We start from the raw sequence: 49032 nt of genomic DNA, 5'->3' as shown, positions 1-49032 counted from the left end.
TCCGGGCCGAGCACCAGCACCGGCCGGGCCGCCGGCATCAGCGCCAGGTCCAGCCAGACCAGCGCGGCGGCCGTGAGCGGCACGGGCGCCCCGGGGGCCGCCAGGGCCGGCACGGCGCCCCACAGCACCGCCCACCCGAGCAGCAGGTCGACCGGCACGCCCAGCGCCACGGCCCCCTCCGCGTGGAAGCTCCACCAGCCGAGGTGGAGGGCCAGGGCGTTGACGCCGCTCAGCGTGAGCGCGTTCCAGCCGGTGGCGAGGAGGGCGGCGGCGATCCGCGGCTCCTCCGGCCGCCGCACGGCGACGATCGCCGCCACGGCGAGGAGCGGGCCCATCACCGCCACCGCCCTGACCAGCGCCGCGCTCATCGCGCGAACGTCCCGGCGGCTCGTACGGACGTTCCCGCTCGGGCGGACGTTCCCGCTCGGGCGGACGTTCCCGCTCGGGCGGACGTGCCGGCTCGGGCGGACGTGCCGGCTCGGGCGGACGTGCCGGCTCGGGTGAACGTCTCGGCCAGGTAGCCGGCGGCCTCGCCCAGCCCGTACGTCTGGAGCGGGCCAAAGTACCAGGCCGGGTCGAACGTGCGCCGGTAGCGCAGCGACACGGTCAGGTCCGAGCGCGTCCACGTGAACCGGGCCTCCTCCAGTTCCAGCCACCGCGCCAGCGTCGTGTCGGCCACCACGTCGAACACCACCACGCCCGGCCCGCGCTCCTTGACCCGCAGCGTCATCGAGCGCGGCTCCGGGGTGGCCCCGATGCCGAGCGAGCGGCGCGGCGTGAAAGAGATCCGCCGGGTCGCCCCCACCTGGAGCCCCTCGCCCTCGGACGTGAGCGGCCGCGGGAAGCCGAGGCGCAGGAACGCCGACTCCACCCGCGGGAACACCGGCACGGCCGCCAGCGCCGCCTCGACGTCCGCACCGCCGGTGGGCCGGGTGGCGCTGACCACGTTCTCCCTGGGCAGCGAGGTGGCCCCCGTGGCGCCCTCGCTGATCAGGGCCAGCAGCAGCGGCGCCACCACCAGGTTGGTCCCGGCGCCCTTTCCGCGGGCCAACTCGATGATCACGCCCACGATGAGCGCCACCAGGTAGAACAGCGGCGCCGCGAACACCAGACAGACGATCCCCTCCCCCAGCAGCGGCCCGGACAGCGCCAGCCCGACGGTGACGACCGCCATGGTCAGGCCGATCGCGCTCTTCGGCCGCGCGGCGAGCGCCACCGTGATCGCGATGACGGCGGGGATGCCCACGTAGAACACCGCCGTCTGCTCCAGGTGGCCCGCGTGCAGCACCCGGTAGGCGAGCAACGCGGCGAACAGCGCCGCCAGCACCACGGCCAGCAGCCGCCGCGACCTGCGCTGATGTCGGGGATCCGGCTCCGCGGACATAGAGTGACTCCTTGAGCGATCGGTTTAATCAACTGATTAAACCGTATGATGAGGCGCACGGAACCGGCAAGAGGGAAGGCCCATGACGAAGCAGGCAGGGGCGGAGACCCGGGAGCGGCTCATCGAGGCCGCCGCGGAGACGCTGCGCACGGAGGGCTACGCCGGCACCAGCGCCCGCACCATCGCCAAGGCCGCCGGCGTCAACTCGGCGCTGGTCTTCTACCACTTCGGCGGCGTCGACCCGCTGCTGCTCGCGGCGCTCGACCGCTCCTCCGAGGAGCGGATGGCCGCCTACGAGGCCGCCGTGGCCGATGCCCGCACCCTGGAGGACCTGGTCGCGGTCGCCACCGAGATCTACCGGGCCGACCTGGACGGCGGCCACATCACGGTGTTCTCGGAGCTGGTGGGCGCCGGCATCGCCCGGCCCGAGCTGCGCGAGGAGATCATCAAGCGGTCGGAGCCGTGGATCGCGTTCGTCGAGCGCAACCTCGACCGGGTCATCGGCGGGTCGCCGCTGGCCAAACTGCTGCCGCCGCGCGACCTCGCGTACGCGGCGATCACGTTCTACCTGGGCGTCAACCTCTTCACCCACCTCGACGCCGACCGGTCGCGCACGGAGGCGCTGTTCGCGCTGGCCGAGCGGGTCGCGCCGCGGGCCAAGCTGCTCACCGTGCGCCTCCCCCGCCGCCGAAGGGCCAAGGCCGGGGACGACGGAGAGACATAAGTATCACTGGCCGCGTCCGGGAGGCCACGTTAGGTTGCCGGTAGTGCGCCGCGAGGGCGTCGGCGAGAGTGGGGGCGAGGATGCAGGCGGCCGCTCTGCTCGTGACCGGGCTCGCGGCCGGACTCGTCGCCGGCACCGCGTCCTGCACGGCGGTCCAGGGCGGGCTCCTCGTGGGCCTGACGGACCGCCGCTCACCGGGGCCCGGACCTGGCCGCCCCGCCGGCGGCCAAGCGGACGCCGGTCCGGACGGGGCCGGCGGGCGGGGACCTGCTGTGGCGGATCCGGACAGGGCGGATGAAGGCGGGCCGGTCGTGGCGGCGCGGCTCGTCGTCGGGTGGTTCCTGCTCGGCCGGTTCACGGCCCACACGGTCCTCGGCGCGCTGCTCGGCTGGCTGGGCGCGGCCGTGCAGCCGCCGCCGGCCGTCCGCGCGGCCCTGCTCGTGGGCGCGGGGTGCGCCGTCGTCGTGTTCGCCGTACGGCTGCTGCGCGGCCCCCGGCCCGCCTGCGCCCCGTACGGCACGTCCCGGCTCAGCGGGGCCCGGGAGGGTCTCGGCCGGGGGCGGGGGTGGCTCGCCCGGAGGCGCCCGCTCACGCTGGCCGGCACGCTCGGCGCGGCCACCGTGCTCGTCCCGTGCGGCGTGACGCTCGGCGTGGAGATGGCCGCGGTCACCAGCGCCTCGGCCGTCGGCGGGGCGGCGGTCATGGCGGGGTTCGTGACGGGCAGCGCGCCCGCGTTCGCGCTGCTGGGGTACGTCCTGCGGCGCGTCTCGCGCAGCCGCGTGGCCCGGCTGGCCGGAGTCGTGGCGCTGGCCGCCGGGCTGTGGACCACCGGCTCGGGGCTCAACCTGGGCGGCTGGCTGCCCGGCGGCGGCACGCCACCGGCCGAGGCGGTCACCGGCGAGGAGCCGCCCGCCCGCGGACCGGTCACGGTGTGGGCGACGCGCGACGGCTACCGTCCCGGGCTCGTGACGGCCCCCGCCGGCGTCCCGGTCGAGATCGTCTTCAGGCTCGCCGACCCCGGCGGCTGCACCCGTACCGTCACCGTCGACGGCCGCGACGTGCCCCTGCCCGCCACCGTGCGGCTGCCGCCCCAGCCCCGCGGAACCCTGCGCTACGTCTGCGCGATGGGCATGTACACCGGCTTCATCACGTTCCGCTGAACACAGAGGCCCACGGGACTCACTTCCGGGAGGAAACTCGGCGCGGCGCCGCACGACGATCGGCTATGGCCGTACTCATGTCACGACGATGTACCGCTCAGCCACATCAGGATCGGCCGGACTCCGCGAGCAGATGGACGACACCGGCCGGGAAGCAGGAAACCTGACTCGCAAGGGTCGCGATCCCCCGGCTCCAACGTGGGGAGGAAGTCAACAACTTCTCCTAGCCTCCGGCGATTACGTTCCGCATCGGCTCGGTCACATGCCACCCTGTGCGCATGGCGTGGTGGCAAGGTGAGGTGGCGGCACCGGCCGTTCCGGCCCCCCGGGTCGGCGACGAGCCGGAGCTGGTGCTGGCCGCGCAGGCGGGCGACCCGCGGGCCGCGCACCGGCTCGGCAAGCTCTGCGCCCGGCGCGGCGACCGCTCGGCCGCCCGGCACTGGTGGGAGCGCGCCGCGGCGGCCGGCAACGTCGACAGCGCCTACAACCTGGGCGTCTGGCACGAGAAGCACGGCAGCCTGGAGGAGGCCGTGGCCTGGTACGAGCGGGCGGCCGGCCTGGGCGACGTCGAGGCCGCGGTCAACCTCGCCACCCTGCTGCTGGAGCAGCGCGGCGACCTCGGGTCCGCGCGCGCCTGGTTCGAGCGGGCGGCTCGCTCCGGGTCCCGGACCGCGGCCCGCCGGCTGGCGCTCATCTGCGAGGACGCGGGCGAGCTGCCCGCCGCGCGGCAGTGGCACCGCAGGGCGGCCGGCGAGGGCGACCACGCCTCCGCCCACGACCTGGGCTTCCTCGCGTACGCGGCCGGCGACGAGGGCGAGGCCGCGCGCTGCTGGGAGCACGCCACCCGGGGCGGCCACGCCGACTCCGCGTACCAGCTGGGGCTGCTCCTCCAGGCCGGCCGCGACCCCGAGGGCGCCGAGGCGTACTACCGGCTGGCCGCCACCAGCGAGCATGCGGGCGCGGCGTCCAAGCTCGGCGGCATCGCGCTGTCGCGCGGCGACGTGCGCACCGCGCGGGCCTGGTACGAACGGGCCGCGAACGCGGGCCGGCCGGCCGACCAGCGGATGGCCGGATACGTGTGCGTGGAGCTGGGCGACCCGGCGGGGGCCGGACACTGGTTCGGCCGGGCGGCCGCCGCGGGCGACCCTGGCTCGGCCTACGGCTTCGCGCTGCTGCTCATCGCCGAGTACGGCGACCTCGCCTCCGGCCGCCACTGGCTGCGGGTGGCGGCGCAGGCCGGGCACCACCACGCGGCCGTGGAGCTGGGCGGGCTGCTGACGTCGGCCGGGGAGTACGCCGAGGCGCAGCGGTGGCTGTCCGACCCGCCGCCGCCCGGCTGGGACCGGGTCACCGAGCCGGAGCTGGCCGCACGGGCCGAGCTGGCCGCCGCCGCGACCGGCCGCCGGGGCGGCGTGCCGCTGGCCGTACCCGAGCTGTCGGAGCTGCTCGGCACATGGGACCTGGTGACCAGGCCGCTGCGCGACCACAGCGGCGTCGTGCGCTGGCTGGTGGAGCGCAGCGGCATGCACGCGAGCGCGATCGAGCACTTCGCCTCGGTGCGGGGCACACTGCTACGGCCCGGCAGCTCGCCCTGGCCGAGCCAGGGCGAGGTCGAGCACGTCCTGGAGACCGCCCGCGACCTGCGGCGCCGCCTCGGCGTCCGCTGACCGGCCCCGAGGCGGTCCCCCAGGGGTGTCAGGCCACCAGGACGTCGGCGTGTGGTCAGGCCGCCAGGATGTCGGCGTGTGGTCAGGCCGCCAGGATGTCGGCCACCGGCGTGTACGGCAGCGCCAGCGCCTCGGCGACCGGCGCGTTGGTGAGCGCCCCGTCGTGCGTGTTGAGACCGGCCGCCAGGGCCGGGTCCTTGGCCAGGGCGTCGCGCCAGCCGAGGTTGGCCAGCTTCACCGCGTACGGCAGCGTGGCGTTCGTCAGCGCGTACGTGGAGGTGTTGGCCACCGAGCCCGGCATGTTGGCCACGCAGTAGAACACCGACTCGTGCACCCGGTAGGTGGGCTCGGCGTGCGTGGTCGGGCGGGAGTCCTCGAAGCAGCCGCCCTGGTCGATGGCGATGTCCACGAGCACCGAGCCCGGCTTCATGCGCGAGACCAGGTCGTTCGAGACGAGCGTCGGCGCCTTCGCGCCGGGGATGAGGACGGCGCCGATGACCAGGTCGGCCTGCAGCACCTCCTGCTCGATCGCGTACGAGGTGGACACGAGGGTCTTGAGGCGGCCCTGGTAGATGGCGTCGATGAAGCGCAGGCGGTCGACGTTCGTGTCGAGCACGGTGACGTCGGCGCCCATGCCGACGGCGATCTGCGCGGCGTTCAGACCGGAGACGCCGCCGCCGATGACGACCACCTTGGCGGGCGCCACGCCGGGCACGCCGCCCGGCAGGACGCCGCGCCCGCCGTTGAAGCGCATCAGGTTGTACGCGCCGACCTGCGGGGCCAGCCGCCCGGCCACCTCCGACATCGGCGCGAGCAGCGGCAGCGCGTTGCCGACCTGGACCGTCTCGTACGCGATGCCGGTCGTCCCCGCCGACAGCAGCGCGTCGGTGCACGGCCGCGACGCCGCCAGGTGCAGGTACGTGAACAACACCAGCCCCTCGCGCAGCCGGTGGTACTCCTCGGCGATCGGCTCCTTGACCTTGAGCACCATGTCGGCCTGGGCCCAGACCTCGTCGGCGCCGTCGAGCATCTTCGCGCCCGCAGCGAGGTACTCCTCGTCCGGGATGTGCGAGCCGAGGCCCGCGCCGCGCTGGACGGTCACCTCGTGGCCGTTGCGCACCAGCTCGTGCACGCCCGCGGGCGTGGCAGCTACCCGGTATTCATGGTTCTTGACCTCGGCAGGCACGCCGATCTTCATCGCGGAATCCTTTCGGGACATGCTCCGGCACGGCGCGCACCGTGCCGGAGGGGAGGTGTTAGAGGCGAGACCACGCTTCGGTGAGGACGGACCGGAGGATCGACCCGATCTCCTCGAACTCCCGCGGCCCCGCGATGAGCGGGGGCGCGAGCTGGATGACCGGGTCGCCCCGGTCGTCGGCACGGCAGTAGAGGCCCGCGTCGAACAGCGCCTTCGACAGGAAGCCGCGCAGCAGCCGCTCCGACTCGTCGGCCGTGAACGTCTCCTTCGTGACCTTGTCCTTGACCAGCTCGATGCCCCAGAAGTAGCCGGAGCCGCGCACGTCGCCGACGATCGGCAGGTCCCGGAGGCCGTCGAGCGTCGCCTGGAACAGCGGCTCGTTGCGGGTGACGTGGCCGAGCAGGTCCTCACGCTCGAAGATGTCGAGGTTGGCCAGCGCCACGGCCGCCGAGACGGGGTGGCCGCCGAAGGTGTAGCCGTGGGCGAACATGTTGTCGCCGTCCTTGAACGGCTCGAACAGCCGCTCGTGGGCGATCATGGCGCCGATCGGCGAGTAGCCGGAGGTCATGCCCTTGGCGCAGGTGATGATGTCGGGCACGTAGTCGAACTTGTCGCCGCCGAACATCGTGCCGAGGCGGCCGAAGGCGCAGATGACCTCGTCGGAGACGAGCAGCACGTCGTACTCGTCGCAGATCTCGCGCAGGCGCTGCCAGTAGCCGGGCGGGGGCGGGAAGCAGCCGCCCGCGTTCTGCACCGGCTCGGCGAAGACGGCCGCGACCGTGTCCGGGCCCTCCATCTCGATGGCGCGGGCCACGCGGTCGGCCGCCCAGATGCCGTACTCCTCGGGCGTCATGCCCTTGACGCCGGTGATCTCGTCGGCGCGGTAGTGGTTGGTGTTGGGCACGCGGACGGAGCCGGGGACGAGCGGCTCGAACATCTGCTTGAACGCCGGGATGCCGGTGATCGACAGGGCGCCCTGGGGGGTGCCGTGGTAGGCGATCTGGCGGCTGATGACCTTGTGCTTGAGCGGCTTGCCGGTGAGCTTGTAGTACTGCTTGGCGAGCTTCCACGCGGTCTCGACGGCCTCGCCGCCGCCGGTGGTGAAGAACACCCGGTTGAGGTCGCCGGGCGCCATGGCGGCCAGCCGCTCGGCCAGCTCGGCGGCCTTCGGGTGGGCGTAGGACCACAGCGGGAAGAAGGCCAGCTCCTGGGCCTGCTTGGCGGCGGCCTCGGCCAGCTCGCTGCGGCCGTGGCCGGCCTGGACGACGAAGAGTCCCGCCAGCCCGTCGAGGTAGCGCTTGCCGTGGATGTCGTAGATGTACGAGCCCTCGCCCCGGACGATCGTCGGGATCTCGGCCTGCTGATAGGCGCTGTGCCTGGTGAAGTGCAACCACAGGTTGTCGTGCGCGGCCTTGAGGATGTCGTTTTCCGGCTGCGTCATGGCTATCTTCCCTTGCGTCTGATCTCCCCACAGTCTGCATGTTCACCTGCGGTTTGCCAAGCGAAAGCGTCGCAACACTCTGCAAGAAAACCGAGATCCGCAGAACCGCTGTGTAACCGCTACGAAATCCGCAGTAGATTTGCGCGCGGGTCGTGCTCGTTTCCTGCGTTGTGGGAGCGTCTGTGATCCAATGAGACGTTGACTATCGAAACCACCCCGGGGGATCGTCCCGTGACTCCTGACCAGATAGAGAAAGCCGTCGCCGCCGCGATGCCGCAGGGCGTCGAGGAGCTCAGACGGCTCGCCGCCATCCCGTCCGTCGCCTTCCCCGGGCACCCCGAGGAGCCCGTGTACGCGGCGGCCGCCATGACCGCGGACCTGCTGCGCTCGGTCGGGCTGCCGCACGTCCAGCAGATCCCCGTCGAGGGCAGCTTCCCCGCCGTGTACGGCGAGGCGCCCGCCCCTCCCGGCGCGCCCACGGTCCTGCTGTACGCGCACTACGACGTGCAGCCCGCCGGTGACCCCGCCGCCTGGCGCACCCCGCCGTTCGAGCCCACGCTGATCGACGGGCAGCTCTACGGCCGGGGCACCGCCGACGACAAGTCCGGCGTCATCTCGCACGTCCTCGCCCTGCGCGCCTTCCAGGGCCGTTTCCCCGTCGGCGTGAAGGTCATCGTCGAGGGCCAGGAGGAGTACGCGGGCGAGCGCCTCGAAGCGTTCGTCGACCGCAACCCCGACCTGCTGCGGGCCGACGCCATCGTCGTCGCCGACACCGGCAACCCGCGCGTCGGCGACCCGTCCGTCACCACCTCGCTGCGCGGCATGGCGGCGTTCACCATGGAGGTCCGCACGCTGCGCGAGTCCGTGCACAGCGGCCAGTTCGGCGGCGCCGCCCCCGACGCGCTCGCCGCGCTCATGCGCATGGTCACCTCGCTGCACGACGACAACGGCGACGTCCGCGTCCCCGGCCTGCCGCGTGGCACGTTCCTCGGCCAGGGGCCGTCGGAGGAGGAGTTCCGGCGGACGGCCGGGGTGGTCGACGGCGTCTCGCTCGTCGGCTCCGGCTCGCTCGCCGACCGGCTGTGGGCGTCGTACGCCATCACTGTGACCGGCCTCGACGTGCCCACGGTCTCCGGGGCCATCAACGCCGTCCAGCCGGTGGCCCGGGCCCGCGTCACCGTCCGCATCCCTCCGGCCGGCGACCCGAAGACCACGGTCAACGCCGTCGTCGAGTTCCTGCGCCAGGTGGCGCCGTGGGGCGCGCAGGTGTCGTTCGGGGACTTCACCGTGGGGTCCGGCTTCCAGGCCGACTCCGGCGGCAAGGCCCGCTCGGCCCTCAACCGGGCCATGGAGCGCGCCTTCGGCCGCCCGCCGCGCGACGTCGGCGCCGGCGGCTCCATCCCGCTGGTCAACACGCTGCTGCGGCAGTACCCGGCGGCGGAGATCCTGCTGTTCGGCGCGGAGGACGAGGAGGCGGCGGTGCACGCGCCGAACGAGCGGGTGGACCTGGAGGAACTGCGCCGGGTCGCCACGGCGGAGGCACTCTTCCTGCACGAGCTGGGCGCCCCGTCGGCTCTGGGCGTCTGACCTTTTTCAGCAGCCAACGGTCTTCGCCCCAGGGGGTCGCTGCGCGGCAGCGCTTGGTGGGGGGCTCGGTGCCCCCCACACCCCTTCACACCCCCACAAGGCCCCGCGTTCCCCGAGTCTGGGCCAGGACGACATCACGGCAGGTCAGCCGATACGGCTCCAGCAAGGCGGGACTTTCGTTCTCATCCCCGATGAGCATCCTGGTCACCCGCAGGGTGACGGGGCGCGGGTTCTCGCGATCTCCCCGCGGCTGATCGCCGGCGTCCGGCGAGGCGACCCCCGGCTGTGACCACGGCGATGGAGACGCCGACCAACGCGACGCTGCCGGCGATGTCGAGCACGTAGTGGTTCCCCGTGACGAGCACGACCGCCGCCATCCCCAGGGGGAACGCCCACGGCAGCAACGCCAGTCGCGGGTGTGAGCCCCGCAGAGCGAGCCACCCGGCGTACCCGCACCACAGTGACCATCCCACGTGCATGCTGGGCATCGCGGAGAACAGGTTCAGGCCGCTGTTGACGTCTCGTGTGGCATGGCCCCTGCCCAGGATGTCGTACTCGGCGATGATGTCGGTGATGCCCGGCAGGGCGAGCCGCGGGGGCGACATGGGCAGCGCCCAGAAGACGGGCAGGACGAGGAGGCCCATCACGACGAGGGTCCAGCGGACCTTGGCGTAGGACTCGGCATGCCGGACGTAGACCCACACCAGCACACCGACGATCACGACGTAGTACAGGCGGTAGTAGTACACCGCCGGCATGATCAGGGCCGGATGGCCGGTCAGCCACCGGTTCGCCCCCAGCTCGATGTCCAGGTGGAGGGCGCGCTCGACGGACTGCAGGGTATGTGCGTGAGCGGTGGCGGCCGCCGCCACGCCCTTCCCGGCGGCGGCGTGCAGCCGCGAGAAGGTCAGGATCACGAGCAGCAGACCGGCCACCTCGACGAGCGGGGCGGGGCGTCCGCCCGCTCTTCCGGCCAGTACGGCTGACCGGGCACGGGCAGCCAGGCGCGATAATTGGCCGGTGTCCACCTCGGGCGGGCTCACACGGATCACACTAGCTCACCCGGTCCGGCGTGGGCCGGGCCACGGGAACGACGACAACAGCCTGTGCGCGCCTGGGCGTTCGCTCAGGTAGGCCACGACGAACACCCACCTCACCTGCACTTCGACGGCGCGGGGTGCGGGTGTGGAAGGCAGGCCCCCCGCCGACACGGTATCGGCCCCGGCGACAGAGACAGGCCGCCTTCGGGCACGGGCGGAGCTCAGGGAGAGGTCACCACCCGCCTTCCGGGCCGGGTGGGAGCCGGAGCGCGGTGGCCGGATAGCTGTCTAGCCGGGCCCCGGTTAACCGGTGGATCATGGCGGCGGCCTCGTACCAGACTGGACCGCATGAGCGGAGACGAGCTGGTTTCGGCGGCGGGACACGGCGAGGCCGAGGAGGTGCGGCGGCTGCTCGCCGGCGGTGCGCGCCCCGACGAGCCGGACGAATACGGCACCACCGCCCTCTACCGGGCCGCCGTGCAGGGCCGTGCGGAGATCGTCCGCCTGCTGCTGGCGGCCGGCGCCGACCCCGACCGCGAAGGCGGGGCCGACGACGAGGGGCTGCCGCTGTGCGCCGCCGCGGCCTGGGGGCACCTCGATGCGGTCGGCGCCCTGCTCGACGGCCGCGCGGACCCCGACCGGCGGGAGGACGTCGCGCTCACCGGGATGACCGCGCTGCACTGGGCCGCCTCGAACGAGCACCTCGCCGTCGTGCGCGCCCTGCTCGCAAGGGGCGCCACGCCCGACGTGGAGGACGTGATCGGCCGCACCGCGCTGTCCCACGCCGCCCAGCGCGGGGCGACGGCCGTGGTCAGGACGCTGCTCGACCACGGGGCGGACCCCGCGCGCCGCGACCGCGAGGGCCGGAGCCCGGCCGACTTCGCCCGCCCGTACGCGGACCGCGACATCGAGGCGGAGCTGCTCGCGGAGGTCACGGTCCCGCCGGGAGGCAGCGCCGCGGCCCGCCGCGAGCGGTCGGAGGGCGGGGACGAGCGGGTCGTGGTGGAGGTACGCGATAAGAAGGGCGACCTGCGCTCCGGACGGACGCTGGGCACGGGACACGCCGAGATCGTCCGCCACGCCGTCACCTTGCCGAGACCCGTGACCTCGTGAGATTTGCCCCTGGGGCAGGCCAGGAGCCGGAGCACCGGACCAGCTCTGGTCGAGCCGGTCGAACGAGGCCCGCCGCTCCCTCCAGTACGACCCCGCTCCCCCGTTCCTCGCCGACGAGCCCCTCGCGTTCTGACCGAGTGGGCTTCCTGAGCGAGTGGGCTTCCTGAGCGAGTGGGCTTCCTGAGCGAGTGGGGTGCTTGACCGAGTGCGAGGTTCGCGATCGTGGCGGGTACCGTGCGACACATGAACGACGACCGTATCGATCCCCCGCTGGCCGCCGACGAACGCGACACCCTGACCACCTTCCTCGACTGGCAGCGCGACACCCTGGCGCTCAAGTGCGCCGAGCTGACCGGTGAGCAGTTGCGGCTGCGCGCCGTGCCGCCGTCCGGCATGTCCCTGCTCGGGCTGGTGCGGCACCTGGCGCACGTGGAGCGGGCCTGGTTCCGTCACGTGCTGGCCGACGAGGACGTGCCGTACCTGTGGGGCAAGGAGACGAACCGCGACGCCGACTTCGACGACGTCGACGACGCTTCTCCCGAGGAGGCGTTCGCGGTCTGGCGGGCCGAGGTGGAGCACGCGCGGAAGGTGTCGGCGGGCCTGCCCCTCGACGCCCTGGGCAAGCGGCTGCGCCACGGCGAGGCGTACTCCCACCGCTGGATCCTCGTCCACATGATCGAGGAGTACGCCCGCCACAACGGCCACGCCGACCTGCTGCGCGAACGCATCGACGGGGCCACCGGCGAGTGAGGTGACGCGATGAGTTCCCGCGCCCCGGCCGGTCTGTAGGACCGGGACCGTCCAGGAGGAGGAGAGGCATGGCGACGTTCGCACTGATCCACGGCGGGGGCGGAAGCGCCCGCGACTGGCGGCTGGTCGTGCCGGAGCTGCGCCGCAGGGGCCACGACGCGGTGGCGGTGGACCTCCCGGTCGAGGACGAGTCCGCCGGGCTCGGCGACTACGCCGACACGGTGGTGAAGGCGGTCGGCGACCGGCCCGGCCTGGTCGTCGTCGGCCACTCCTGGGGCGGTTTCGTGGCGCCCCTGGTCTGCGATCGCGTACGGGCCGAGCTGCTGGTGCTGGTGACGGCCATGATCCCGGCCCCGGGCGAGCGGCCGGCCGACTGGTGGGCCAACACCGGCTGGCGTCCGGCGGGCGACGGCGACGAGGTGGACGTCTTCCTGCACGACGTGCCGCCCGACCTGGCGGCCGACGCGATGGCCCACGCCCGCGAGCACTCGGGCACGGCCGACGCCGAGCCCTGGCCGCTGCGGAGCTGGCCCGACGTGCCGACGCGGTTCCTGCTCTGCCGGGACGACCGGTTCTTCACGCCCGCGTTCATGCGGGAGGTCGTCCGCGAGCGGCTCGGCGTCACGCCCGACGAGATCCCCGGCGGCCACTGCCCCATGCTCGCACGTCCGGCCGAGCTCGCGGAGCGGCTGGCCGGTTACCTCGGCTGACCGCCGGGGCCGTCAGCGGATCGGCAGGTCGTAGGCGCGGCGGATGCTGCTGCCGAGCCTGCCGATGTCGGCCCCGTACACGTGGATCGAGACCCCCACCTCGCCGCTGGTGTTGCGGACGCGGTGGATGTCGCCGGGCGGCGCGAAGCCGCTGACGTCGCCGGGCCGATTGTCGGCGCGGCCGATTTCGACGAGGTGGTCGCCCATGTCGCGGTAGAGCGTCTCGTGCTCGTTGCCGCTGATGACGCCGAACGCGCACCAGGAGACGTGGTCGTGGACGACGGTCTCGGCGTCGGGCTGCCAGACCACGGCCGTGATGGAGAAGTCCTCCTGGGCGTGGAGGACGTGGGAGACGTAGCCGCCGGGCGCGCCGGCGCGCTCCTCGGGCGTCAGGATGTCGGCGCCGGGCAGGTTGCCGCGCAGCAGTGCCGCGACCTCGTGGGCGGTGGCGCGCAGGCCGAGGCCGCGCGCGGTGATGCGGCCGATGCCGGTGACCAGGCCGCTCAGGCCGGGCCGTGCGGTGATGGTCGACATTTCCATGGTATCCCCCTAGGGAATGCAGATAACCTGCCTTCCCCTTCTACGGTGCTACACCAGCACCGATAGGTCCAACAGAAGTCTTCTGCATCACCCATAGATATGATTGATGGATGTTGGACGTCGTACGGCTGCGCGTCCTCGACGCCGTGGCCCGCAAGGGATCCGTGACGGCGGCGGCCCGGGAGCTGCACTACTCCCAGCCCTCGGTCAGCCACCACCTCGCCCGTCTGGAGGCGGAGACGGGCGCCCGGCTCGTGCAGCGGGCGGGCCGGGGCATCCGGCTGACCGAGACGGGCCGGCTGCTCGCCGCCCGGGCTGCCGACATCCTCGCCCGGCTCGACGCCACGGCCGACGAGCTGGCCGCGCACGTCGGCCTGCGCTCCGGCCGGGTGCGGCTGGCGGCGTTCCCGTCGGCGCTCGGCACGTTCGTCCCGGCGGCCGTGACCCGGCTGGCCCGCGACCACCCCGGCCTTGAGCTGCGCCTGACCGAGACCGAGCCGCCCGAGGCGCTCAGGCTGCTGCGCGCCGGGCGCGTCGACGTGGCGGTCGTCTTCCGCTACGACGACACCGCGCCCGAGGAGGCCGAGGTCACCATGATCCACCTGCTCGACGACCCGAGCATGCTGGTCGCCCCCGGTGAGCCCGGCGACCTGACCGCGTACGCGGACGCCGACTGGATCGCCGGTTGCGACCGGTGCCGCAGCCACCTGCTCGACCTCTGCGCCAAGGCCGGCTTCGAGCCGCGCCTGTCGTTCACCAGCGACGACATCGTGGCCGTCCAGGCGCTCGTCGCCGCCGGCATGGGCGTGACCGTGCTGCCGGGTCTCGCCCTGCGCGCCCACCGCCACCCTGACGTCGCCGTGTCCGAGATCCCCGGCTCGACCCGGCACGTCTACGCCGCCGTGTACGGCGAGCCGCCCCACCCGCCCGCCACCGAGGCCCTGCTGAAGGCCCTGAGATCGAGCCTCTGACCTCAGAACTCGAAGCAGCGGGCGAAGGAGGCGAAGAACGCCAGGACCGCGCCGAGGAAGGCCAGCGCGGCGACGAGGACGACGATCAGGACCGAGAAGCCCACTGCGGGCCGGTAGCGGAGGATGAGGGCACCTCCGATGAGGCCCGCACCCATGACGTACGCGACCACCTCGAACGGGAAGTACCTGTAGTTGTCGCACCGGCCGACATAGAGCCACACCCCCAGGGCGGCGAGGCCGACACCGAGCAGGCCGACGAGCATCGGCGTCCTTCGTCCCACGCAGACCCCCTTCTCCCTGTGATCAGACGGAAAAGGCGTTGACCGGGTTCCTACGATGGTCTTATGCCCGATATCGCGACGCTCGCCGTGTTCTGCGCCGCCACCCTTGCCCTGCTCCTGGTGCCGGGGCCGGCGGTCCTGTTCATCGTGACGCGCAGCGTGTCCCAGGGCCGCTCGGCCGGCCTGGTGTCGGTCCTCGGCGTGCACGCGGGCTCGCTGGTCCACGTGGCCGCCGCCGCGCTCGGCGTCAGCGCGCTGCTGGCCGCCTCCGCCACGGCGTTCACCGTGGTCAAGTACGCGGGCGTCGCCTACCTGGTCTGGCTGGGCCTGCGCAAGCTGCTGCCCCGGGACGAGGAGACCGGGGCGGGTGCCGCGGCCGAGCCGCACAGCCGGCGGCGCATGTTCTGGGAGGGGTTCGTGGTCAACGTGCTCAACCCCAAGACCGCGATCTTCTTCCTGGCGTTCCTGCCGCAGTTCACCGATCGCCACGCGGGGCCGATCGGGCCGCAGATCCTCCTGCTGGGCTCGCTGTGGATCGCACTGGGCCTGCTCAGCGACGGCGCGTACGCGCTGGCGTCGTCCGCGCTGGCCGGCCGGATCCGGCGCTCGGCGCGGGCCCGGCGTCGCCTCGACGTCGGCACCGGCGTCGTCTACCTCGGCCTGGCCGCCGTCCTCACCGGCGAGAAGGCGTGACCAGGGCGTAGGAAAGAGCTACGAGGCGGCGGCGGCGGTCTCCCGCGCCCACCGGTAGTCGGCCTTGCCCGCCGGGGAGCGGACCATCTCGGCCACGAACGCGTACGTGCGCGGCACCTTGAAGCCCGACAGCCGCTCCCGGCAGTGCGCGTCCAGCTCGGCGGCCGTCACCGGGACGCCGGGACGCGGCTCGACCACGGCCGCCACCCTGCTCCCCCACCGCTCGTCGGGCACCCCCGTGACCACCGCGTCGAAGACCGCCGGATGCCCCTTGAGCACGGCCTCCACCTCCTCGGGGAACACCTTCTCCCCGCCGGTGTTGACGCACTGCGAGCCCCGGCCGAACACGTTGACCGTGCCGTCCGGGTCCACCGTGGCGAGGTCGCCCGTGAGCAGCCACCGCGTCCCCCCGGCGTCCGTGACGAACGTGCGGGCCGTCTTGTCCGGGTCGTTGTAGTAGCCGAAGGCGATCCGCCCCGCCTTGGCCACGGTGCCGAGCTGCCCGGAGCCGGGCTCCACCGGCCGCAGCCGCTCGTCGAGCACCGCGATCCCGGCGGAGGCGTTCGGCCGGTAGCGCAGCCCCTTCTCCGGGGTCGAGCCGGGCACGCCGGAGGCGGTGAAGCCGGACTCGGTCGAGCCGAAGTTGTCGAGGATCATCACGTTCGGCAGCAGCTCCTGGAGCCGGTCGCGGACGGAGCCGCTGAGGATGGCCGAGGTGGAGCTGATCAGCCCGAGCGACGACAGGTCGTAGCCGCCGCGGGCCAGCTCCTCGGCGAGCGGGCGGGCCATCGCGTCGCCGGTGATGTTCATGCTGAACACCTTCTCGCACTCGACCGCCCGCCACACGCCCGCGGCGTCGAACCGGCGCACGTACACCAGGGTCGCGCCCAGGAAGAAGCCGATGAACGTGGCCATCTGCGCGGCCCCGTGCATGAGCGGCGGCGCGGCCATCATGACCAGCGGCCCCGCCGCGGCGGCCGCCTCCACCACCTCCTCCGGCGTGGCGCGCGGCTCGCCGGACGGGTTGCCGCCGCCGAACGCCATGAACATGTCCTCGACCCGCCACATGGCGCCCTTGGGCATGCCGGTCGTGCCGCCGGTGTAGATGATGTAGACGTCCTGCCCGGAGCGCGGCGCGAAGCCGCGCTCCGCCTTGCCGCTCTCCAGCGCCATCCAGTAGGGCACGGCGTCCGGCAGGGCCGAGTTCCCGCCCACGGCGACGAGGTGGCGCAGCGTCGGCACGTCGTTGGCCACGGCCGCGACCCGGGCCTCGAACTCCACGTCGTAGATCAGGGCCCGGATGTCGGAGTCGCGGTACAGATAGAGCAGCTCCGATTCGACGTACCGGTAGTTGACGTTGATCGGCACGGCCCGGATCTTCAGCGCGGCCAGCAGCCCGGCCACGTACTCCACGCTGTTGTACAGGTGCAGCCCCACGTGCTGGCCGGGCTCGATGCCGCGCTCCAGCAGGAAGTGCGCCAGCCGGTTGGCCTCGGCGTCCAGCTCGGCGTAGGTGCGCCGCTCGCCGCCGCAGACGACGGCCACCCGGTCCCCCGTGACGTCGGCGACGCCCTCGAACAGGTCCGCGTGGTTGAACTCCATCAGGGCCGCTCCCGTCCGACGATCCACATCGCGAAGAACTGGGCGCCGCCGCCGTAGGCGTGGCCGAGCGCCAGCCGCGCGCCGTCGACCTGGTGCTCGCCGGCCATGTCGCGCACCTGGAGGGCGGCCTCTGCGAAGCGGATCAGCCCGGAGGCGCCGATCGGGTTGCTGGACAGCACGCCGCCGGAGGCGTTCCACGGGGTGTCGCCGTCGAGGGCGGTGGCGCCCGACTCGGTGAGTTTCCAGCCCTCGCCCTCGGCGGCGAAGCCGAGGTTCTCCAGCCACATCGGCTCGTACCAGGAGAACGGCACGTACACCTCGGCCACGTCGATCTGCCGGCGCGGGTCGGTGACGCCGGCCTGCCGGTAGACGTCGGCGGCGCAGTCCTTGCCGCCCTGCGGGTTCACGGTGTCGCGGCCGGCCCGGAAGATCGGCTCGGAGCGCATGGCGGTGCCGTGGACCCAGGCGGGCGTGCCGGTGACGGCCGACTCCGACGCCAGCACCATCGCGCAGGCGCCGTCACTGGACGGGCAGGTCTCCAGGTAGCGGATCGGCTCCCACAGCATGGGCGTCGACTCGACCATGGCCCGGTCGATGCCGGGGATCTTGAGGTGGGCGTACGGGTTCTTCAGCGCGTTGAGCCGGTCCTTGACCGCGACGAGCGTGCCGATGTGGTCCGGGGCGCCGGTCCTGCGCATGTACTCCCTGATGTGCGGGGCGAAGTAGCCGCCCGCGCCGACCACCAGCGAGGCGTTGAACGGCAGGTGCGTGGAAAGGGCCCAGGTGGCGTTGGACTCCGACTGCTTCTCGAAGGCCACGACCAGCACCCGGTCGTGCACGCCGCCCTGCACGAGGCTCGCGCCGACCAGTGCGGTGGAGCCACCGACGCTGCCCGCGGTGTGGACCCGCATCATCGGCTTGCCGGCCGCGCCGAGCGCGTCGGCGAGGTACGCCTCGGGCATCATGACGCCCTCGAACAGGTCGGGCGCCTTGCCGATGACGACGGCGTCGATGTCCTTGAACGTCAGGCCGGCGTCCTCCAGCGCCCGGAGCGCGGCCTCGCGCACCAGCCCGGCGATCGACACGTCACGGCGCTTGGTCGTGTAGCGCGTCTGCCCGACGCCGATGACCGCACAGCGGTTGCCCATGTCATGCCTCCAGGACCGTGACGAGGTTGTGCTGCAGGCAGGGGCCGCCGGCGGCGTGGCCGACCGTGCGCGACGCGGTGCCGTCGTGGATGCGCCCGGCCGCCTCGCCGATGCGGATGAGGCCGGCGGCCATGACGGGGTTGGCGGCCAGCGGGCCGCCGGACGGGTTGACCACCGTGTCGGCGGGCAGCTCCAGCGCCCGGCGCAGGACGATCTCCTCGTGGGCGAACTGGGTGTGCAGCTCGGCCACCTCGACGGGCCCCTTGCCGACCCCCGCGGCTCGTGCGGCATCGGCCGCGGAGGCCGACCGGGCAAGATCACGCATACCCAGGTAGTGGGGATCGATGCGATGGGCGATGCCCCTGATGTAGGCGGGACGCGCGCACAGGTCCGCGACGGCGTCGCCGGCCGCGAGCACCACCGCGGCCGCGCCGTCGGTGACGGGCGCGACGTCCGAGATCCTCAGCGGCTCGACGGCGACGTCGTCCGGCAGCTCGTCCGGCAGGTCCAGCGCGTACGGGTTGTCCCGCCCGGCGGCCCGGCTGCGCCGCACGATCGCGTCCAGCTCGGCCCGGTCCGCCTGGACGGCGGCGGCCTGGAGGGCGGCGAAGGACACCTGGTCGAGCCCGAGGGGCGCCAGGTAGTACGGGTCGAGCTGGAGCGTCATGATCGAGCGCAGGTCGCCGAGCGACGACTTGCCGAAGCCGTACACCAGGGCGGTGTCGACGTCGCCGTGCTGGAGCCGCACCCACGCCTCGTACAGCGCCCAGGCGCCGTCCATCTCGACGTGGCTCTCGGAGATCGGCGGCCAGGCGCCGAGCGCGTCGAGAGCGGAGACGAACGAGAACGGCGCGCCCGCGAGGTAGTCGCAGCTCCCCGAGCAGGTGAACCCGAACCGGCGCAGGCCGGTCCGCTCCTTGACCTCCTCGATGACCGGCAGGATCAGCTCGGGCTCCGACAGGCCGGCGTCCGTGCCGGTGTGCTCGGTCTGGGCGAAGGCGACGATGGCCACGTCTCTCATGTCAGCTCCGCGTCTTCCTCGCCGGTGGGGGTGAACCACCGGACGTTCGCCATGGACAGCGTCCGCTCGCTCTCCGGGACCCACTCGGCGCGCACGCGCATGCCCTGGCGCACCTCGTGCGCGGGCACCCCGCCGACGAGCGCGATCATGGGGATGTCCGCGCCGTCGAGCAGGATGTACGCCGAGACGAACGGCACCTCGGGGGCCCGCGGGTCGGGCAGGTTGTTGATGGCGAACGTGGTGATCGTGCCGGTGTCGGGCAGCTCGACCTGCTCGGCGATGCGGCTGCCGCACTCGGGGCAGGAGGCGCGGAAGGGCACGTACACCTTGGCGCAGGTGGGGCACCGGCCGCCGACGAAGACGCCGCGCCGGACGCCTTCGAGGAAGGTCCGCAGCGCGCCGCCGGCCTGGATGCGGTACTCCGGCCGCTCCGGCGAGACGATCATCGTCACCTCGGGCCGGAAGTACGCGATGTCGGTGATCCCGCCCTCGCGCCGCTCCCGCCACACCGGCCAGACGCGGGCGCCGGGCCGCAGCGCCTTGGGATCACCGGCGTCCACGGCGTGGACGAGCGCCGTGTCGGCCCCGTCCAGCCTGATCAGCGCCCAGGCGAACGGCCGGTCGAGCGGGTGCTCGGGGCGGGGCTCCCCGACCCACGCCGACGCCGTCACCGTGCCGGCCGGGCCCACCTCGACGTACTCGTCCGTGACGGCGTCGCCGGTCGCCGGGTCGTACTCCAGGGGCGGCACCAGGACCCGCCCCTCGGCGGTCCTGACCCCGACGATCCGGCCGGCGCGCAGCTCCGTGAGGAAGCGCCCGATCACCGGCCCCGTGCTCCGCGTGTACCCGCCGGGGAACTCCAGCACATGCCGGGCGACCAGCGGTTCGCTCGTCTCCACACGCCCTCCGCTCTGTTGTCGGGTTCTCGTCAGATGGCGCGCTCGCGCCCCTCCCAGTACGGCGCGCGCAGCTTGCGCTTGAGGAGCTTGCCGTTGGGCTCGCGCGGCATCTCCTCGATGAAGTCGATCGTCTTCGGCCACTTCATCCGGGCCAGCCGCCCCTCCAGTGACGCGAGCAGCTCGGCGGCCAGCTCCGGCCCGGGCTCGGACCCGGGCGCGGGCTCGACGACGGCCTTGATCTGCTCGCCCCACTCCTCGTCGGGGATGCCGAAGACGGCCACGTCGGCCACCTTGGGGTGGGTCATCAGCTCGTTCTCGATCTCGGCCGGGTAGATGTTGGCCCCGCCGGAGATGATCATGTCGGACTTGCGGTCGCACAGGTAGAGGTAGCCGTCCTCGTCCAGGTAGCCGACGTCGCCGACGGTGAAGTGGTCCTGGAGGCGGCTCTCCTCGGTCTTGGCCGGGTCGCCCTTGTACTCGAACCTCGCGCCCATCATCTTCATGTAGATCGTGCCGGGGGTGCCGGTCGGTACAGGCTCGCCGTCGTCGTCCACGATGAGCAGCTCGCTGATGGGCCACGCCTTGCCGACGGTGCCGGGGTGCGACTTCCAGCCCTCGGGGGTGGCCAGGGTGCCGCCGCCCTCGGTGGCGGCGTAGTACTCGTAGATGCAGTCGCCCCACCACTCGAACATGGCCCGCTTCACCGGCACCGGGCAGGGCGCGGCGGCGTGAATCATCCACTTCAGCGAGGACAGGTCGTAGGCGTTCCTGGTCTCCTCGGGCAGCGCGAGCAGCCGCTTGAAGTGGGTCGGGACCATGTGGGAGTTGGTGATCCGGTGACGCTCGCACAGCCGCAGCGTCTCCTCGGCGTCCCACTTGTCCATGTAGACGAGCGTGTGGCCCATGTGCAGGGCCGTGCCGCCGAACTGGGTGACGGCGGTGTGGTAGTTGGGCGAGGTGACGAGGTGCGCGTTCGGCCGGCCGGCCGTGATGCCGAACAGGCCGAGCAGGAACGTCATCATCTCGGCGGCGTCGTCGGGGTCGAGGCCGTTGAGCGGGCGCCGGACGCCCTTCGGCTTGCCGGTGGTGCCGGAGGTGTAGTGCATGGTGAGCCCGGCCGTGCGGTCGGGCGGCGCGGTGTCCGGCTGCCCGCCGGTCAGTTCGGTGAGCGGCCGGAAGCCGGGGAGGTCCGCGCCTTCGGGCAGGGCGAAGCGGCGCTCGGGGGCGATGGCCTCGGCCCCCCGCGTGCCCTCGGCGGCGTAGCGGGGGTGCACGAAGAACGCCTTGGCCTCGCTGTCGGCCACGATGTAGGCGATCTCGGGGCCGGTCAGGTGCCAGTTGACGGGCGTGTAGTACCACCCGGCTTGGAGGGCGGCCAGGTACAGGACGAGACCGTCGGCGCCGTTGGGCACCAGGCCGCAGATGCCGTCTCCCGGTTGCAGGCCGAGCTCGCGCAGGCCGTGGACGAGGCGGTTGGAGCGGGCGAGCAGGTCGCCCGCTCGGTGCTCCGTGCCGTCGGGGTCCACGGCGGCGATCCAGCCGGGATCCGCCTGCGCCAGCCTCCAGAATCCGAGCGTGCCCATGGGTACTCCTCGTCAGTGGTCGAGGCGCCGGGTGACCGGGGGATCGCCACAGGACTCCGGCCTGCCAGGCGGAAACGAGAACTTGTTCTCGTTTGCTTGGGCAGCGTAACCCGCCCGGAGAGACCGTAGCAAGCGCTTGATCGCATGACGGCGGCATCTTTCGCGCGCCGCGCGCCGGGGTAGGATCACTGCCTACCAAGCGCAGCATCCGGAGGCGTCCGTGGAGCTCCTTCCGATCAGCACCCCCCACTGCCGCGTCGAACGCGACGGCCACGTCGTGGTCGTCACCATGAACCGACCCGAGGCCCGCAACGCCCTGTCCTCGGACATGCTGGTCGGCCTCGCCTCGGCCTGGGCGTACGTGTCGGAGGAGACGGGGGTCCGCGTCGCGGTCCTGACCGGCGCCGAGGGCACGTTCTGCGCGGGCGCCGACCTCAAGGCGATGGGCACGCCGTCCACGGACCCGGACGTGCAGGCGCGGGCCGCGCGCATCCCCGACTTCCACTGGAAGGGGCTGCTGCGCGCGGACATGCCGACCAAGCCGATCGTGTGCGCCGTCGAGGGGTACGCGGTGGCCGGCGGGACCGAGCTGCTGGTGGGGACGGACCTGCGGATCGTCGCGGAGTCGGCCACGCTGGGGCTGTTCGAGGCCAAGCGGGCGCTGTTCCCCATGGGCGGCAGCGCCGTGCGGCTGCCGCGCCAGATCCCGTACTGCCACGCCATGGATCTCCTGCTCACGGGCCGGTCGGTCACGGCCGCGGAGGCGCTGGCGATGGGGCTGGTCAACCGGGTGGTGCCGGACGGGCAGGCGCTGGCGACGGCGCTGGAGGTGGCGGCCGACGTCGCCGCCTCGGGGCCGCTGGCCGTCCAGGCCATCCTGCGCACCTACCGGGACACGCTCGGCATGCCGGAGGCCGAGGCGCTGAAGGTGTCGGACGACCTGGGCTGGCCGGTGATCGGCTCCGCCGACGCCCGCGAGGGCACCCGAGCCTTCAAGGAGAAGCGCCCGGCCCGCTACGAGGGCAGGTGACTGCGTAGCCCTCTGTGCCACGAGAGGCCGAGCGGCAGCCCCCGGCCGCGACGCGTCGAGCCGGGAGCTGCCGCTCTACACCCGCAACACCGATGACTCCGTCGGCCTCGAGGGGCTGGTGACGGTGGTGCCGGTAGGACCCCTCAGTCGCCGGTGATGCGCTCCAGGCGCTCCAGGGCCTCGCTGTACTGCTCCATCAGGGAGTACATGACGTCGCGGGTGGAGCGGACCTGGTTGGTGAGGCCGATGACCTGGCCCGCCGGGAAGGTCGCCAGCTCGGAGTTGGCCGAGCGGCCGATCCGGCGCAGGGCGTCCGACACCAGCATGAACTGCAGCGGCATCGGCAGCGTCCCCGGCGACTCCTGCGACTCCCAGGCGTCGGTCCACTCGTTCTTCAGCAGGCGGGCCGGCTTGCCCGTCCAGCTCCGCGAGCGGACCGTGTCGCGCGAGGTGGCCTCCAGGATGCGCCGCTTGGCCATCTCCGGCGTGTCGGCCTCCTCGACCGTCAGCCACAGCGAGCCCGTCCAGACGCCCTCGGCGCCCAGCGCCATGCCCGCGGCCATCTGACGGCCGTCGCCGATGCCCCCGGCAGCCAGCACGGGCACGTCCACCGCGTCCACGACCTGCGGGATGAGCACCATGGTGGTGATCTCACCCGTGTGGCCGCCGGCCTCGGTGCCCTGGGCGACCACCACGTCCACGCCCACCTCGACCTGCTTGCGCGCGTGGCGCGGGGTCGAGGCGAGCGCCGCCACCTTGACGCCGTGGGAGTGGGCCAGCTCGACCACGTCGGCCGGGGGCGGGCCGAGGGCGTTGGCGAGCAGCGCGATCGGGTGCCGCAGCGCGACCTCGACCTGCGGCCGGGCGGTGGCGTCGGTCCAGCCGAGCAGGACCTTGCCGGCCTCGGCGTCGGCCGACAGCGGCGGCACGCCGTGAGAGGCCAGCAGGTTCTCGACGAAGGCCCGATGCCCCTCGGGGATCATCGACTGGAGCCGCCCGACCAGTTCCTCCGCCGGGAAGTCCGCGCCCTCGTACGAGGCCGGCATGACGACGTCCACCCCGTACGGCTTGCCGTCGACGTGGTCGTCGATCCACTTGAGCTCCATCTCGAGCTCTTCGGGGGTGAAGTAGAGGGCGCCGAGGACGCCCATCCCGCCGGCGCGGCTGACCGCGGCGACGACGTCCCGGCAGTGGCTGAACGCGAAGATGGGCAGCTCGATTCCGAACATGTCCGTGACACGTGTCCGCATGGCCCGACAATACGACCGCTTAACGGTCAACTGCAACGCGTTCTACTCTAGAACCTTTGGTCGGTACCGGCCAGTAACATCTAAAGGGAACGCGTTCTAGTAACGCGCCGTGACGCGGGAACGCGAAAGGCCCGCGCCGGCGGCGCGGGCCTTTCCGGACTGCGGTGGCGATCTCAGGCGGTCGCCTCCGTGGAGCGGCGGCCGAGCAGGACGCCGGCGCCCACCAGGGCGACGCCGACGATCAGCAGCACCAGCGGGAGGATGTTGCGCAGCAGGTTCATCTTCGACTTGCCGTCCTCGGCCTGCGCGACCAGGTCGTTGACGGTGCGGTCGGTCATCTTGACGTCCGCGACGAAGGCGGGCGAGCGCTCCACGCCGTCCTGGGTCTTGAGCACCTCGTGGCGCTGCTGGTCCTGCCGGACCGGGCTGCCGGTGGTGGGCTCGATGTAGTACGTCACCTTGCCGTCGTACCAGCGGTCCACCTGCACCATCGCGGTGCCGGTCATGCCGAGCACGTTGGCGGGGGCGCTGCGGGTCTCGGTCTTGGTGGGCGGCACGGTCTGCTCGAAGACGTAGACGGGCAGGCCGTTGACGGTGTCCTCGCGGACGAACTGCGCGTCGAACGCCTTGCCGGCCGTGGAGTTGAACACCCGGTAGGTCTTCTTCTCCGTGTCGAAGGGGAACTTGTAGATCTGCCCTTCCAGCGTCACCGGGGTCTTGCCGATGTTGACGTTGCAGCAGTTCAGGCCCACGCCGGTGTACTTGTCGAAGGCGCTGCGCCGGTCGCTGATGACGATCTGCGGCCGGTGGTTGGTGACGTCGTTGACGATGGTGGCCTCGTCCCAGACGACCCGGCTGGAGTTGGCCTCCTTCACGTCACCGCGCGTGGTGACGATGACGTCCAGGTCGGCGGTGAGCACCTTGAGGTCCTGGGTGGAGAAGTACTGCGCGCCCTTGGCCTCCAGTCGCGTGACCCCCCACTGGTTCGCCGGGGCGGAGATGATCTTCCCCGCCGCCCAGAACTTCATGAGGGGCGCCAGGGCGATGAAGAAGGCACCGACCCCGATGAGGACGAGCGTGGAGATGCGACCCATCAAAGGCCTCCGCGATCCTAGAACCTGTTGTCGTCTTGCCGAAACATCCGGCATCAAAGTATGACAGTGAGTGACATGCGTCACTGGCCGGTACGGAGCCGCAATCAAATTGATAGAAACAGGTTCTATCGTGGTTCTCCCTATGAAAGCGGGAAATATGCCCATGCGCGCCGACTTGGCGCGGTCCATCCGGCTCTTCCGGGCGTTCCGCACCGAGCAGGGCGACCAGCAGGGCTACTACACGACGCTCGCGGCCGACACGTCCGGGCTCCTGCGCCGGTACGTGGACCTGCGCGACCGGCTCGTGCTCGACGTGGGCGGCGGCCCCGGCTTCTTCGCCTCGGAGTTCCGCCGCCACGGCGCCCGCTGCGTCTGCGTGGACGTGGACGCGGGTGAGCTGGCCGGCCAGGGCGCGCCCAGCGGCGGCGTGCTGGGCAGCGCGCTGGACCTGCCGCTGCGCGACTCCTCGGTGGACGTCTGCTTCTCCTCCAACGTGCTGGAGCACGTGCCGGAGCCGTGGCGGATGGCCTCCGAGATGGTCAGGGTGACCCGGCCCGGCGGTCTGGTCTTCCTCGCCTACACCAACTGGCTCTCCCCCTGGGGCGGTCACGAGACCTCGCCCTGGCACTACCTGGGCGGACACCGCGCCGCCCAGAAATATCAGGAAAAGTACGGCAAGCCGCCCAAAAACCACTTTGGCCGGAGCCTCTACCCCGTCTCCGTCGCCCACGGCCTGCGCTGGGCCCGCGGAGACCGGCGGGTCGAGCTCGTCGACGCGTTCCCCCGCTACCTGCCCTGGTGGTACCGCCCGATGCTCAAGGTCCCGATCGTCAGGGAGTTCGCCACGTGGAATCTGGTCCTGGTCCTGAGAAAGCGTCCGTGACGACGGCATCCGCCCCGTCCCCCGAGAAGCCCCCTCCCGGCGAGGCCCCGCGCGACAAGGCCGCCCCCAAGGAGGCCGCCCGCAAGGAGGAAGCTGCCCCCCGGGAGGAGACCGCCCGCAACGAGCCCGCCGGGCCGGCTGCGACCGCCGGGGAGGAGGGGGCGCCGCCCGGGCCGCCCGGCGAGCTGCGCGTGGCGCCGCTCGACGCCCCCGCCCGGCGCGACACCGCCCTCGACGGCATCCGCGCCTTGGCCGCCCTCGGCGTGTGGGTGCTGCACGTGGCCGGCAACACCGGCGTGATGTACCGCGACGGGATGTTCGCCTGGATGACGACCCGGCTGGGCATCGCGGTCCCGATCTTCTTCCTGCTGTCCGGCCTGCTGCTGTACCGTCCCTGGGCGCGTGCCGTGCTGGAGGACACCCCCGCGCCCCGCGCCGGCGGCTACCTGTGGCGCCGCGTGCTGCGCGTCATGCCCGCGTACTGGGTGGTGACGACGGTCGCGCTGCTCGCGTGGAGCTCGCTGGACGCCGGCGGCTGGGTCAAGTGGCTGCTCCTGCTCCAGAACTACACCGAGCAGACCCGCGCCCCCGACGGCCTCTACCAGATGTGGACGATGCCGATCGAGATGGCCTTCTACCTGGCGCTGCCGCTGCTGGCCTGGCTGCTGCACCACTGGGCCAGGCGCGGCAACCGGCCGGTCCGGCTGCTCGGCGGCATCGCCGTGCTCCCGCTGGTCTCGATCGGCAGCGCGGTCGCGGCGCACGTCTTCGACCAGCCGCAGCTCGCGCTCTGGCTGCCGCACCACCTCATCTACTTCGGCGCCGGCATGGCCATGGCCGTGCTCTCGGTGTGGATCAAGGAGAGCCGGGTCGTCGACGCGCTCGCGCCGCAGCTCCTCGTCCTCGCGCTGCTGCTGTACGTGGTGCTGAGCACCGAGGTGGCCGGCCCGCGCACGCTCGACCTGCCGAGCCTGTCGCAGTCGATCTGGCGGATGGTCCTGGAGGCCACGGTGGCCGTGCTGGTCGTCGCGCCGTTCGCGCTGGCGGCCCGGCGCGACTCGCTGCGGCACCGGGTGCTCGGCAACCCGGTCACCGCGTACCTGGGCCGGATCTCCTACAGCTTCTTCCTCTGGCACGCGCCGGTGATCACCCTGTACTACAAGGTGACCGACAGCCAGCCGTTCAGCGGCGACTTCGTCAAGGTGGCGATCCTGACGTTCGTCGGCTCGCTCCTCGTGAGCGTGGCCAGCTACCACCTCATCGAGGAGCGGGCGCTCAAGCTGACCGGGCGCCTGTCAGCATCGGCTCCTCCGCCGGAAGCTCCGGCGGAGCGCCGGGCGGAGCCGGTGGGCTGACGAGCCGGGCGAACAGCACGCCCATGGCGGCGCAGGCGACGAGCTGCGGGACGTGGTCGGCGAGCACGTCCACGTCCGCGCCGTAGTCGCGCAGCGCCATGGCGGCGGCCAGCGACGCGGTCGCGAGGCAGAACAGCAGCGCCGCGGCCCAGTGCGGGGCGAGCCACCGGGGCAGCGCCCGCCGGGCCGGGGCCCACAGGACGGCGACGACGGAGACGAGCACCACGAGCATGCCGGACCAGCCCGCCACCCAGGCGCCGAACGCCATGCCCGCGGCGATCGCGTAGGGCATGCGCCAGCCCGCCGGCCGCGAGCGCGAGGCCGCGGCGGTCTCCAGCACGTGCTCGGGGCGCGGGCCGCGCATCACCAGGGCGAGCAGCGCGAGCAGGGCGATGCCGCCGAGCCCGACCGCGAGGGCCAGCCAGTACGGCCGGTCGGGCCCGTACTCCAGCCGGACGGTCCCCGAGGTCCCCGCGGGCAGCTCCCACGCCTGCTTCCAGCCGTCGATGCGGACCGGCCGCAGCGTCTGGCCGTCGATGCTCGCCCGCCAGCCGGCGTTGTAGTTCTCGTTGACCACGAGGAAGGAGTCCTTGGGCGCCATCACCCGCACCTCGCGCTCGGACTGCGTCCACGTGCCGGTAGCCGCGGCGCCCTCGACCTGGAGCGGCTGCTCGGGCAGCGCGCCGACCACCAGGCCGTTGACGGCGAACGGGTCCCAGCCCGCGGCCCGCACCCGGTTGTCGCCCGCCGACAGCGTCACCCTGCCGCAGCCGGTGAAGCGGACGGGCCGCTCCTCCAGCAGGTCGGCGTAGGTGCCGGTGACCCGGGTCTGCACGACCTTGCCGTTCACCCGCAGCTCGGGGCCCTGGCCGCAGGGCAGCCGGAACGGGATGCCCGCGGGCCGGCTGGCCGGGCTGACCCCGGGGATGATCAGCTCGGTCACCTGGAGGCGCCGCGACACGGGGAAGAAGCGCAGCTTGAGCTGCGTCGTGGTGATCGGCTTGAACCTGATGACGCCTCCGGCGTCCACGCGGCCGCTGCGCACCACGCCCCGGTCGCCGACGACGATCAGGTCGAGCGGCTGCTTGTCGCCGCCGGGCCGGGCGACCTGGAGGCGGGAGATCGTCTTCTTGCCGTTCCAGCGCAGGGTGAGCGTGGGCTCGGCGTCGCTGGGCGAGGGCACCCAGGTGGTCGCGGCGTCGGCGTCGAACGCCGACCTCGGCGCCACCACGGGGTCCTTGCTGACCTGCGAGGTGCCCTGGACGCGGGTGAGGTCGTCGCTGAGGCGGCTGTAGCGGTCGACGAGCGTGGAGTCGCGCAGGATCGCGGTGCCCTGGAGGGTGGCGGCGTGCCGGCGCTCGGCCGTGAACGTGCGGTCGAACCCGGCGCCCTCCTCCCCCGGCCGGGCGAGCAGCGGGTTGCACACCCACCGGTCGCGGTTGCGCATGCACTGCGGGCGCGCGTCGAGCCCGCGGTCCATCACGTACGCGTCGCCGCTCCGGCCGGGCAGCCTGATCGTGCGGCCGGGCAGCACGCCGGGGATCGTCATCTCGGTGATGCCGACCCGCTGCACGAAGCTCCAGTCGCTGTTGTACGTGGCGAGGATCGTGATCCGCAGCCAGGTCGTCGCCCCGGGCGGGGCGTGCAGCGTCTGCGGCTCGTTGGTCTGCCGGACGTCCTGGACCAGCCGCCCGCCCTCGCTCTCCACGGCCACCCGCCTGATCGACTGGCCGAGCAGCACGTTGTTGGTGAAGGTGACCTTGAAGTCCGGGATCTCGCGGGGCTGGGGCAGGTCGACGCGCAGCCACTCGCCCTGCGGCCGGTGCCAGCCGCCGCTCTCCCAGCCGGTCTCGAAGTCGCCGTCCATGGCCGCCCACGGGCCGCGTCCGGGGGTGCTCAGCCCGGAGATGGCGTCGGCGTCGGCCACCGAGGAGGAGGCGGTGATGGCGGAGATGCCGTCGTACTCGGCGGTCGCCGTCTCCTCCAGCCAGCCCTTCTCCAGCAGGTCGAGCGCGCGCACGCCGGCGAAGTCGGCGCGCCGGTCGGCGGTCAGCGTGGGCGTCCAGTTCGTCCGGATCTCGCCGAACTGCCGTTCGCGCAGCCGCAGCGCGTCGCTCACCACGGTCGGCACCTCGTACGTGCTCGCGTCGTCGTTGACCAGCACCGGGCCGGTGCCGAGCAGCCCGAGGTCGCCCATCGTGAGCAGCGAGTCGGGGCCGCCGCGCACGCGCACCGCGTCGCCCGCGGGCTCCACGCCGACCAGGTCCGAGCCGCCCGCCACCTCGTACAGCTCCAGGGCGGGAGCAGGCCAGTCGACGGAGTCGACCGCGTCGTCGGTGAAGCCGTCGCCCACCTCGCCGCCGAACGCGCGGACGCGGCTGATGCCGGGCGACTCGCGCAGCGCCTCCTGGATGCGGGAAGGCCAGGCTCCCTGGAGGTTGGCGCGCATCAGGTCGTTGCGGACGAGCAGGTAGTGGACGCCGAGGCGGCGCAACACCTCGGTGAGGCCCGCCGAGCCCTCGCCGGAGGTGAGGCGCTGGTCGACGGCGTCGAGCAGCCGGGTCAGGCCGACCGAGCCGGCGGCCGTGACCTGGCGGGTGGTCCAGCGGGCCTTGAACAGCGGCTGCATGGGGTCGTCCACCGGCCGGCCCCACAGGTACTCGCCGAACTTGGCCCCGGGCACGATCAGCACGCCGTCGTCCCCGGCGTTCTCGTTGACCCAGGCCGCGGCCTGCCGCCAGTAGAGCGGCACCTCCTTGAACGAGCCCGGCATGGCGAGCCCCTGGTTGAAGACCGGGAGCACGAGCCCGGCGAGGGCGGCCAGGGCGATCACGCGCACCGGCAGCCGGACGTTGGCCCGCAGGCGGGCGGCCGGCGGCAGTCCGGCGGTGGGCCGCGCGGCGCGGGCCCGCCGATGGGTGACCGCGAGGAGGTGGGCCAGGCCGAACGCCATCGGCAGCCGTACCAGCGGGTCGAACTTGCGCAGGTTGCGCAGCGGCGCGAGCGGCCCGTCGAGCAGCCAGCGCACCGGCTCGGCGACGATCGGCTCCAGCGCGCTCGTGTGCCCGGCGACCAGCGTGGTGACGCCCACGAGGAACAGCGTGATCACGAAGCCGCGGGCGGGCAGGTCGCGCCGCACCAGCCCGGCCAGGCCGAGCGCGGCCAGCACGCCGGTGACCACGACCATCGCGGCCGAGGTGGCGATGGCGTAGCCCGGGGGCTGCTGGTCCACCCCGTTGACGGTCAGGAAGCGCACCCAGTCGGAGGTGCCGCGCAGCACGTTCGTCAGCGACGTGACCTGCGTCGTCGTGGACGCGGTCTCGGTGTAGGGCAGGAACGAGAACGCGTACCGGCCGACGAGCAGCAGCGGCGCCCACCAGAACAGCGTGGCCACCGTGACCGCGCCCGCCCACCAGCCGAACATCCGCCAGCGCGGCACCGGTCTCGGCCGGGTCAGGATGTACACGACGGGGGCGACGAGGACGGCGAGCACGGCGACGGCGTTCACGCCGCCGCACAGCGCCACGGCCAGCGCCGAGCGGATCGCGCCGCGGGCCCGCTGGCCGGTCTCCGACGCGGTGAGCAGCGGGATGAGGATCCACGGCAGCATCGCGGCGGGCAGCCACTCGATCGAGATCTCGCCGAGGATGGACAGCGCGCGCGGGGCCAGCGCGTACGCCAGGGCGCCGGCGATCCTGGTGCCGGGCGTGCCGATGCCGAGCTGCCGCGTCAGCCGCTCCACGCCGAGGAACGCCACGCTGAGCAGCAGCGTCAGCCAGAGCCGCTGCGTCACCCACGGCTCGACGCCGGCCAGCTCGCCGAGGGCGAAGAAGGGGCCCATGGGGAAGAGGTAGCCGGCGGCCTGGTTCTGGAGCTGGCCGAAGTGCTGGAGGTCCCACAGGTGGGCGGCGCGCTCCAGCCAGCCGAGCGGGTTGAGCGCCAGGTCGATCTTGGTGTCGCCGATGACGCTGCCGGGCCTGGTGGTGAACGACAGCACGGCGAAGCCGAGACAGCAGAGCACCAGCCACAGCCGGTGCCGGGCCTTGTCGGTCACCACCGCTCCTCCCTCAGGGGCGCCGGGGCGGCCCACCCCGGGGCGGGCGCGGGACGGCCGCGCATCAGCTCGGCCATGCGCTCCGCGCTGCTCTGCCACGAGAACCGGTCGGCCCACGTCCGGCAGCGGGCCGCGTAGTCGTCGCTCCGGCCCCCCGCCAGCTCGTCGAGCGCGGCGGAGACGCCCTTGGCCAGGTCGGTGCCCTCGGGCAGCAGCCAGCCGGTCTCTTCGTGCCGTACGGCGTCGCGTAGCCCGTCCACGTCGAAGGCGACGGTCGGGACGCCGAGTGCGGCGGCCTCCAGCACGCACAGCCCCCAGCCCTCGCCCTGGGAGGCGTTGACCTGGAGCCAGGCGGAGGCGATGAGCCGTTCCTTGTCCGCTTCGGACAGGTATCCGTGCATGGTGACGCCCTCCGGCAGCCGGGCGCGCAGGCGCGCCTCCTCGGGGCCCCGCCCGACGACGTCCACGGTGAGGCCGGGCCAGCGCTCCCTCAGCTCGGCCACGGCGTCGAGGAGCAGGTCCACGCGCTTGTGCGCGACGAGCCGGCCGACGCAGACGAGCCGGGGGGCGGCGCTCTTGCGGATCTCGGCGGGCGCGCCGACGCTCACGCCGTTGGGGATGATGTGGATGGGCCCGGTCCAGCCGAGCCGCTCGCGCATGGCTTCCACGGTGGACGGCGACACGGCCACGCTCCGGTGCCGGCGGTAGGTCCAGCGGGAGACCGGCCCCTCCAGGAAGCGGCCGAACGCGGCGAGCCAGCGCGGCAGATGGACACCGAACTGCCGGTCGTGGACGTGGTGGACCACGCAGATCACGCCGGTACGGCGGGGCAGCACCCACGGCGTGAAGAACGGGATGCCGTTCTGGCAGTCGAGCACCACGTCGAACCACGACCGGCGGAACAGCAGCCAGGCCAGTACCCGGGCGTAGACGGAGAACGGCCCGCCCATGCGGGCCAGCCGTACCCCGTCGATCTCCTCGCCGGCGCGTTGACCGGGGGCGCGCGCGGTCACGAAGTGAACGCGGTGGCCCGCCGCCGCGAGGCGGCGGGCCATCTCCCACGCGTAGGTCTCGGCGCCTCCGGCGGCCGGATGCCACGGATCGCGCCAGTTGACGACGGCGATGTTCACGGATATCCGACGGGGTCGAGCGGCGGCTCCCAGGCGGGGGCGGCCGCCGCGCGCGGCTCCGTGCGCAGTGTCAGCCAGATCCGGCCGAGCTCCAGCAGGATGCCGGCGCTGTGCCGGGCCGGCGAGAAGCGCGAGCCGGGCATGTCGCGCCACTGCACGGGGATCTCCAGCACGCTCGCGCCCCGCTCGGCGCATCGGGCGAGCAGCTCGACGTCGAAGGCGAAGCCGGGCGTGCGCAGTCGCGGGGCGACCTCGCGGGCGAGCGCGCCGTCGAAGAACTTGAAGCCGCACTGGGTGTCGCTCACCCCGCGCACCAGCACGCTGGCCATGGCGCGGAAGCCGACGGCGCCCAGCTCGCGCACCCGGCTGTGCCGGTTCTCCACGTCGGAGAAGGCGTGGGCGCGTGAGCCCACGACCACCCGCTCACCGGAGAGCAGCAGGCCGAAGGCGACGTCGATGGCGCGCAGGTCGGTGGCCATGTCCGCGTCCAGGAACCCGACGAACGGAGCGCGGGTCCGAAGCAGGCCGGCGCGGACGGCGGCCCCCTTGCCGGGGATCTCGCACCGGGTCAACCGGACCGGGACCTTTCCCCGCGGCCAGGTCCTGACGATCTCAGCGGTGGAGTCCGTGCTGTTGTTGTCGACGACGATGACGGCGGTCGGGAACGGCATGCGGGCAAGCTTCGCGCACAGCTGCAGGAGCCCCCCGGGGAGTCGTCCTTCCTCGTTGTAGGCAGGAATGACGATCTCGAGCAGTGGTGGTCGGCTCGTCCTCTCGTCCCCTTGGCGGGAGGGCGGCATGACGGTGGTGACTACCGGTCGCCGTAGTTGTAGAGCGGCTGGTTCACGGGCGTCGCGGTGGCGCCGGTGAAGGACACCGTCGTGACGGTCGCGACGAGGGCGGCCACGGCGACGCCGATGATCGCTGCTAAGAGGATCTTAATCACTGGGGGGTTCCTCCTGGGGCGCGGGCACTTGGGGGGGACCGTCACCAACCTAGAACCAATTCTCGCTACTCGGAAGTAGCTAAACGAAATCTTAATAAAGCCACTGATCAAAGGACCTATTCGGACGAACCTTGAGCAATCGGCCCGCCGAAACGATACAGCCGCAGCTCAGGAGTGTCCACGACCAGCTCCGCCCCCCGCAGCCGGAGGTCGAAGTCGCGGCGCTCGGCCGGGGTCCCCGCGTCCACGACGACGTACCGGAACCCCGCTCCCGCAAGGCTTCGCGAGGGCGCTTCTAGTACGCGTTCTACCATTTGCGCCCGGTCGTCCTCGCTGGGAACGATCAGGTGGCCGACGCGCACGGTGTCGTTGGCGACCACCTCGCGGCCCCGGCCGCCGAAGAAGCGCTGCGCCGGGTCCAGCACCGGACGCCCGCCGTTCCAGGGGAAGCGCCGGTACGACTCGAACGGCAGGACGAGCACGTCGCCCGGCTCCGGATCGCCCCGGACCAGCTCGCGGGCGGCCGTCCAGCTCACCGGGTACGCCACGGCCCGCAGCGCCCCCGCCCCGCCCCACGCCATCGTGGGCAGTACGGCGAGGGGCACCGCCACCAGGGCAGCGACCCACCGGCCGCCTCCGGCGAGCGCCCGGGACGCCGCGGCGGCGGCCAGCCCCAGGCCGGCGGCCTCCAGCAGCGCGAGGGGCGCGACGAACTGCTGGGCGTCCCGGAACACCGCGAACCCGCCCCAGAGGTGGATCAGCCAGGTGAGCACGGCCCGGCCCGGAGCGGTCACACCCAGACACGCGACCCCGAACCCGGCGACGGCCGCCACCGCCAGCCCCCACCGCCAGGGCAGCCCGTCCCCTCGCCCGGCCCGCCCCTCTGCGGACCGCCCCTCTGCGGACCGCCCCTCTACGGCCCGCCCCCGGTCCGCGCCCGCCTCCCGGAGCACCACCCGTCGTCGCCAGGAGAAACCGGCGAAGGCCGCGAAGCCCGCCACACCGGCCAGGGCGAGCAGCAGCCGGGCCGCCGCCCCCACCGGCGAGCCGTACCCGGCCGGAACCGCGTACGCGTTCCAGATCCCGCCCAGCGACAGCAGGCTCCCCACCGCGCCGAACGGCCCGTCCGCCCGCGCCGCGAACGCCTCCACCCCGACCCCGTCGCCCGTCACCGCGGCGGGCCGCAGCAGCGCGGGCACCAGCCACGGCAGGCTGAACACCGCCAGCACCAGGGCCACCACGCAGACTCGCCGCACCCGCCGCCAGGCCGGCGCGACGGGAAGGGCCGTCAGCGCCGTGACCGTCATGGCCGCGAAGCCGCCCACCGCCGCGGGCAGCACCGCCGCCGCGAACTGCCTCGCCGACAGGGCCGGGGACGACGCCGCGGCCACCGCCCACGGCAGCCCCGCGTACCCCAGCAGCAGCGCCCACTGCCCCATCAGCAGCCGCTCGGCCACGTACGGGTTCCACACGTAGCAGGCCCCGGCCACGAGCCCCGGCCCGAGCCCGTCCGACGGCACCAGCCGCGCCGCCCCCGAGCATCCGAGCATGAACACCAGCAGCAGGATCGCCTTCTGCACCAGCTCCCCGGGCAGCACGGCAGACAGGGCCGTGACCACCGCGTCGCTCGGCACCACCCGCGGCGCGCCGCCCGACAACCCGAACGTGAAGCGCGAGAACTCCGGGTCCGGCACGAACACCATGTCCTGCGCCAGCACGAACCCCCGCCCCAGGGCGGGCCCGAGCGCGAGGCAGCCCAGCACGAGGCCGAGCAGGGCGGCGGCCGGGGTCCGGGACATCCCGCTATGACATCACAACCACACAACGGGCATTCCCCCTCAATCCCCGCGTGGATACGCTTCGCAGCGGGGAACCGGGGGGACCGCTCCAGCGGGAGGACGGGGTGACGAGCGAGGAGGCGGCGACAGCCCGCCCCAGACAGGACGAGGCGGAAGCACGCCCGAGGCAGCACGGCGACATCGTGCTGGCCGCGGCCATCGCCATGATCGCCGTCCAGCTCGTCTGGCGGTTCGACTTCGTCCGCCGGACGTACTTCCGCCAGGACGACTTCACCTTCATCGCCCGTGGCCTGGAGCACGACCTGACGTGGGACTACCTCATGCGGGTGGACTACGGGCACCTGATGCCGGGGCCGTTCGCGATCCACTGGGCGATGGGGCGGCTCGGCGTCTACAACGACGTGCTCGCCCACCTCGTCACGCTGGGCCTGCTGGCCGCCGCGGCGTTCGCGCTGCTGCGGCTGCTGCGGCTGCTGTTCGGCACGCGGCCGGCGATCCTCGTGCCGCTCGGGTTCTACCTGCTGACGCCGCTGACGGTCTCGTCGCTGTCGTGGTGGGCCGTGGTCATCGAGACGCTGCCGTTCCAGATCGCGCTGGCCATGGCGCTGAGCTCGCAGGTCCACCACGCCCGCACCGGGCGCTTCCGGCACGCGCTGGCGGTGGCCGGCTGGGCGGTGTTCGCCATGGTGTTCTTCGTCAAGGCGCCGTTCATCCTCGTGCTGGCGTTCGCTCTGACGGTCGGCTGGTTCCCCCGGGCCCGCCGCCGCGCCGGCGCGTGGCTGCTCCATCTCGCCGTCGTCGCCGGCTACGCGGTGGTGTTCTTCCGGCAGCTCTTCACCTCCGTGCAGCTCACCAACGACACGGTACGGCCGGCGTTCCCGGACCCGGGCGTGGCCGCGAGCTTCGCGTGGAAGCTGCTGTCCGCCTCCCTGGTGCCGGGAGCCCTCGGCGGACCGTGGCAGTGGTACCCGATCAGCGAGGACTACGCCATCGCCGCCGCCCCCCAGGCGCTCACCTGGGCCGCCCTCGGCGTCGCGGCCCTCGCGGTCGGCGTGTCGCTGTGGTACCGCAGGCGGGCCTGGCTGGCCTGGCTGATGCTGCTCGGCTACTTCGTGCTGGCCGACGTGGTGCCCGTCATGATCGGGCGCATCGTGCAGCTCGGCCCCGACCTCGGCGGGCAGGAGCTGCGGTACGTCTCCTCGACCGCGATGGTGCTGGCCGTCGTGATCGGTCTCGCGTTCATCCCGGTGCTCGGGGAGCGCGCCCCCTGGCGGCGCCCCGCCCCGGGACCGCGCCGGCTGCCACGGGTACGCGCCGCCCTGCGGTACGCGTGGGTGCCGGTGGCCGCCGCGTTCGCCGCCGGCTCGGTCTGGTCGGCCGTCGCGTACACGCGGATGCCGCTCGGCGAGCACGTGAAGAGCTACGTCGCGACGGGCCGCGCGGCGCTCGCCCGCGCCCCGATCAACGCGGTCATCCTGGACGCGCACGTGCCCGCGAGGGTCGTGCTGCCGCTGTTCTTCCGCGACTACGCGCTGGCCTCCCGGGTGCTGGGCCCCGTCGCGCCCAACCCGGTGACCTGGACGCGGCGGCTCACCGGTCCCGTCGCCAACCCGCTGGCCTTCGACGACGCCGGCCGCCTGCGCCCGGTGGACATCCAGGGCATGACGATCCCCCAGCGCGGCGGCTGCACGCCGGTCTCCGCCAAGGAGAAGCGCTTCAGGCTGCCCGCGGCCCTGCCGGACGGCGAGTGGACCGTGCAGGTCGGCTACCTCAACCCCACGCCGTCCACGATCGCGGTGCGGCTCGGGGGGCCGGTGACGACGGTGCCGGCGGGCAAGGACTTCGGCTGGACGTTCGCCACGGTCAAGGGCGGCGGGGCCGACGTGGTCATCCGCTCGCTCGACGGCCGTACGGTGTGCGTGGGCGAGATCAGGCTGGGCGTTCCGCGCCCCGCCGCGAACGGCACCCCGACCCCGCTCCAGCCGGTCAGCCCGTGAGTCCCCCGTAGGGGGCCGGTCGATCGGTGGCCGGCCCCCACCTCTACGCGGCCCCCGCGGTCAGCGGCCGGGCTCCGGGTCCCGGGGCAGGCCGAGCATGCGCTCGCCGATGATGTTGAGCTGAACCTCCGTCGTCCCGCCGTAGATGGTCATGGCGCGCGTGGCGAGCACCGCCCGGTTCCAGTAGCCGGCGTCGCCGAGCGACATGTCGGCCGCCACCACCGCCGCCGGGCCGAGCAGCGAGACCGCGGTCTCCGACACGTGCTGGGCGTGGGCGGTGGACAGCAGCTTGCGCACCGACGCGTCGGCGCCCGGCTCGGAGCCGGCCAGCTGCTTGAGCGTGACCCGCAGCGACAGCGCGTTGATCGAGTGGCCCTCGCAGATCACCTCGGCCACCTGGTGCGCCTCGGCCGGGGTCAGCTCCCGCCCGAGCCGGCCGGCCAGTCCCAGCAGGTCGGGCACCGACGCCCCGGTGCCGCCCGAGCCGGAGGAGAGCGAGACGCGCTCGTTGGACAGCGTGTTGCGCGCCACCCGCCAGCCGTCGCCCACCGCGCCGACCACCAGGTCGTCGGGCACGAAGACGTCGTCGAGGAACACCTCGTTGAACAGGTTCTCGCCGGTCATCTCGGTCAGCGGCCGGACGGTCACGCCGGGCGCCTTCATGTCGACGAGGAAGTACGTGATGCCCTCGTGCTTGGAGCCGGCCGAGGAGTTGCGGGCGATGCAGATGCCCCACTCGGCGACGTGCGCGACCGAGGTCCAGATCTTCTGGCCGTTGAGCCGCCAGCCGCCCTCGACCTGCTCCGCCTTCATCTGCAGCGACGCCAGGTCGGAGCCCGCGCCGGGCTCGGAGAAGAGCTGGCACCAGATCATCTCGCCGCTGAGCGTCTTGGGCAGGAAGCGCTCCTGCTGCTCCGGCGTGCCGTACGAGACGATCGACGGCACCACCCACGCACCGATGATCATGGCGGGGAGGCGTACCCGGGCGGCCTTCAGCTCCTGCGCGATCAGCACCTGCTCCAGGGGCGAGGCGGCGCGGCCCCACGGCTTGGGCAGGTGCGGCATGACGAAGCCGCGCGCGGCCAGCGCCCGCTTCTGCTCCGCGCCCTCCAGCGCCTTGATCTCGGCGATCTCTGCGCGGATGGACTCGCGCAGTTCCTCGGCGTCCTCCGGCAGGTCGATCTCCATCTCCCGCGACACGCCGCGCAGGGCCAGGTCGGTGACGGCGGCGGCCCAGCCGGCCGACGGGCCGAGGAGCGCGCGCAGCGTCAGCGCGCGCCGGTAGTAGAGGTGGGCGTCGTGCTCGAAGGTGTAGCCGATGCCGCCGAACGTCTGGATGGCGTCCTGGGCGCACCGCACGGCCGCGTCGGGGGCCATCACCCCGGCGATCGCGGCGGCGTACTCCAGCTCGGCGCCCTCGGCGCGGGTGGCGTCCCAGACGGTCGCGCGGGCCTGCTCCAGCGCCACGAGCATCCGCGACAGCTTGTGCTTGATGCCCTGGAACTGGCCGATCGGGCGGCCGAACTGGACGCGTACCTTGGCGTAGTCGGAGGCGGCGCGCACGCACCACGCGGCCAGGCCCGCGGCCTCGGCGCCGAGCAGGACGGCGGCCAGGTTGCGCACGTCGAGACCCTCGACGCCCTCCAGCACCCGCCCGGCGGGCACGGCCACCTCCGCCAGCTCGACCTTCGCCGACGACCGGGTGAGGTCCAGGGACTTCAGCGGGGTGACGGCCGCGGCGGCGGCGTCGAGCGCGATCCACACCTCGCCGCCGTCAGCCGACACGGGCAGCACCAGCACGTCCGCGGACGCCCCGCCCAGCACCGGCTCGACGGAGCCCGAGACCACCAGCGACCCGTCGCCGGCGAGCGTCCCCGTCAGCCCGCCCGCGTTCCCGAATGCCGGGCCGGTCAGCGCCACGGCGCCCGTGAGCGTGCCGTCGGCGAGGTCGGGGAGCAGGTCATGGCGCTTGGAGGCGTGCACCACCGCGCTCGCGAGCACGGTCGGCACGTACGGCCCCGGCGCCAGCCGCTCGGCCAGCGCCTCGACGGCCACCGCGGCCTCCAGCAGCCCGTAACCGGAACCGCCGGCCTCCTCGGGCAGGTGCAGCCCCAGCAGCCCCTGCTCGGCGAGTCCCGACCAGAACGAGGGCCGCTCGTCCGTCACGGTTCGCGGCAGCTCGGCGGGGATGTTCCGCTCGGCCCAGCCGCTCACCGACTCGCGGAGCGCCTCGTGCTCCTCGTTCAACCCGATCGCCATCGCTCATCCTCCAGCCGAGGTCCCGGTCATGCCAGAACCATATTCTAGAGGATGCTTCTGGGGCTAAGGGAACAAGTCCGGACTCGCCTTCACCCGGCGATGGCGGCCAGCATGAGACGCCGGGCGCGGGCCGGCGCGGCGGGGTCGCCGAGCAGCTGAATCTCCTGATTGGCGGCCATCGCGATCCCGGTCAGAGTCGTCACGAGGTCGTCCGCGTCCAGTGTCGTCGCGATGTCGCCCGCGGCCTGAGCGATCACGACCTGCTCGCGGAGGAAGGCCCGCCATCGGGCCACGACGCCGAGGAGGAAGCTCCGCAACTCGCCCGGCCGGCCATCCAGCTCACAGGACGCGGCGGTGACGAAGCAGCCGTTGGGGAACGGGCCGCCGTCCAGGTAGCCGCACCACAGGCCGATGACCGCCCGCAGACGTCGCAGGCCCGGCTCCGCCTTCTCGCTCGGCGCCACCACGGCCGCAATGAACATGTCGGCCGCCTTGCCGAGAACGGCGAGTTGCAGGTCGGCGCGGGAGCCGAAGGGGCCGACGACGCCCGCCTTGCTCATGCCGAGGGCTTGAGCCAGGGAGCCGATGGTCAGCGCGTCGAGGCCGTCGGTGGAGGCTTTCGTGACGCCGGTGGCGACGATCCGGTCGCGGGTCTGCCGGGCCGCCTCGGCGGATCTTCTCATGATTGACGAGTTTAGCAAACGATCGTACGCTAACCACTCGCAACGAACGGTCGTACGCCAAAGGAGTCCGAAGATGCGCGTTCGATGGCTGGGCTGGGCCGGGGTGGAGCTGGAGGCACAGGGCCAGAGCGTGGTGATCGACCTGCTCGGCCGCCCGGAAGGCGTGCTGGAGGACACCCCGCTGTCGGCGCCCATGCCGAAGGTCGTCCGGCCGCGCACCGAGGGGGACGTGATCGCCGGGCTGTGCACGCACCTGCACCGGGACCACACCGACGCCGCGGCACTGGCCGACGCGCTCCGCCCCGACGGCCGGGTGCTGCACCCCGCGTCCTTCGGCGGCGACGACCACGAGAACCTCTGGACGCTCAAGGCCGACCGCGAACTCGACGAACGGAACCTGTCCCGGCGCCCGATGGAGCCGTGGGAGTCCATCACGATCGGCCCCTTCACGATCGCGGCCGTCCCAGCCGTCGACACTCTCGGCGACCCGCAGGTGTCCTGGGCCGTCGAAGCCGGCGGCAAACGGGTGCTGCACCTGGGCGACAGCATGTTCCACGGCTACTGGTGGCGCGCCGCCCACCGGTTCGGGCCGTTCGACGCGGTGCTCACTCCCATCAACGGGCCCACCGTGTGCTTCCCGCACTGTCAGCCCCCGAGCCCCTACCCGGCCTCGCTCGACGCCGGCCAGGCGGCCGTGGCCGCGCGCCTGCTGGGAGCGAGGATCGTGGTGCCGATCCACTACGACGGGTTCCACCTCGACGGCTTCTACACCACCCAGCCCGGCGAGCTGTCCCGATTCCTGGACGCCACCTCCGGCGAGACCTACGAGGTCGCCGCCCTCGAACAGGGCGAGGACATCACCCTCTGACCGCCGGCCCCGCTCAGGGCCTGCCCGTCTAGGCGGGAGCGATCCGGTCGGCCAGGGTGTTCAGGTCACGCCAGCGGGACTTGCCGCTCTCCGGGATCGAGGCGAACAGCATGGCGGGCTTCGCCCGGCCCGAGTTCACGACCGAGACGAGGGCCTGGGCCACCTGCGGCCCGCCGTCCGTCTCGTAGGTGACCTTGAAGGCGAGCGTCCAGCCCTGGCCCAGGGCGGCCCGCTCGGAGCCCGTCCAGCTCAGGGTGGCGCCGGCCGGATACTGGGCGCCGAGCGCCCACTTCGCGGCGCGCGCGGCCAGCTTGCGGTAGTCCGACTCCTTCGACGGCGGGGTCGCGGGGGCCGCGCCCGGCAGCGGCGCCGAGCCGATCAGCGCGCCCGGGGTGCCCTGTGCGCCCGCCTTGCCGGCGCGCTGCGCCACCGTGAACGGCGCGGCCGTGGCCGTCTTCCACGGCGAGCCGAGACGCGGGTACGACAGGCCGGCCTTCTGGTCGTCCACCAGGCCGATCACGACCGAGGCCGTGCCGGGCAGCACGGCGTACTCCTTGGCCGCGGGCACGGACGGCAACGCCACCGCGGTCGGCGACGGCGTGGCCGAGTCCGCTGCCGAGTTCGCGGCCGACGGGACCGCGGCCGTCGGCTCCGCGGCGGCGGGCGGGGGCGGGATCGAGCCGCCCTGCGGCTGCTGGTTCTTGGGCACGTCGCCGGAGAAGAGGGTGAAGATGAGGATCACGGCCGCGATGGTGGCGATGATCGCGCCGAGGAGGTAGACGACCCGGATGGGGACGTCGCCGATGCGGCTGATCAGGCCCGACTTGGGCGGCGCCGGGGGAAGGGTCGGCGGCATGGGGTAGGGCTGCCTCGGCGAGTGCTGCGCCGGGGACCCCGGCCCGGAGCCCACCCGGGTCGCCGCGCCGCTCCCCGGGCCGTACGGCGAGGCGGCCTGCGGCCCGGACCGCGGCTGCGACCCGTACGGCGGGGTGCCCTGGGGACCGGAGCGAGGCTGGGGAGTGGGCTGGGGGCCGGAACGGGGCTGCGGGCCGTACGGCGAGGTGGGCTGGGGGCCGGACGGGCGGGGCACGGGCGGCCGGGAGATCCTGACCGTCTCATCCACGGGGCCGGCCGTCTCGTCCGCGGGCACGACGATCTTCCGGAAGGGGGTCGTGGGAGCATCTTGAGAGGGCTGCTGGTCACCGACGTCCGCCATGACCTTGAGGTTACGTCACTTCACACCAGGATATTTCCGCCATGTCCCGGCCAGAATTTTATTCTGCGACCGCCAGTCCCCACCTACACACCCCGACACATCCCCAAAATCCCCGCAACACCTTTGAACAGGACAAACGTCACAAAGGCGTATCTTTCACCGCCCACAGGGCAGGTACCACCGCATGAGGAAGATCGTCGCGGGATTCACCCTGACTTTCCTGCTGACCGGCTGCGCGGCGCTCCCGTCCGCCGTCACCGCCGGCCCCACGACGCCCTCCACAGGCGCCCCTTCCGCCATCCCGCCCAGCGCCACCGCGACGACCAGTCCTCCGCCCGGCGCGGGCGCCCCGGCGTCGCCCCAGGCGCTGGAGACCGCGTACGAGCAGGTCATCAAGGAGGTCCTGCCGTCGATCGTGCAGATCACCACCAAGGTGGGCCTCGGCTCCGGGATCGTGTACGACACCGCGGGCCACGTCCTCACCAACGCGCACGTGGTCGGCGAGGCCACGCAGATGCAGGTGACCCTCGCCACCGGCGGCACCGCCCGCACCGCCCGGCTGGTCAAGTCGTTCCCCGCCGGCGACCTCGCGGTGATCAAGGTGGACGACCCGAAGGGGTTGAAGCCGGCCCGGTTCGGCGACTCCTCCAAGCTGCGCGTCGGCCAGCTCGTGCTGGCCATGGGCAACCCGCTCGGCCTGTCGGGCAGCGTGACGGACGGCATCGTCTCCGCCCTCGGCCGTACGGTCAGCGAGCCGCAGGACCCTGACTCCCCCGGCGCGACGATCGCCAACGCGATCCAGACCTCGGCCGCCATCAACCCCGGCAACAGCGGCGGCGCCCTGGTGGACCTGTCCGGCCAGGTCATCGGCATCCCGACTCTCGCCGCCACGGACCCGAACCTGGGGGGCGGCGCGGCGCCCGGCATCGGCTTCGCCATCCCCAGCAACACCGCCACGGACATCGCCGTCCAGATCATCCGCAACGGCAAGGTCACCAACACGCACCGCGCCGCCCTCGGCATCCGGGGCAGCACGGTCGTCGGCGAGGACGGGCAGCCCGCCGGGGTCGGGGTGATCGGCGTCGAGAACGGCAGCGGCGCCCAGAAGGCGGGCATCCAGCCGGGCGACGTGGTCGTCTCGATCAACGGCACCGAGACGCCGACCATGTCCGCCCTGTCGGAGGTGCTGACCACGCTCAAGCCCGGCGCCCAGGTCAAGGTCGGCCTCGTCCGCTCGGACGGCAGCCAGGCCACCGTCACGGCCACCCTGGGCGAGCTGCCCGGCGACTGAGCGCGGCCACGGCGTCCCCGGGCGGTTCACCAGGCTGCCCACCGAGGAGGCCGGGGCCGGCCACCGCGGCGCCCCGGCTCACTGGCGCGCGTCGAAGACGATCTCCACGCGGCGGTTCCTGGCCCGGTTGCCCTCCACGGGCTTGCCCTCGACGATGTTCGGCAGCTTGGGGCGGCTCTCGCCGTACCCCTGCGCCTGGAGCGTGACGCCCGCGCCCGCCAGCAGCCCGCGCAGCGCCTGCTCCACGGCCTGGGCGCGACGCTGGGACAGACGCAGGTTGTACGCGTCGGAGCCCTGGTCGTCCGTGTGCCCCCGCACGTTGACGACGCCGCCCGCGCCCTCGGTCCTGACCTGCTCGGCGACGCCCTGCAGCCGCTTCCGCGCGGCGCCGGTCAGCGCCCACTTGTCCAGGGCGAACAGCACGTCGCTGGTCAGCGCGACCGTGACCTGGGTGCCCTGCTTGGTCTCGCTCCGGGTGCCGTCGAGCGACTCGACCTCGCCGATGATGTCCTCGACGGGCAGCACGAGGTCCTCCACGGGCGCGTACGCGTCCGAGGGGACGGGGACGGGCGGGGCGGTGGGGCTGAACAGAGGGGTCGCCGGCAGCAGCAGCCCGGCGGCGACGCCGAGGGAGGCGACGCTAAGAAATCGGGACATCGGTGAGCACGCCGATCATCGGCATCTCCACGTTGATCTTCGTGACGTCCGCGGGCGGGGCCGCGAAGACCGCGTAGAACGAGCCGGTGGCGCCGTTCTCCAGGAACTGCCCCTGAGTCCTGGAGCAGACGCACTGGCTGTCGGCGTCCGTGCCGTTGCGGGCCACGCGGTAGCGCTTGGCGTTGACCGGGTCGATCAGCGAGACGCCGGACACCGTCATGTCCAGGATGGCGGTGCCCATGCCGTTGTGCATGTTGACCTTGCCGTCGAGGGCGGTGACGGTCCAGGTGAGGGTGGCGGTCCTGCCCTGGCGCCGCAGGCCGGTGATGTCCACCCGGGCTTTGCCGCTCATGCCGCCGGAGGTCGCGGCGGCCTCGCGGGTGGCGATCACCTCGGTCTGCTGGGGCGTGGCGGGGGCGGTGGTGGTGGTCTCGGTCCGCGCCGTGGTCTGCTGCGCCTGTCTGCCCTCGCCACCGCCGCTCTGCTGACCACCGGGAATCACCCCGCAGCCGGTCAGCGCCACGGCCGTGACGGCCAGCGCGATCGTCTTCCGCATGATCGTGGATCACCTCTCGGGAACGTCACCGGCGCCCGGGACCCCGGGTCACCGCAGGCGTAAGACTCTCCCATAACCCGGGCAAACGCCTCAACTTTCACTGTTGTCACAGGTCAGCGGCCGTCAAGGCCTTCGCAACCGGTTCGTCCTCATAATCAGGCGCCAACCAGGCGAAAAAACCCAGACGCGGCCGCCAGATGAGGACACGACCATGCGACGCCTACCGAGGGTGATCACACCCGCACTCGCCGGCCTGCTCATCGCGGCCCTGGCCGCCACCGCGCAGCCCGCCCAGGCCGCCCAGGTCGCCCAGACTGCCCGGAACGCCCAGGCGGCGGCCGGCGCTCCCGCCACGCTCGCCGCGTACTACGGCCAGCGGCCGGCCTGGACCGCGTGCGGCGGCGCCTACCAGTGCGCCAAGCTCAAGGTGCCCCTCGACTACGCCAAGCCGGCCGGCGACCGGATCGACATCGCGATGATCCGCCTGCCCGCCACCGGCAGACGGCTCGGATCGGTCGTCATCAACCCCGGCGGCCCCGGCGGGTCGGGCGTCGAGGCGGCCAGGAACGCCGACGCCTTCCTCTCCCCCGCCGTCCGCGCCCGGTTCGACCTGGTCGGCTTCGACCCCCGGGGCGTCGGAGCCTCCACCCCAGTGCGCTGCTTCACCGACGCCCAGCTCGACTCCTACTACGCCATCGACCGGACGCCTGACACCGCCTACGAGGTCAGGAACCTCGACCTGGCCCAGAAGCAGTTCGCCCAGGCGTGCAAGGCCCGTTCCGGCAGGCTGCTGCCCCACCTCGGCACCCGCGACGCGGCCCGCGACATGGACGTGCTGCGCGCCGCCCTCGGCGAGTCGCGCCTGACGTACGTGGGCTACTCCTACGGCACCTTCCTCGGCGCCACGTACGCCGACCTGTTCCCCGGCAAGGTGCGCGCCCTGGTGCTCGACGGCGCCATGGACCCCACCCGCACCGGCGACGAGGTCGGCACCGGCCAGTCCGGCGGCTTCGGCGTGGCCTTCGAGTCGTTCCTGCGCGACTGCTTCAAGCGCGCCGACTGCCCGTTCCGGACGCACCGGCCGAGCGCGGCCAACAAGAAGCTCGAGGCGCTGCTCAAGCGGGTGGACAGGGCCCCGCTGCGCAACGAGTACGACGGCAGGCAGGTCAGTGAGTCGATCGTGATCACGGGGATCATGTCGGCCCTCTACAGCGAGTCGGCCTGGCCCATGCTGCGCCAGGCGCTGGCCGACGCGTTCCAGGGTGACGGGACGAGACTGCTGCTGCTCGCGGACCTGTACAACGAGCGCAAGGCCGACGGGACGTACGCCAACAGCTTCGCCGCGCAGGAGGCCGTCAACTGCCTGGACCACCCGGCCACCCGCAGGGCCGACCCGAAGAACGGGACCACGCCGTGCGACTACTGGCCGGTCAAGCGCAGGCAGTCGACCCGGCCGATGCGGGCCGACGGCGCGCCGCCCATCCTGGTGATCGGCACGCTGCGCGACCCGGCCACGCCGTACAAGTGGGCGCAGGCGCTGGCCTCGCAGCTCTCGTCCGGCGTGCTGCTCACGTTCGACGGCGACGGCCACACCGCCTACCGCAAGGGCTCGGCGTGCGTGGACCGTTACGTGGACCGGTACCTGCTCACGCGGACCGCCCCGGCGAACGGCACGAACTGCCCGAAGATCAAGATCGCGCCGTCCCGGTGACGCCTCCCGCCCGGGCCGTCAGGCGACCGGGCGGATCCGGTCGCCGGTCTTCTCCCGGAGCGCGGCTTCCAGCCGGTCGCGGGCCTCGGTCTGGGCGGCGATGCGTTCGTTGAGCACCGCCAGCCGCTCCAACGCGACCCGCAGTGCCCGCGCTGTCGTCCCGGTCGCCGTGGCCAGCTCACCGATCCGCACCCGTTCCACCTCCCGGGCCACTCCTATCACGCCACGACCGCTCCGCCGTCGACGGGAACGGGAGCGACGAGATTGGTGGCAAGCTGAGCCTCGATCATGTCCGGCGTCAGCGCGTCAAGGGCGCCGCTGCGCACGATGCCCGCGTTGTTGACCAGGACGTCCAACCGGCCGCAGGTCTCCAGCACGGCCTGGATGATCCGTCGCGGCTCGCCCTCGGCGGTGATGTCGGCGGCCAGCGGCGTGATCCGGCCGTACCCGGTAGCGGTCTCTTCGAGCGGTTCCTCTCGCCGTCCTATCGCGAACACGTGCGCGCCCTCGGCCGCGAACGCGCGGGCGGTGGCCCGCCCGATCCCGGTGCCGGCTCCGGTGACGGCGACGATCCTGCTGCTCTGCGGTGCGATGCTGTCCATGCCGGTCATCGTGCAACCCTGACGCCAGCGGCAAGGTCAAGCAGCCCGCGCGGCTCAGCGCTCGAGCACGTACGGCATAGCCCGGTCGAGCCCGAGCCGCTCCCCGCCGCGGAAGGCCGCCGTGTACGCCCGCCGCCCCAGCGCCTCGCGGGCGCGCGCCACACAGTTCTCGTGGTCGCGTATGTGCGGCCAGTACGTGGCGGGCGAGGCGCCCATCGCCTGCCAGAGCGCGTTGGCGACCCCCAGCATGCGGGCGGCGCGCTCGTACCGGCCGTACCAGCCGGCGATCCAGGCCAGGACCTCGACGCATTCCGCGAGTCCCCACCTGTCGTTGATGGTCCGCCTGATCGCCATCGCCTCCTTCAGCATCGCCTCCGCCCGATCCGGATGGCCCTGGTGCCAGGCGGCGACCCCGACGACGAACAGCGCGTACCCACGCGAGGGCTCGGCGCGCCGCTTCTCGCACAGCGTCAGGAACTCCTGGGCCAGCTCACCGGCGCGCTCGGGGTCCTCCTCGACGCTGAACGAGGCGTCGTAGTACAGGTTGATGCCCAGGGCGCTGAGGTCGCCGCGGTCGACGTGGCCGGCCCGGGCCTTCTCCATGAGGGCCATCCCGCTCCTGGCGTCGCCCTCCGAGAAGGCGACCATGGCGGAGACCTGCGTCGCGAACGCCCGCGTCTCGTCGTCGCCGGCCTCGCGCGCCAGCCGCTGGGCGTCCTCCAGCATGCCTTCCGCCTCGGCGCGGTCGCCCTGGTACAGGGCGAGCGTCGCGGACGCCCACAGCCCGGTCCGGCGGGCCCGCGAGTCCGCGGGCACGAGTTCGAGCCCGCGTTGCAGCCAGTGGCGGCCCTCCGTCATGGAGCCCGCGAGGATCCAGTAGCCCCACATCGCGGACACCATGTCGAGCCCGCCGGCCGCCTCCTCCGGCCGGGAGTACGACAGTTCGAGGGCGACGCGGATGTTGGGCAGCTCCGCCGCCAGCAGACGGTAGTGGGCGAGCTGCTCGGGCACCAGCCGGTCCACCCGCCGCTCGGCGGCCAGGCTCCGGTAGTGCTCGCAGAAGCGCCGCCGCAGCGCCTCCTCCTCGCCGCTGTCCGCCAGCTTCTCCCGGCCGTACGAGCGGATGCTGTCGAGCATGTGGTACCGGACGCCGTCGTCCTGCTGGTCGGCGACCATGATGGACTTGTCCACCAGGCCGGCCAGCAGCTCGAACACGTCTTCCCGCTCGATGCCGTCGCCCTGGCAGACCTCCTCGGCCGTGTCCACCTCCACCCCGCCCGCGAACATCGACAGCCGCCACCACAGCCGCCGCTCGGCCCGCGTACACAGGTCGAAGCTCCAGTCCACGGCCGCGCGCATCGTCTGGTGGCGCGGTGGGCCGCCGATGCCGGCACCGGCGTCGAGGATCTCGAACCGCTCGTCGAGCCGGCGTTCCAGCTCCTCCAGCGGCATGGACGCGAGCCGTCCGGCCGCCAGCTCGATGGCGAGGGGGATGCCGCCGAGGCGGCGGCAGAGCCGGGCGAACACCCGGGCGTCCGTCCGGTCCAGGGTGAAGCCGGGACGCACCCGCGCCACCCGGTCGGCCAGCATGCGGACGGACTCGCTGCGCGTGATGTCACGGGGGGCGGCGGCGGGATCCGGCACGGACAGCGAGGGCACCACGAACACCTGCTCGCCCGCCAACCCGAGGGTCTGCCTGCTGGTGACCAGGACCCGCAGCCGGCCGGCGCCGCGCAGCAGCCCGTCGACGAGCTTCGCGCACGCGTCCAGAAGGTGCTCGCAGTTGTCGAGGACGAGCAGCATGCGCCGTTCGGCCAGGTAGTCGATCAGCACGCTCATGGGGGACGGTCCCGCGTCGCGCACGCCGAGCGCCGACGCGACGGTCGGCGCGAGCAGTTCCGGGTCCTCAAGGGAGGACAGCTCGATGATCTCCGCCCCGTCGTCGTACGCGGGCCGCAGCGCCTCCGCCACCCGCATCGCCAGCCGGGTCTTGCCGACCCCGCCGGCCCCGGTCAGCGTCACCAGGCGCCCCCGCGCCAGCAGCCGCCGGGCCGCCGCTGATCATCGTGGCCTCGAGGATCTTACGGCATTCCGCTGCCTCACCACGTGCGCGCGCCCGTTCGTGGTGAGGGTGTCAGC

Annotated in this window: 42 protein-coding genes and 1 pseudogene; 16 read left to right on the top strand and 27 right to left on the bottom strand. The window is 73.0% G+C overall.

Going from position 1 to position 49032, the window contains the following annotated elements:
- Window positions 1–368, bottom strand: a pseudogene (locus AB0H81_RS19420) (isoprenylcysteine carboxylmethyltransferase family protein); the annotation flags it as partial.
- On the bottom strand, window positions 365–1384 hold the full coding sequence (locus tag AB0H81_RS19415) for a hypothetical protein (protein WP_358376128.1): 1020 nt from the start codon (window positions 1382–1384) through the stop codon (window positions 365–367). The pseudogene AB0H81_RS19420 and the gene AB0H81_RS19415, both read right to left, overlap by 4 nt.
- Before the next feature lie 82 nt (window positions 1385–1466).
- Between AB0H81_RS19415 and AB0H81_RS19410 the strand changes: the two genes are divergently transcribed.
- The 3 genes from AB0H81_RS19410 to AB0H81_RS19400 all read left to right on the top strand — a co-directional run bounded on the left by AB0H81_RS19410 (window position 1467) and on the right by AB0H81_RS19400 (window position 4935).
- Window positions 1467–2108 (top strand): TetR family transcriptional regulator, encoded by a 642-nt coding sequence (locus tag AB0H81_RS19410; RefSeq protein ID WP_358376126.1) that lies wholly within the window; start codon window positions 1467–1469, stop codon window positions 2106–2108.
- Between the two features lie 80 nt (window positions 2109–2188).
- Complete coding sequence (locus tag AB0H81_RS19405; protein WP_358376124.1) at window positions 2189–3268, top strand: sulfite exporter TauE/SafE family protein; 1080 nt, start codon at window positions 2189–2191, stop codon at window positions 3266–3268.
- Between the two features lie 278 nt (window positions 3269–3546).
- On the top strand, window positions 3547–4935 hold the full coding sequence (locus tag AB0H81_RS19400; RefSeq protein WP_358376122.1) for a tetratricopeptide repeat protein: 1389 nt from the start codon (window positions 3547–3549) through the stop codon (window positions 4933–4935).
- A gap of 82 nt (window positions 4936–5017) precedes the next feature.
- Here AB0H81_RS19400 and ald read toward each other — a convergent pair whose 3' ends face one another.
- Window positions 5018–6133 carry an alanine dehydrogenase gene (ald, locus tag AB0H81_RS19395; RefSeq protein ID WP_358376120.1) on the bottom strand — a complete coding sequence of 372 codons (1116 nt, stop codon included), beginning with the start codon at window positions 6131–6133 and terminating at the stop codon, window positions 5018–5020.
- A 58-nt stretch (window positions 6134–6191) separates the two neighbouring features.
- Window positions 6192–7574: an aspartate aminotransferase family protein gene (locus AB0H81_RS19390; RefSeq protein WP_358376119.1), complete on the bottom strand. Its 1383-nt coding sequence runs from the start codon at window positions 7572–7574 to the stop codon at window positions 6192–6194.
- Window positions 7575–7805: 231 nt separating this feature from the next.
- Between AB0H81_RS19390 and AB0H81_RS19385 the strand changes: the two genes are divergently transcribed.
- On the top strand, window positions 7806–9161 hold the full coding sequence (locus AB0H81_RS19385) for a dipeptidase (RefSeq protein WP_358376117.1): 1356 nt from the start codon (window positions 7806–7808) through the stop codon (window positions 9159–9161).
- 182 nt (window positions 9162–9343) lie between these two features.
- Here AB0H81_RS19385 and AB0H81_RS19380 read toward each other — a convergent pair whose 3' ends face one another.
- The gene (locus tag AB0H81_RS19380) at window positions 9344–10204 is read right to left on the bottom strand and encodes a phosphatase PAP2 family protein (protein WP_358376116.1); all 861 of its coding nucleotides are present in this window, start codon (window positions 10202–10204) and stop codon (window positions 9344–9346) included.
- A 345-nt stretch (window positions 10205–10549) separates the two neighbouring features.
- Here AB0H81_RS19380 and AB0H81_RS19375 point away from each other — a divergent pair, with 345 nt between their 5' ends.
- The 3 genes from AB0H81_RS19375 to AB0H81_RS19365 all read left to right on the top strand — a co-directional run bounded on the left by AB0H81_RS19375 (window position 10550) and on the right by AB0H81_RS19365 (window position 12774).
- Window positions 10550–11314 (top strand): ankyrin repeat domain-containing protein, encoded by a 765-nt coding sequence (locus tag AB0H81_RS19375; protein WP_358376115.1) that lies wholly within the window; start codon window positions 10550–10552, stop codon window positions 11312–11314.
- Between the two features lie 243 nt (window positions 11315–11557).
- The gene (locus AB0H81_RS19370; protein ID WP_358376113.1) at window positions 11558–12064 is read left to right on the top strand and encodes a DinB family protein; all 507 of its coding nucleotides are present in this window, start codon (window positions 11558–11560) and stop codon (window positions 12062–12064) included.
- Window positions 12065–12132: 68 nt separating this feature from the next.
- Entirely contained in the window at window positions 12133–12774 is a 642-nt protein-coding gene (locus AB0H81_RS19365) for an alpha/beta hydrolase (protein ID WP_358376111.1), read from the top strand.
- Between the two features lie 12 nt (window positions 12775–12786).
- Here AB0H81_RS19365 and AB0H81_RS19360 read toward each other — a convergent pair whose 3' ends face one another.
- The gene (locus tag AB0H81_RS19360; RefSeq protein WP_358376110.1) at window positions 12787–13314 is read right to left on the bottom strand and encodes a cysteine dioxygenase family protein; all 528 of its coding nucleotides are present in this window, start codon (window positions 13312–13314) and stop codon (window positions 12787–12789) included.
- Window positions 13315–13424: 110 nt separating this feature from the next.
- Between AB0H81_RS19360 and AB0H81_RS19355 the strand changes: the two genes are divergently transcribed.
- Window positions 13425–14285 (top strand): LysR family transcriptional regulator, encoded by an 861-nt coding sequence (locus tag AB0H81_RS19355; RefSeq protein ID WP_358376108.1) that lies wholly within the window; start codon window positions 13425–13427, stop codon window positions 14283–14285.
- A gap of 2 nt (window positions 14286–14287) precedes the next feature.
- On the opposite strand, the gene AB0H81_RS19350 is transcribed toward AB0H81_RS19355, so the two are convergent.
- A complete protein-coding gene (locus AB0H81_RS19350) occupies window positions 14288–14566 on the bottom strand; it encodes a hypothetical protein (RefSeq protein WP_358376106.1) in 279 nt (92 codons plus the stop codon).
- 63 nt (window positions 14567–14629) lie between these two features.
- Here AB0H81_RS19350 and AB0H81_RS19345 point away from each other — a divergent pair, with 63 nt between their 5' ends.
- Window positions 14630–15259: a LysE family translocator gene (locus AB0H81_RS19345; RefSeq protein ID WP_358376104.1), complete on the top strand. Its 630-nt coding sequence runs from the start codon at window positions 14630–14632 to the stop codon at window positions 15257–15259.
- Between the two features lie 18 nt (window positions 15260–15277).
- On the opposite strand, the gene AB0H81_RS19340 is transcribed toward AB0H81_RS19345, so the two are convergent.
- Genes AB0H81_RS19340 through AB0H81_RS19320 form a run of 5 tightly spaced genes read right to left on the bottom strand, consistent with a single transcriptional unit; the run spans window position 15278 to window position 21512 of the window.
- Window positions 15278–16861 carry an acyl-CoA synthetase gene (locus AB0H81_RS19340; RefSeq protein ID WP_358376102.1) on the bottom strand — a complete coding sequence of 528 codons (1584 nt, stop codon included), beginning with the start codon at window positions 16859–16861 and terminating at the stop codon, window positions 15278–15280.
- Complete coding sequence (locus tag AB0H81_RS19335; protein ID WP_358376101.1) at window positions 16861–18009, bottom strand: thiolase domain-containing protein; 1149 nt, start codon at window positions 18007–18009, stop codon at window positions 16861–16863. The genes AB0H81_RS19340 and AB0H81_RS19335 overlap by 1 nt, the downstream gene beginning before the upstream one ends.
- A 1-nt stretch (window position 18010) precedes the next feature.
- Entirely contained in the window at window positions 18011–19030 is a 1020-nt protein-coding gene (locus AB0H81_RS19330; RefSeq protein ID WP_358376099.1) for a lipid-transfer protein, read from the bottom strand.
- Window positions 19027–19929: an OB-fold domain-containing protein gene (locus AB0H81_RS19325; RefSeq protein ID WP_358376097.1), complete on the bottom strand. Its 903-nt coding sequence runs from the start codon at window positions 19927–19929 to the stop codon at window positions 19027–19029. The genes AB0H81_RS19330 and AB0H81_RS19325 overlap by 4 nt, the downstream gene beginning before the upstream one ends.
- A 29-nt stretch (window positions 19930–19958) precedes the next feature.
- A complete protein-coding gene (locus AB0H81_RS19320) occupies window positions 19959–21512 on the bottom strand; it encodes an acyl-CoA synthetase (RefSeq protein ID WP_358376095.1) in 1554 nt (517 codons plus the stop codon).
- Window positions 21513–21732: 220 nt separating this feature from the next.
- Here AB0H81_RS19320 and AB0H81_RS19315 point away from each other — a divergent pair, with 220 nt between their 5' ends.
- A complete protein-coding gene (locus AB0H81_RS19315) occupies window positions 21733–22542 on the top strand; it encodes a crotonase/enoyl-CoA hydratase family protein (protein WP_358376093.1) in 810 nt (269 codons plus the stop codon).
- Window positions 22543–22685: 143 nt separating this feature from the next.
- Here the strand turns inward: AB0H81_RS19315 and AB0H81_RS19310 are convergent, their stop codons facing one another.
- Both AB0H81_RS19310 and AB0H81_RS19305 read right to left on the bottom strand, forming a co-directional pair.
- On the bottom strand, window positions 22686–23792 hold the full coding sequence (locus AB0H81_RS19310) for a nitronate monooxygenase family protein (RefSeq protein WP_358376092.1): 1107 nt from the start codon (window positions 23790–23792) through the stop codon (window positions 22686–22688).
- Between the two features lie 173 nt (window positions 23793–23965).
- Window positions 23966–24886 (bottom strand): DUF3068 domain-containing protein, encoded by a 921-nt coding sequence (locus AB0H81_RS19305; RefSeq protein WP_358376090.1) that lies wholly within the window; start codon window positions 24884–24886, stop codon window positions 23966–23968.
- Window positions 24887–25043: 157 nt separating this feature from the next.
- Between AB0H81_RS19305 and AB0H81_RS19300 the strand changes: the two genes are divergently transcribed.
- The gene (locus AB0H81_RS19300) at window positions 25044–25769 is read left to right on the top strand and encodes a class I SAM-dependent methyltransferase (protein WP_358376130.1); all 726 of its coding nucleotides are present in this window, start codon (window positions 25044–25046) and stop codon (window positions 25767–25769) included.
- Window positions 25766–27124 (top strand): acyltransferase family protein, encoded by a 1359-nt coding sequence (locus AB0H81_RS19295; protein ID WP_358376088.1) that lies wholly within the window; start codon window positions 25766–25768, stop codon window positions 27122–27124. The genes AB0H81_RS19300 and AB0H81_RS19295 overlap by 4 nt, the downstream gene beginning before the upstream one ends.
- On the opposite strand, the gene AB0H81_RS19290 is transcribed toward AB0H81_RS19295, so the two are convergent.
- The 5 genes from AB0H81_RS19290 to AB0H81_RS19270 all read right to left on the bottom strand — a co-directional run bounded on the left by AB0H81_RS19290 (window position 27045) and on the right by AB0H81_RS19270 (window position 35053).
- Window positions 27045–31178, bottom strand: coding sequence for an alpha-(1->3)-arabinofuranosyltransferase family protein (locus AB0H81_RS19290; RefSeq protein ID WP_358376086.1), 4134 nt, complete (start codon window positions 31176–31178; stop codon window positions 27045–27047). The genes AB0H81_RS19295 and AB0H81_RS19290 overlap by 80 nt on opposite strands.
- Complete coding sequence (locus tag AB0H81_RS19285) at window positions 31175–32308, bottom strand: glycosyltransferase family 4 protein (protein WP_358376084.1); 1134 nt, start codon at window positions 32306–32308, stop codon at window positions 31175–31177. The genes AB0H81_RS19290 and AB0H81_RS19285 overlap by 4 nt, the downstream gene beginning before the upstream one ends.
- Window positions 32305–33108 carry a glycosyltransferase gene (locus AB0H81_RS19280; protein WP_358376083.1) on the bottom strand — a complete coding sequence of 268 codons (804 nt, stop codon included), beginning with the start codon at window positions 33106–33108 and terminating at the stop codon, window positions 32305–32307. Before AB0H81_RS19280 ends, AB0H81_RS19285 begins: the two co-directional genes overlap by 4 nt.
- Before the next feature lie 11 nt (window positions 33109–33119).
- Window positions 33120–33254 (bottom strand): hypothetical protein, encoded by a 135-nt coding sequence (locus AB0H81_RS19275; protein ID WP_281394582.1) that lies wholly within the window; start codon window positions 33252–33254, stop codon window positions 33120–33122.
- A 116-nt stretch (window positions 33255–33370) separates the two neighbouring features.
- On the bottom strand, window positions 33371–35053 hold the full coding sequence (locus tag AB0H81_RS19270) for a hypothetical protein (protein WP_358376081.1): 1683 nt from the start codon (window positions 35051–35053) through the stop codon (window positions 33371–33373).
- Between the two features lie 104 nt (window positions 35054–35157).
- Between AB0H81_RS19270 and AB0H81_RS19265 the strand changes: the two genes are divergently transcribed.
- Complete coding sequence (locus AB0H81_RS19265) at window positions 35158–37050, top strand: hypothetical protein (protein WP_358376080.1); 1893 nt, start codon at window positions 35158–35160, stop codon at window positions 37048–37050.
- Between the two features lie 60 nt (window positions 37051–37110).
- On the opposite strand, the gene AB0H81_RS19260 is transcribed toward AB0H81_RS19265, so the two are convergent.
- Window positions 37111–39309, bottom strand: a complete 2199-nt coding sequence (locus tag AB0H81_RS19260) for an acyl-CoA dehydrogenase (protein WP_358376078.1) — start codon at window positions 39307–39309, stop codon at window positions 37111–37113.
- 89 nt (window positions 39310–39398) lie between these two features.
- The gene (locus tag AB0H81_RS19255; protein WP_358376076.1) at window positions 39399–39992 is read right to left on the bottom strand and encodes a TetR/AcrR family transcriptional regulator; all 594 of its coding nucleotides are present in this window, start codon (window positions 39990–39992) and stop codon (window positions 39399–39401) included.
- A gap of 73 nt (window positions 39993–40065) precedes the next feature.
- Here AB0H81_RS19255 and AB0H81_RS19250 point away from each other — a divergent pair, with 73 nt between their 5' ends.
- Window positions 40066–40860, top strand: a complete 795-nt coding sequence (locus tag AB0H81_RS19250; RefSeq protein ID WP_358376074.1) for an MBL fold metallo-hydrolase — start codon at window positions 40066–40068, stop codon at window positions 40858–40860.
- A 28-nt stretch (window positions 40861–40888) separates the two neighbouring features.
- Here the strand turns inward: AB0H81_RS19250 and AB0H81_RS19245 are convergent, their stop codons facing one another.
- Window positions 40889–42076 carry a hypothetical protein gene (locus tag AB0H81_RS19245; protein ID WP_358376072.1) on the bottom strand — a complete coding sequence of 396 codons (1188 nt, stop codon included), beginning with the start codon at window positions 42074–42076 and terminating at the stop codon, window positions 40889–40891.
- A gap of 184 nt (window positions 42077–42260) precedes the next feature.
- Between AB0H81_RS19245 and AB0H81_RS19240 the strand changes: the two genes are divergently transcribed.
- A complete protein-coding gene (locus AB0H81_RS19240; RefSeq protein WP_358376070.1) occupies window positions 42261–43367 on the top strand; it encodes a trypsin-like peptidase domain-containing protein in 1107 nt (368 codons plus the stop codon).
- A gap of 78 nt (window positions 43368–43445) precedes the next feature.
- Here the strand turns inward: AB0H81_RS19240 and AB0H81_RS19235 are convergent, their stop codons facing one another.
- Both AB0H81_RS19235 and AB0H81_RS19230 read right to left on the bottom strand, forming a co-directional pair.
- Entirely contained in the window at window positions 43446–44024 is a 579-nt protein-coding gene (locus tag AB0H81_RS19235; RefSeq protein WP_358376068.1) for an OmpA family protein, read from the bottom strand.
- Window positions 44008–44580, bottom strand: a complete 573-nt coding sequence (locus AB0H81_RS19230) for a hypothetical protein (protein ID WP_358376067.1) — start codon at window positions 44578–44580, stop codon at window positions 44008–44010. Before AB0H81_RS19230 ends, AB0H81_RS19235 begins: the two co-directional genes overlap by 17 nt.
- Before the next feature lie 211 nt (window positions 44581–44791).
- Here AB0H81_RS19230 and AB0H81_RS19225 point away from each other — a divergent pair, with 211 nt between their 5' ends.
- Window positions 44792–46291, top strand: coding sequence for an alpha/beta hydrolase (locus AB0H81_RS19225; protein WP_358376065.1), 1500 nt, complete (start codon window positions 44792–44794; stop codon window positions 46289–46291).
- A gap of 18 nt (window positions 46292–46309) precedes the next feature.
- On the opposite strand, the gene AB0H81_RS19220 is transcribed toward AB0H81_RS19225, so the two are convergent.
- Genes AB0H81_RS19220 through AB0H81_RS19210 form a run of 3 tightly spaced genes read right to left on the bottom strand, consistent with a single transcriptional unit; the run spans window position 46310 to window position 48915 of the window.
- Complete coding sequence (locus AB0H81_RS19220; protein ID WP_358376063.1) at window positions 46310–46483, bottom strand: hypothetical protein; 174 nt, start codon at window positions 46481–46483, stop codon at window positions 46310–46312.
- 26 nt (window positions 46484–46509) lie between these two features.
- Window positions 46510–46893 carry an SDR family oxidoreductase gene (locus AB0H81_RS19215; RefSeq protein WP_358376062.1) on the bottom strand — a complete coding sequence of 128 codons (384 nt, stop codon included), beginning with the start codon at window positions 46891–46893 and terminating at the stop codon, window positions 46510–46512.
- 54 nt (window positions 46894–46947) lie between these two features.
- Window positions 46948–48915: an AAA family ATPase gene (locus tag AB0H81_RS19210; RefSeq protein ID WP_358376060.1), complete on the bottom strand. Its 1968-nt coding sequence runs from the start codon at window positions 48913–48915 to the stop codon at window positions 46948–46950.
- Window positions 48916–49032 lie beyond the last annotated feature (117 nt).

It is taken from the genome of Nonomuraea sp. NPDC050691 (assembly GCF_040654455.1).
Classification (GTDB): domain Bacteria; phylum Actinomycetota; class Actinomycetes; order Streptosporangiales; family Streptosporangiaceae; genus Nonomuraea.
This window is presented reverse-complemented; position numbering and strand designations above follow the sequence as displayed.

Excerpts from the sequence above, each read along its gene's own strand:
- AB0H81_RS19365 (WP_358376111.1), top strand. The coding sequence starts at position 12,133 with ATGGCGACGTTCGCACTGATCCACGGCGGGGGCGGAAGCGCCCGCGAC.
- AB0H81_RS19280 (WP_358376083.1), bottom strand. The coding sequence starts at position 33,108 with ATGCCGCCCTCCCGCCAAGGGGACGAGAGGACGAGCCGACCACCACTG.
- AB0H81_RS19240 (WP_358376070.1), top strand. The coding sequence starts at position 42,261 with ATGAGGAAGATCGTCGCGGGATTCACCCTGACTTTCCTGCTGACCGGC.
- AB0H81_RS19245 (WP_358376072.1), bottom strand. The coding sequence starts at position 42,076 with ATGGCGGACGTCGGTGACCAGCAGCCCTCTCAAGATGCTCCCACGACC.
- AB0H81_RS19375 (WP_358376115.1), top strand. The coding sequence starts at position 10,550 with ATGAGCGGAGACGAGCTGGTTTCGGCGGCGGGACACGGCGAGGCCGAG.
- AB0H81_RS19400 (WP_358376122.1), top strand. The coding sequence starts at position 3,547 with ATGGCGTGGTGGCAAGGTGAGGTGGCGGCACCGGCCGTTCCGGCCCCC.
- AB0H81_RS19330 (WP_358376099.1), bottom strand. The coding sequence starts at position 19,030 with ATGAGAGACGTGGCCATCGTCGCCTTCGCCCAGACCGAGCACACCGGC.
- AB0H81_RS19305 (WP_358376090.1), bottom strand. The coding sequence starts at position 24,886 with ATGGGTCGCATCTCCACGCTCGTCCTCATCGGGGTCGGTGCCTTCTTC.
- AB0H81_RS19410 (WP_358376126.1), top strand. The coding sequence starts at position 1,467 with ATGACGAAGCAGGCAGGGGCGGAGACCCGGGAGCGGCTCATCGAGGCC.
- AB0H81_RS19230 (WP_358376067.1), bottom strand. The coding sequence starts at position 44,580 with ATGCGGAAGACGATCGCGCTGGCCGTCACGGCCGTGGCGCTGACCGGC.
- AB0H81_RS19320 (WP_358376095.1), bottom strand. The coding sequence starts at position 21,512 with ATGGGCACGCTCGGATTCTGGAGGCTGGCGCAGGCGGATCCCGGCTGG.
- ald (WP_358376120.1), bottom strand. The coding sequence starts at position 6,133 with ATGAAGATCGGCGTGCCTGCCGAGGTCAAGAACCATGAATACCGGGTA.
- AB0H81_RS19355 (WP_358376108.1), top strand. The coding sequence starts at position 13,425 with ATGTTGGACGTCGTACGGCTGCGCGTCCTCGACGCCGTGGCCCGCAAG.
- AB0H81_RS19345 (WP_358376104.1), top strand. The coding sequence starts at position 14,630 with ATGCCCGATATCGCGACGCTCGCCGTGTTCTGCGCCGCCACCCTTGCC.
- AB0H81_RS19405 (WP_358376124.1), top strand. The coding sequence starts at position 2,189 with ATGCAGGCGGCCGCTCTGCTCGTGACCGGGCTCGCGGCCGGACTCGTC.
- AB0H81_RS19255 (WP_358376076.1), bottom strand. The coding sequence starts at position 39,992 with ATGAGAAGATCCGCCGAGGCGGCCCGGCAGACCCGCGACCGGATCGTC.
- AB0H81_RS19340 (WP_358376102.1), bottom strand. The coding sequence starts at position 16,861 with ATGGAGTTCAACCACGCGGACCTGTTCGAGGGCGTCGCCGACGTCACG.
- AB0H81_RS19225 (WP_358376065.1), top strand. The coding sequence starts at position 44,792 with ATGCGACGCCTACCGAGGGTGATCACACCCGCACTCGCCGGCCTGCTC.
- AB0H81_RS19300 (WP_358376130.1), top strand. The coding sequence starts at position 25,044 with ATGCCCATGCGCGCCGACTTGGCGCGGTCCATCCGGCTCTTCCGGGCG.
- AB0H81_RS19235 (WP_358376068.1), bottom strand. The coding sequence starts at position 44,024 with ATGTCCCGATTTCTTAGCGTCGCCTCCCTCGGCGTCGCCGCCGGGCTG.
- AB0H81_RS19260 (WP_358376078.1), bottom strand. The coding sequence starts at position 39,309 with ATGGCGATCGGGTTGAACGAGGAGCACGAGGCGCTCCGCGAGTCGGTG.
- AB0H81_RS19360 (WP_358376110.1), bottom strand. The coding sequence starts at position 13,314 with ATGGAAATGTCGACCATCACCGCACGGCCCGGCCTGAGCGGCCTGGTC.
- AB0H81_RS19415 (WP_358376128.1), bottom strand. The coding sequence starts at position 1,384 with ATGTCCGCGGAGCCGGATCCCCGACATCAGCGCAGGTCGCGGCGGCTG.
- AB0H81_RS19335 (WP_358376101.1), bottom strand. The coding sequence starts at position 18,009 with ATGGGCAACCGCTGTGCGGTCATCGGCGTCGGGCAGACGCGCTACACG.
- AB0H81_RS19215 (WP_358376062.1), bottom strand. The coding sequence starts at position 46,893 with ATGGACAGCATCGCACCGCAGAGCAGCAGGATCGTCGCCGTCACCGGA.
- AB0H81_RS19270 (WP_358376081.1), bottom strand. The coding sequence starts at position 35,053 with ATGTCCCGGACCCCGGCCGCCGCCCTGCTCGGCCTCGTGCTGGGCTGC.
- AB0H81_RS19390 (WP_358376119.1), bottom strand. The coding sequence starts at position 7,574 with ATGACGCAGCCGGAAAACGACATCCTCAAGGCCGCGCACGACAACCTG.
- AB0H81_RS19370 (WP_358376113.1), top strand. The coding sequence starts at position 11,558 with ATGAACGACGACCGTATCGATCCCCCGCTGGCCGCCGACGAACGCGAC.
- AB0H81_RS19250 (WP_358376074.1), top strand. The coding sequence starts at position 40,066 with ATGCGCGTTCGATGGCTGGGCTGGGCCGGGGTGGAGCTGGAGGCACAG.
- AB0H81_RS19310 (WP_358376092.1), bottom strand. The coding sequence starts at position 23,792 with ATGCGGACACGTGTCACGGACATGTTCGGAATCGAGCTGCCCATCTTC.